Annotated in this window: 58 protein-coding genes (2 of these 58 only partly in view); 29 read left to right on the forward strand and 29 right to left on the reverse strand. The window is 39.4% G+C overall.

The genetic code is table 11. From position 1 onward, the window contains the following. The 4 genes from BFS30_RS21385 to BFS30_RS21400 form a co-directional block, all read right to left on the reverse strand. Positions 1-902, reverse strand: the 5' portion of a protein-coding gene (locus BFS30_RS21385; protein ID WP_069381148.1) for an ADP-ribosylglycohydrolase family protein. Its footprint begins 628 nt before the window's first position; only the first 902 of its 1,530 coding nucleotides appear in the window; it begins with the start codon at positions 900-902; the stop codon falls past the left edge of the window. After that, on the reverse strand, positions 902-1,582 hold the full coding sequence (locus BFS30_RS21390; protein WP_069381149.1) for a DarT ssDNA thymidine ADP-ribosyltransferase family protein: 681 nt from the start codon (positions 1,580-1,582) through the stop codon (positions 902-904). The genes BFS30_RS21385 and BFS30_RS21390 overlap by 1 nt, the downstream gene beginning before the upstream one ends. Positions 1,583-1,584: 2 nt before the next feature. Beyond that, positions 1,585-3,078, reverse strand: coding sequence for an ATP-dependent helicase (locus tag BFS30_RS21395; protein WP_069381150.1), 1,494 nt, complete (start codon positions 3,076-3,078; stop codon positions 1,585-1,587). A 253-nt stretch (positions 3,079-3,331) separates the two neighbouring features. Next, positions 3,332-4,339 carry a helix-turn-helix transcriptional regulator gene (locus BFS30_RS21400; RefSeq protein ID WP_069381151.1) on the reverse strand — a complete coding sequence of 336 codons (1,008 nt, stop codon included), beginning with the start codon at positions 4,337-4,339 and terminating at the stop codon, positions 3,332-3,334. 118 nt (positions 4,340-4,457) lie between these two features. Between BFS30_RS21400 and BFS30_RS27975 the strand changes: the two genes are divergently transcribed. The 3 genes from BFS30_RS27975 to BFS30_RS21410 all read left to right on the forward strand — a co-directional run bounded on the left by BFS30_RS27975 (position 4,458) and on the right by BFS30_RS21410 (position 6,985). Then, the gene (locus tag BFS30_RS27975; protein WP_167353179.1) at positions 4,458-4,631 is read left to right on the forward strand and encodes a hypothetical protein; all 174 of its coding nucleotides are present in this window, start codon (positions 4,458-4,460) and stop codon (positions 4,629-4,631) included. Positions 4,632-5,303: 672 nt separating this feature from the next. Further along, positions 5,304-6,029 (forward strand): YozE family protein, encoded by a 726-nt coding sequence (locus tag BFS30_RS21405; protein ID WP_157262996.1) that lies wholly within the window; start codon positions 5,304-5,306, stop codon positions 6,027-6,029. Between the two features lie 158 nt (positions 6,030-6,187). Then, complete coding sequence (locus tag BFS30_RS21410; RefSeq protein WP_069381153.1) at positions 6,188-6,985, forward strand: competence protein CoiA; 798 nt, start codon at positions 6,188-6,190, stop codon at positions 6,983-6,985. A gap of 238 nt (positions 6,986-7,223) precedes the next feature. On the opposite strand, the gene BFS30_RS21415 is transcribed toward BFS30_RS21410, so the two are convergent. Then, positions 7,224-7,526, reverse strand: coding sequence for a hypothetical protein (locus BFS30_RS21415; protein ID WP_069381154.1), 303 nt, complete (start codon positions 7,524-7,526; stop codon positions 7,224-7,226). A gap of 285 nt (positions 7,527-7,811) precedes the next feature. Between BFS30_RS21415 and BFS30_RS21420 the strand changes: the two genes are divergently transcribed. Both BFS30_RS21420 and BFS30_RS21425 read left to right on the forward strand, forming a co-directional pair. Beyond that, positions 7,812-8,141 carry a nucleotide pyrophosphohydrolase gene (locus BFS30_RS21420; RefSeq protein WP_069381155.1) on the forward strand — a complete coding sequence of 110 codons (330 nt, stop codon included), beginning with the start codon at positions 7,812-7,814 and terminating at the stop codon, positions 8,139-8,141. Next, positions 8,138-10,045, forward strand: coding sequence for a DUF2075 domain-containing protein (locus BFS30_RS21425; RefSeq protein ID WP_069381156.1), 1,908 nt, complete (start codon positions 8,138-8,140; stop codon positions 10,043-10,045). The genes BFS30_RS21420 and BFS30_RS21425 overlap by 4 nt, the downstream gene beginning before the upstream one ends. A gap of 194 nt (positions 10,046-10,239) precedes the next feature. Here BFS30_RS21425 and BFS30_RS21430 read toward each other — a convergent pair whose 3' ends face one another. Continuing rightward, entirely contained in the window at positions 10,240-11,829 is a 1,590-nt protein-coding gene (locus tag BFS30_RS21430; RefSeq protein WP_069381157.1) for a DUF6119 family protein, read from the reverse strand. A 162-nt stretch (positions 11,830-11,991) separates the two neighbouring features. On the opposite strand from BFS30_RS21430, the gene BFS30_RS21435 reads away from it, so the two are divergent. From BFS30_RS21435 to BFS30_RS21470, 7 genes are all read left to right on the forward strand, one after another. Further along, a complete protein-coding gene (locus BFS30_RS21435) occupies positions 11,992-12,444 on the forward strand; it encodes a hypothetical protein (protein ID WP_157262997.1) in 453 nt (150 codons plus the stop codon). Between the two features lie 21 nt (positions 12,445-12,465). Further along, complete coding sequence (locus tag BFS30_RS21440) at positions 12,466-14,166, forward strand: hypothetical protein (protein WP_069381159.1); 1,701 nt, start codon at positions 12,466-12,468, stop codon at positions 14,164-14,166. 17 nt (positions 14,167-14,183) lie between these two features. Beyond that, positions 14,184-14,375 (forward strand): hypothetical protein, encoded by a 192-nt coding sequence (locus tag BFS30_RS21445; RefSeq protein WP_069381160.1) that lies wholly within the window; start codon positions 14,184-14,186, stop codon positions 14,373-14,375. Then, on the forward strand, positions 14,375-14,896 hold the full coding sequence (locus BFS30_RS21450) for a hypothetical protein (protein WP_069381161.1): 522 nt from the start codon (positions 14,375-14,377) through the stop codon (positions 14,894-14,896). Before BFS30_RS21445 ends, BFS30_RS21450 begins: the two co-directional genes overlap by 1 nt. Before the next feature lies 1 nt (position 14,897). Continuing rightward, on the forward strand, positions 14,898-16,451 hold the full coding sequence (locus tag BFS30_RS21455; RefSeq protein WP_069381162.1) for an ATP-binding protein: 1,554 nt from the start codon (positions 14,898-14,900) through the stop codon (positions 16,449-16,451). Between the two features lie 412 nt (positions 16,452-16,863). Next, positions 16,864-17,439 carry a hypothetical protein gene (locus BFS30_RS21465; protein ID WP_069381163.1) on the forward strand — a complete coding sequence of 192 codons (576 nt, stop codon included), beginning with the start codon at positions 16,864-16,866 and terminating at the stop codon, positions 17,437-17,439. Further along, entirely contained in the window at positions 17,440-18,426 is a 987-nt protein-coding gene (locus BFS30_RS21470; protein WP_069381164.1) for a DUF4407 domain-containing protein, read from the forward strand. Between the two features lie 446 nt (positions 18,427-18,872). Here the strand turns inward: BFS30_RS21470 and BFS30_RS21475 are convergent, their stop codons facing one another. Continuing rightward, entirely contained in the window at positions 18,873-19,808 is a 936-nt protein-coding gene (locus tag BFS30_RS21475) for a hypothetical protein (RefSeq protein ID WP_157262998.1), read from the reverse strand. Positions 19,809-20,170: 362 nt separating this feature from the next. Between BFS30_RS21475 and BFS30_RS27835 the strand changes: the two genes are divergently transcribed. From BFS30_RS27835 to BFS30_RS21500, 5 genes are all read left to right on the forward strand, one after another. Further along, entirely contained in the window at positions 20,171-20,323 is a 153-nt protein-coding gene (locus BFS30_RS27835) for a hypothetical protein (RefSeq protein WP_157262999.1), read from the forward strand. Between the two features lie 144 nt (positions 20,324-20,467). Then, positions 20,468-22,132, forward strand: a complete 1,665-nt coding sequence (locus BFS30_RS21485; protein WP_237028634.1) for a tetratricopeptide repeat-containing sensor histidine kinase — start codon at positions 20,468-20,470, stop codon at positions 22,130-22,132. 10 nt (positions 22,133-22,142) lie between these two features. Continuing rightward, positions 22,143-22,811: a response regulator gene (locus BFS30_RS21490; RefSeq protein ID WP_237028635.1), complete on the forward strand. Its 669-nt coding sequence runs from the start codon at positions 22,143-22,145 to the stop codon at positions 22,809-22,811. A 265-nt stretch (positions 22,812-23,076) separates the two neighbouring features. After that, the gene (locus tag BFS30_RS21495) at positions 23,077-23,916 is read left to right on the forward strand and encodes a hypothetical protein (protein ID WP_069381168.1); all 840 of its coding nucleotides are present in this window, start codon (positions 23,077-23,079) and stop codon (positions 23,914-23,916) included. 296 nt (positions 23,917-24,212) lie between these two features. Then, positions 24,213-25,034: an alpha/beta hydrolase gene (locus BFS30_RS21500; RefSeq protein WP_083252172.1), complete on the forward strand. Its 822-nt coding sequence runs from the start codon at positions 24,213-24,215 to the stop codon at positions 25,032-25,034. Positions 25,035-25,065: 31 nt separating this feature from the next. Here the strand turns inward: BFS30_RS21500 and BFS30_RS21505 are convergent, their stop codons facing one another. Beyond that, positions 25,066-25,443 carry a winged helix-turn-helix transcriptional regulator gene (locus BFS30_RS21505; RefSeq protein ID WP_069381169.1) on the reverse strand — a complete coding sequence of 126 codons (378 nt, stop codon included), beginning with the start codon at positions 25,441-25,443 and terminating at the stop codon, positions 25,066-25,068. 113 nt (positions 25,444-25,556) lie between these two features. On the opposite strand from BFS30_RS21505, the gene BFS30_RS21510 reads away from it, so the two are divergent. Continuing rightward, positions 25,557-26,534, forward strand: coding sequence for an NmrA/HSCARG family protein (locus tag BFS30_RS21510; RefSeq protein ID WP_208602997.1), 978 nt, complete (start codon positions 25,557-25,559; stop codon positions 26,532-26,534). Between the two features lie 241 nt (positions 26,535-26,775). On the opposite strand, the gene BFS30_RS21515 is transcribed toward BFS30_RS21510, so the two are convergent. Then, entirely contained in the window at positions 26,776-28,458 is a 1,683-nt protein-coding gene (locus BFS30_RS21515) for a metallophosphoesterase (protein ID WP_069381170.1), read from the reverse strand. A 253-nt stretch (positions 28,459-28,711) separates the two neighbouring features. On the opposite strand from BFS30_RS21515, the gene BFS30_RS21520 reads away from it, so the two are divergent. Further along, positions 28,712-29,539: a glycoside hydrolase gene (locus tag BFS30_RS21520; RefSeq protein WP_069381171.1), complete on the forward strand. Its 828-nt coding sequence runs from the start codon at positions 28,712-28,714 to the stop codon at positions 29,537-29,539. A gap of 66 nt (positions 29,540-29,605) precedes the next feature. Further along, positions 29,606-30,091, forward strand: coding sequence for a CAP domain-containing protein (locus tag BFS30_RS21525; RefSeq protein ID WP_069381172.1), 486 nt, complete (start codon positions 29,606-29,608; stop codon positions 30,089-30,091). Between the two features lie 18 nt (positions 30,092-30,109). Here BFS30_RS21525 and arr read toward each other — a convergent pair whose 3' ends face one another. Continuing rightward, complete coding sequence (gene arr / locus BFS30_RS28240; RefSeq protein ID WP_069382596.1) at positions 30,110-30,514, reverse strand: NAD(+)--rifampin ADP-ribosyltransferase; 405 nt, start codon at positions 30,512-30,514, stop codon at positions 30,110-30,112. 585 nt (positions 30,515-31,099) lie between these two features. On the opposite strand from arr, the gene BFS30_RS21535 reads away from it, so the two are divergent. After that, complete coding sequence (locus BFS30_RS21535) at positions 31,100-31,741, forward strand: DNA alkylation repair protein (protein ID WP_069381173.1); 642 nt, start codon at positions 31,100-31,102, stop codon at positions 31,739-31,741. Positions 31,742-31,777: 36 nt separating this feature from the next. On the opposite strand, the gene BFS30_RS21540 is transcribed toward BFS30_RS21535, so the two are convergent. After that, entirely contained in the window at positions 31,778-32,206 is a 429-nt protein-coding gene (locus BFS30_RS21540; protein WP_069381174.1) for a putative quinol monooxygenase, read from the reverse strand. Between the two features lie 259 nt (positions 32,207-32,465). Here BFS30_RS21540 and BFS30_RS21545 point away from each other — a divergent pair, with 259 nt between their 5' ends. The 3 genes from BFS30_RS21545 (at position 32,466) to BFS30_RS21555 (ending at position 34,907) form a co-directional block, all read left to right on the forward strand. Continuing rightward, positions 32,466-32,972, forward strand: a complete 507-nt coding sequence (locus BFS30_RS21545; RefSeq protein ID WP_069381175.1) for a hypothetical protein — start codon at positions 32,466-32,468, stop codon at positions 32,970-32,972. Next, a complete protein-coding gene (locus tag BFS30_RS21550; RefSeq protein ID WP_157263000.1) occupies positions 32,959-33,375 on the forward strand; it encodes a hypothetical protein in 417 nt (138 codons plus the stop codon). The genes BFS30_RS21545 and BFS30_RS21550 overlap by 14 nt, the downstream gene beginning before the upstream one ends. Positions 33,376-33,491: 116 nt before the next feature. Beyond that, a complete protein-coding gene (locus tag BFS30_RS21555; RefSeq protein ID WP_069381177.1) occupies positions 33,492-34,907 on the forward strand; it encodes a hypothetical protein in 1,416 nt (471 codons plus the stop codon). A 285-nt stretch (positions 34,908-35,192) separates the two neighbouring features. On the opposite strand, the gene BFS30_RS21560 is transcribed toward BFS30_RS21555, so the two are convergent. Next, on the reverse strand, positions 35,193-36,008 hold the full coding sequence (locus BFS30_RS21560; RefSeq protein WP_069381178.1) for a tyrosine-protein phosphatase: 816 nt from the start codon (positions 36,006-36,008) through the stop codon (positions 35,193-35,195). Between the two features lie 61 nt (positions 36,009-36,069). Beyond that, positions 36,070-38,946 carry a TonB-dependent receptor gene (locus BFS30_RS21565; protein ID WP_069381179.1) on the reverse strand — a complete coding sequence of 959 codons (2,877 nt, stop codon included), beginning with the start codon at positions 38,944-38,946 and terminating at the stop codon, positions 36,070-36,072. A 244-nt stretch (positions 38,947-39,190) separates the two neighbouring features. On the opposite strand from BFS30_RS21565, the gene BFS30_RS21570 reads away from it, so the two are divergent. Further along, positions 39,191-40,297 carry a helix-turn-helix domain-containing protein gene (locus tag BFS30_RS21570; RefSeq protein ID WP_069381180.1) on the forward strand — a complete coding sequence of 369 codons (1,107 nt, stop codon included), beginning with the start codon at positions 39,191-39,193 and terminating at the stop codon, positions 40,295-40,297. Positions 40,298-40,301: 4 nt separating this feature from the next. On the opposite strand, the gene BFS30_RS21575 is transcribed toward BFS30_RS21570, so the two are convergent. From BFS30_RS21575 to BFS30_RS21585, 3 genes are all read right to left on the reverse strand, one after another. Continuing rightward, complete coding sequence (locus tag BFS30_RS21575) at positions 40,302-41,213, reverse strand: haloalkane dehalogenase (RefSeq protein WP_083252174.1); 912 nt, start codon at positions 41,211-41,213, stop codon at positions 40,302-40,304. Positions 41,214-41,295: 82 nt separating this feature from the next. After that, positions 41,296-42,057, reverse strand: a complete 762-nt coding sequence (locus BFS30_RS21580; protein WP_069381181.1) for an AraC family transcriptional regulator — start codon at positions 42,055-42,057, stop codon at positions 41,296-41,298. A 9-nt stretch (positions 42,058-42,066) separates the two neighbouring features. Next, positions 42,067-42,702: an MgtC/SapB family protein gene (locus tag BFS30_RS21585; RefSeq protein ID WP_069381182.1), complete on the reverse strand. Its 636-nt coding sequence runs from the start codon at positions 42,700-42,702 to the stop codon at positions 42,067-42,069. A gap of 189 nt (positions 42,703-42,891) precedes the next feature. Between BFS30_RS21585 and BFS30_RS21590 the strand changes: the two genes are divergently transcribed. Further along, positions 42,892-44,289 carry an alpha-L-fucosidase gene (locus BFS30_RS21590; RefSeq protein ID WP_069381183.1) on the forward strand — a complete coding sequence of 466 codons (1,398 nt, stop codon included), beginning with the start codon at positions 42,892-42,894 and terminating at the stop codon, positions 44,287-44,289. 4 nt (positions 44,290-44,293) lie between these two features. Here the strand turns inward: BFS30_RS21590 and BFS30_RS21595 are convergent, their stop codons facing one another. Then, a complete protein-coding gene (locus BFS30_RS21595) occupies positions 44,294-45,085 on the reverse strand; it encodes an SDR family oxidoreductase (protein WP_069381184.1) in 792 nt (263 codons plus the stop codon). A gap of 123 nt (positions 45,086-45,208) precedes the next feature. On the opposite strand from BFS30_RS21595, the gene BFS30_RS21600 reads away from it, so the two are divergent. Beyond that, positions 45,209-45,559 carry a winged helix-turn-helix transcriptional regulator gene (locus tag BFS30_RS21600; protein ID WP_069381185.1) on the forward strand — a complete coding sequence of 117 codons (351 nt, stop codon included), beginning with the start codon at positions 45,209-45,211 and terminating at the stop codon, positions 45,557-45,559. Here BFS30_RS21600 and BFS30_RS21605 read toward each other — a convergent pair. From BFS30_RS21605 to BFS30_RS21655, 11 genes are all read right to left on the reverse strand, one after another. Further along, positions 45,556-46,713, reverse strand: coding sequence for a lycopene cyclase family protein (locus BFS30_RS21605; RefSeq protein ID WP_069381186.1), 1,158 nt, complete (start codon positions 46,711-46,713; stop codon positions 45,556-45,558). The genes BFS30_RS21600 and BFS30_RS21605 overlap by 4 nt on opposite strands. Next, positions 46,710-47,177 (reverse strand): sterol desaturase family protein, encoded by a 468-nt coding sequence (locus tag BFS30_RS21610; protein WP_069381187.1) that lies wholly within the window; start codon positions 47,175-47,177, stop codon positions 46,710-46,712. The genes BFS30_RS21605 and BFS30_RS21610 overlap by 4 nt, the downstream gene beginning before the upstream one ends. Then, positions 47,170-47,703, reverse strand: a complete 534-nt coding sequence (gene idi / locus BFS30_RS21615; protein WP_237028636.1) for an isopentenyl-diphosphate Delta-isomerase — start codon at positions 47,701-47,703, stop codon at positions 47,170-47,172. The genes BFS30_RS21610 and idi overlap by 8 nt, the downstream gene beginning before the upstream one ends. Next, entirely contained in the window at positions 47,700-48,203 is a 504-nt protein-coding gene (locus tag BFS30_RS21620; RefSeq protein WP_069381188.1) for a hypothetical protein, read from the reverse strand. The genes idi and BFS30_RS21620 overlap by 4 nt, the downstream gene beginning before the upstream one ends. Continuing rightward, a complete protein-coding gene (locus BFS30_RS21625) occupies positions 48,200-49,036 on the reverse strand; it encodes a phytoene/squalene synthase family protein (protein ID WP_069381189.1) in 837 nt (278 codons plus the stop codon). Before BFS30_RS21625 ends, BFS30_RS21620 begins: the two co-directional genes overlap by 4 nt. A gap of 2 nt (positions 49,037-49,038) precedes the next feature. Further along, positions 49,039-50,538 (reverse strand): phytoene desaturase family protein, encoded by a 1,500-nt coding sequence (locus BFS30_RS21630; RefSeq protein WP_069381190.1) that lies wholly within the window; start codon positions 50,536-50,538, stop codon positions 49,039-49,041. A 35-nt stretch (positions 50,539-50,573) separates the two neighbouring features. Further along, positions 50,574-51,188 carry a MarR family winged helix-turn-helix transcriptional regulator gene (locus BFS30_RS21635; RefSeq protein ID WP_069381191.1) on the reverse strand — a complete coding sequence of 205 codons (615 nt, stop codon included), beginning with the start codon at positions 51,186-51,188 and terminating at the stop codon, positions 50,574-50,576. A gap of 187 nt (positions 51,189-51,375) precedes the next feature. After that, positions 51,376-52,011 (reverse strand): response regulator transcription factor, encoded by a 636-nt coding sequence (locus BFS30_RS21640; protein ID WP_069381192.1) that lies wholly within the window; start codon positions 52,009-52,011, stop codon positions 51,376-51,378. Next, positions 52,001-52,777: a sensor histidine kinase gene (locus BFS30_RS21645; RefSeq protein WP_069381193.1), complete on the reverse strand. Its 777-nt coding sequence runs from the start codon at positions 52,775-52,777 to the stop codon at positions 52,001-52,003. Before BFS30_RS21645 ends, BFS30_RS21640 begins: the two co-directional genes overlap by 11 nt. Next, the gene (locus BFS30_RS21650; protein WP_069381194.1) at positions 52,753-53,400 is read right to left on the reverse strand and encodes a hypothetical protein; all 648 of its coding nucleotides are present in this window, start codon (positions 53,398-53,400) and stop codon (positions 52,753-52,755) included. The genes BFS30_RS21645 and BFS30_RS21650 overlap by 25 nt, the downstream gene beginning before the upstream one ends. A 2-nt stretch (positions 53,401-53,402) precedes the next feature. Continuing rightward, complete coding sequence (locus tag BFS30_RS21655) at positions 53,403-54,032, reverse strand: hypothetical protein (RefSeq protein ID WP_069381195.1); 630 nt, start codon at positions 54,030-54,032, stop codon at positions 53,403-53,405. Positions 54,033-54,249: 217 nt separating this feature from the next. Between BFS30_RS21655 and BFS30_RS21660 the strand changes: the two genes are divergently transcribed. Then, the gene (locus BFS30_RS21660; protein ID WP_157263001.1) at positions 54,250-55,179 is read left to right on the forward strand and encodes a hypothetical protein; all 930 of its coding nucleotides are present in this window, start codon (positions 54,250-54,252) and stop codon (positions 55,177-55,179) included. Next, positions 55,176-56,156, forward strand: coding sequence for a hypothetical protein (locus BFS30_RS21665; RefSeq protein ID WP_069381197.1), 981 nt, complete (start codon positions 55,176-55,178; stop codon positions 56,154-56,156). Before BFS30_RS21660 ends, BFS30_RS21665 begins: the two co-directional genes overlap by 4 nt. A 66-nt stretch (positions 56,157-56,222) precedes the next feature. Here BFS30_RS21665 and BFS30_RS21670 read toward each other — a convergent pair whose 3' ends face one another. Continuing rightward, positions 56,223-56,805, reverse strand: partial view of a hypothetical protein gene (locus BFS30_RS21670; protein ID WP_069381198.1) — the 3' portion only. 194 nt of this gene lie beyond the right edge of the window; 583 of the gene's 777 nt are visible here — the last part of the coding sequence; the start codon falls outside the window, past its right edge; it ends in the stop codon at positions 56,223-56,225.

Raw genomic sequence — 56,805 nt, forward strand, 5'->3', positions numbered from 1 at the left:
ACTACGGTAGAGATTCCAGACCCTTTAGTTGATGGATCGAAACAGCCAATTTTGCTCATTGTCTCCTTTACGGGGGTATTTTGCTTTAAACTTTGGTATATGAGGCGTAAATGGTTTTGTGTTTCACTTACTGTTTCTGTATAAACCTGCTCAAAATCTAATGGATTACGTGTATTCCATTTCTTAAACCATTCAGTAATTTCAAGATTGTTCTTTAGAAAAGATAAATCGAATTTTAGTGGGAAGTCCAAACCGATCTGCTTTATGTAATTCTCCCATCTAAAGTCTTCAGGCCTAAATATGATAATTTGGTTCACAGCATAGCCGTATAGCATTGCTCCGAGAATCGCCCTTGGATGGCCGTGAGTGATAATGCTATTGGCGAATATTTCCTCTTTTATCCTATCAAAATTACCAACGTTGGCCAATGCAATGGGAAGTACGCGCATCGCGGCACCATTTGCACCGCTATTTGTATAATCATATGTCTCGCCATTGACTTTGAAGGTATAAAAATTGCTATGCCAATTTACTGATTTTCTTGAAATCTTATCTGCAGCTGTTTTAACAGTTCTCCCTCCCCCTCTAGCATAATCTAACCAATTTGCAAGCTCTATTTTAGCAAAATATTTGTGATCTAGTCTTCCGTCTTTTTTGATACTTCTTGCAACTGCCAGAAGCAATTGAGTGTCATCTGAATATGAACCAGCTTTAATTTCGTCTATAAAACCATAAAATCTTCCGCCAACGTTTTTTTTCCAATCATAAAAGTTTTCGATACGATCAGTTCCGAACTTTTCCAATAAGCCTTGGGAGCTCTTTTCAAATTCCGTAATCCATCCTAATGCATCACCGATCGCCGATAGTTTTATACTTCCCTTATATTTAGCTTCTGGTGTCATTAAATTCTTGAATTTATAAAGACTGACGAGTCGACTACGAATTTACTAGTATTGTAGTCATTTAGTGCAGCTTTTCCAGCTGCAAGATCATTTTCATCCTTAAAACATACTTGAATCAAATCTTCAACTGGAATCTCATTCTTGACCAAAACTTCAGCTTGTTCATCAGTAGGATACTTAGGATCTAAGGATCCTCTTTGTATTATTCGAGAGTTATTAAGTGTAACAATGCTAAGTTGACTTGAAAACATCAGTTTGAATTTTCCGATATCCCCAGTTACTCCAACATTTCTTTTGTTATGGCTGTTGGCAGCATTGGTAACTGAAAATAAGGTGTCGGCGTGATAGATATATTTCTTGTCAATCTTTAACACACACCAAGTAATATGCGTATCGTCTTTTGTTTTTTGCTGAAAACGGCTGAAAAGGAAATGATTAGGATGCTGGATCGATAAATTGATGAAATTTTTATCATCAAATCGCAAGCTGTCAGTAAATTGAACATAGTCGAAAATATCCGTTTGATTGATGTCAAACTCTTCGAGCAGAGCTCTAGATAGTATTTTTCCTTGTTCAAAAATACTCATGAGATTTATCGTAGGGGTGAAATGAATTAGTTGTGTTATGCCTCTGTCAGTTATTTCCTCGATAAATTGTAAATGATTTTCCTTCTGTTTCATATTTAGAATATTAAATCTCCACTATCTATGTTTTCTACGAGTTCAGTATCTATCTCCGAGAGATATCTGGAAGGATTACCAAATGAAAGCAAGTAAAGCCTTTCCCTTGCTCTTGTCATTGAAGTATACAATAGACGTCTTTCTGTGGATATGTGATATTCGTCATCAATATCACTAAATCCAGGTGGATAAGGTATAACGTTATCATTGAGATCGACAAGGAAGACATTCTCGAATTCAAGCCCTTTAACTGATGATAGGGTACATACCTTTATTGAATCATTTTCAAAATCAATGTCGTCAGTTTTTTGAAGTTCTTGATGATCAAAATTATTCTCATCTAAAAAGTCAATAATCTTTGAAATACCAACGTGGTTTCGGTGGAGGATTACAGTTGAGTAGAGTTGTTCATTGTTTTTTAGGGCATTTAGCTCCAAAAGCAGATAGCTAAATTGGTCTTCCTCATCATCAAATCTTCCGATAATAGGTTTTTGGCCATCTCTCCGTGCAGGTTTTATCTCAGTAAACTCATCAGTTTCGGTTTCATTAGATAGGAGAGACATAGCAGCCTTAGCAATAGGGATTGTATTTCTGTAATTAGTCTTAAACTCAACTGTTCTTCCACCTCTTACGTTAATTCCTACCTCTCCCCAAGTGAAACCACTCTTATAAATTCTTTGCGCGGCGTCTGCGATTATGGATATGCTCTTAGTATTTTCTGATACTATTTTCGAAATGACCGAAATCTGAGCCTTACTTAAATCCTGAGCCTCATCTACTATGATGTGTGTGAACGGTTTGAGCATGTCAGCCGTATTGTCGATTATCTCCAGACATAAGAGTGCATAGTCATCAAAATCAACGAAATTGCTAGCCTTAATTGCGGCATTATAGTCTAGATAAATTTTCCATATTGTTTCCTTATCTGTTCTTGTTACTCTATCATTCGTTCCTCTTCCGACTCTCTTTGCATCAAAGTATTCTTCTTTAGTTATTAAGGCTTTGCCTTTTATCCAGGATATTTCCTCAGAAAAGAAGTCGGCCGATTTTTTTAGTATGCTAGCATCGCTCGCTGAAAATTTGAGTCTGGATCTTTCGATCCAACTAATCTGGTTGTTGCCCATTATGGTTCTGCCATATAGATTATTTCCATTCTCTTTAATAAACGCAAAAGCCCATTTATGGAAACTTGTAACAAACACATTCATTCCAATAGGTTTTCTTGGTACAATGATTTCACTGTCTAGCCTGTATCCTCCAGAGATGAAAGGTGTAATAGAGTTTATATATTTGACTAATGTTTTGTTGTAGGTGAATATCGCAACCTTGGAGTCTTGGAAAAGATTTGATTGAGTATCCAATAAATGTTTGGCTCTGTAGAGTGCAACAGTTGTTTTTCCACTTCCGGCAACTCCTTTTATCTGTATTGGTTCCGTTACCTGAAGAAAAAGTACTCTTTTCTGTTCACCGACCAAAACGATTGGTTTTAAAGGCATAAAAGACTAAAATTGAGAGGTTAAAAAAATAATTAAATACAATATACCGTATATATATTAAAAGTTGTTCAATGATTGTAGATTAATTTCATTCGAGATTTCGCAAATCTAAGAAGGAACTTGATGTCTAATTAATTCGTATCAAAGCTATGTTCTAAATTGACATAGTACATTGCTGCAATTCATTGTGGATTTTACAAATAAACAGTAGAACTACGCCGGCTATAAATTTATAAATAACATCTATTCAAATTTACGGTGATAAATACTGCTCCAGTGTTCGTTTAGATATTTCAGCAATTTTATCTGCTAGAAATTTTGGTTGAATGACTTTGACATCAGATCCATAGCTTAAAATAATCCCAATAAGTTCGTAATTGATAATCAGCTTGTATTCCAAAATTAAACCACAATCTAATGAATCTTCTATAATCTCTTGAGACTTGTGCAAAGGTTGTGTCTTAATATAGTTACCCTCTTTTGGCGTGAAATGTAATCGAACAATGTTGATTTTCTTATCCATTATGTTGATACCAATGCAATTGCTGAGATATTCCTTCGTATCGATTGTTGTATTGTCTATATAAGGCGAACCTGTTTCTATAAGAATCTTAATTCTATCCAAGCCATAGGTTCGAATTTTATTTTTTGTCTCATTGAAAGCAATAACATACCATCTGTTCCGGTATTCCTTTAAAAAATAGGGATGTATAGTTTGGCTGTTTGATACTTCATGTCCGAATTTTTGATAGGTAATATTTAAAGCTTTTTTATTTTGGATGGCGTTAATTATTTTATCAATAAATTCTAAACCCTGAGCGATTGGTGTTTTCTCAAATTCTATAAAATCAAGCATACTTTCATGATTACTTTGCTTGGCTCTATTTACGACTCTAATGATTTTATCGATTGTAGTAGTAAATTCTTTCATTATAGGGATATATTGGTACTGCTTGAGAGTAGTTGCAGCAACTTCAAGTGCCTTTATATCGGTTTGATTAAGTGGCAGCTTGTCAATAGAATAATTGGAGTCAGTATAGAAATAACCTTTATTTGCCCTACAATATTTTATAGGTGCATTATATTTTAATTGTGCGCAATCCTTCATTAGACTAATGTCGTTATCTAGTGTTCTACTAGAAACATTCAAGTCTATTTTAGATATTTCACTAATTAGCCTGGTTTTTGACCAATAGCCACCTCGCGAGAGGCATTCATTTATTACCCTTATTCTTGCAATAGGTTGTTTGTTTTGAGACATTAATTTTTTATTCTTTGAGAGGTTATTAAAAAAAGATTGCTACGCAGATTGGCTGCGTTAAGCTACCTTAAATTTGATTAATTAATTTATTATTTAATCATTAAAAGTTAAAAAAATTATGGCAACTAATCCGCCTAAAGGAGATGGACATCGCAATGGCGCTGTTCGCGAAAGAAGTCAAACGTATAACCCTTCAACAGAACAATGGGTAAAGCGAGACAGTAAAACAGGTAAATTTATAGATGTTAAACAAGATGGTACACCATTCAAAGGTGTAAGAAAGGAGAAGTAATGGCGGATAGATATGTGTTAAACTTAAATCAGCAACGCAATGGGGATTATGAAGTTCACAAGAATGGATGTGCGTTTTTTCCAAAAACAAATTATGATGAATTGGGTGAGTTTTATTCTTGCTCTGGTGCAGTAAGTGAGGCTAAACGTAAGCATCTTTATAAGAAAATTAATGGATGTTATTATTGTGCCAAAGATTGTCATACTAGCTAGTGCATCGCTAATAGTTTAAATAGTTAGTATTTTATGGGAAATTTGTAACTGCCTCCTTGATGAAAGGAGGCTTTATTTTTTAAGATAAATTTTATAATGTCCTTAGTTCAATTTAAGAAAATCCTCTAAGGAAATTAAGGTATAGTTCTATCCAACTCGATTGTATTTAATTCTTTCTTCCAAAAAAGAGTTGTAGTTACCCAACTTCAGTTATAATTCAATTAATAAAATTGACTTCAATTGATAATGGGGCCAAAATCGGCTTCGAAGTTCTGAAATTGATTTTTTGTCTGGTGAAAAATAAAGCCTATTTTTGCAATGGTATGCAGACCCAAGCCGCTCACCGTTGCGAAGTTGTAAAAACACTGTATTTTATTATTGATTATTAGAAAACTTTTTTCTCACGTTGGGAACTGGTTGGTGGGCGACATTTTTCTTGCGGGAATTAAAAGAATTTGAAATGGATAATCAACAATATTCGCTTGATAACATAAGAAATAAAGCAAAAAAGGTAAAAAGAGAGCTTGACATCACACATACACAAGCTCTCGAGGTAATCGCTAAGAAGCTGGGTTATTCTAATTGGACACATTGTTGTCGGACACTTAGTGGATCTAATGTTATTGAGGTAAAACCGATAATCGAAACAGCTCAACTTGGATTTAGTGATTGGCTAAAGAAGCAAAAAAACAGAGATTCTCCTTTAGGTGACCTGGCGAAAGATATGATTTCTGATTGTAATTGGCCTTCAGGTAACTCTTTGGAAACATATCAGGATTACCTTCTCACATTAAATGTCCCATTAGGTGCCACAAAGGCACTGAATGCTGCTTGGGTAAGTTATAAAGGTTACCTAAAAAAACAACTACATCCCCGTCCTAAAGTTGTGAATGACAAAAACAAAGTTAGGATATTGAACAATCTTCCTAAAATTGTGTACCTAAAAAACATAAGGCCGGTTCATATAAGTAAAAGAACAATAGAAAAATTTAATCCAGGGGATTTGGCTTGGATATCATGGGAGGGGAGAAAAGCAATCCCAGTTACAATTCTTGACGTTGATGACAGGCATTATACATTTAAGATTGAACGGCCTATTAAAAAGGCAGGTAACCAGCACTACTTATTATTGGATGAAGTCAGGTCGACACCTGAATTAGCGTGTTTGAATTACGTTACTCTATAAGATTAAATTTACTTTTTATGGCCTCGCTTTTGCGAGGCCATTGCATGTAACTTAGAGGTTTTAGACTACTGGTGTTCATTATATTGATTTAAATTGCTAATCTTTTAGCGAGATTTGTATTTAGTTAATTGTAATTGATGTTTTTTTATAAATGAAGTATGCACTTTGCATTAATTAATGATCAAATGGTAGCTGCTAAACAAGGGCTGAAAGGTTCTTGCCGTGGTTGCGGACAACCTGTCATCGCAAAATGTGGGACAGTAAGAGTTCACCATTGGGCACATCAAAGATCTGAGATGTGTGATAGCTGGTGGGAGGCAGAAAAAGAATGGCACCGTTCCTGGAAAAATAACTTTCCCCATTTGTGGCAGGAATTTTTTATGCTTGACATACATACAGATGAAAAGCATATAGCCGATGTCAGAACTGATCAGGGGTTAGTTATAGAATTTCAGCATTCTCCCATAAAACCAGAAGAGCGTATTGCGAGGGAGAAATTTTATAATGATATGGTTTGGGTAATTGATGGTACACGTCTTATCCATGATTATCCCCGTTTCCTTAAGGGGCAGAATCAGATTATAGCAAGCAGCCAGTCGGGAATTTTCAATGTTTACGATCCAGAAAAATGCTTTCCTTCTGCATGGCTCAACAGTTCAGTCCCTGTCCTTTTTGATTTTTTAGGTAATGAGTCAATAACTAATCCTTTAGATTTTAGGAGCCCACTTTACTGCCTATTTCCGATACGAGTGGGCAGAAGGGGAACACTCGCACGAATACCACGCCGCGCCTTTGTTAAAACCACCATTAATGGTGAATGGTCACTTCGGGTTAAAAGGATTATGAGTGAGTTACTTAAAGCCAGAAAGGAATGGCAAGACCAGAAGGAAGGCTCAGAAAGATCATGGCAGCTGCACGAGTTACAAATGAGCCAATTGAATAAAGGCCGGGGTTAGTATTGCATAAAATTTGGCAGATTCTATAAAATCCGATATGCTAAATCTAATTACTTTTCTGAGTCTCAAAAGCTTGTAGGTTATCTGTAAGAATTTTCTAAACCAGAACTAATTCATGTTTTGCTGCATTCAGTCTTTCAACATAAATATTATGTTGTTTTACTGTTGATTTATTCCAAAACCCGTTTCTGATTTGATAATAAACAAAACGCATTAAGGCTTCAACAGCATCGTTCTTTTATGTGAAATTCTGTCGATAGGTGTAAAAATTTGATGATTCGGAGTCTAAAACTACTTGACCAAATTGATCGTTAAAAACGTCTTGATTTGGTGACATCAATCCTAGACCACTTTCCAGTTCCAATTTAAGTTGTTTGAATATTTTTAAATAGGTGACTTTAAAATCATGTACAGAATACTTTCCAAATTTTATTTCGTCAACGTTTCCAGATGGATTGCTATCTAAGACCAATTGATCAAAATTAAATGATAAAATAGATTCCATTGAATTGAGAATTGCTTGTTTTTGAGAAATATTCATACATTTTCTGCCAAAATGCAACTGAGGTTAATTTATATTAGACTATCTTACTTATAAGATGAACATTTTTTCAATGCAGTATTAAAATATTGATGGTTTATTAGAAAAAAACTTTTTTAATTTTGCGATCAAAGCGATTTAGAGTTTCTCCAATTATAACATAAATAAACAGTCTTATGTCTTGGCTTAAGCAAGCACTTTCATTGGGAAGCATTTTCATCAATTTCTCATAATTCTCTCATTCCTCATAAACTTTCCTTAATTTTCACAACATATTATTTAGGAATGAATAGCTGGAAAGATTTACAAGATATTTTACTCAAATTCAGAAATGAAAGGAACTGGGAGCAGTTTCATAATCCAAAAGATCTTGCATTAGCATTGTCCATAGAAGTTGCTGAATTAAATGAACTCTTTTTATGGAAAAAGCCAGAGGAAGCTGATGTAGAAAAGGTTAAGGATGAACTTGCGGATGTTTTCGCGTACGCAATTCTGCTCGCTGAAAAATATGATCTCGACATCAATGAGATCGTGAAAACTAAGGTTGCTAAGAATGCTGAAAAATATCCGGTCGACAAAGCCAAAGGGACATCAAAAAAATATACTGAACTATGAGGTTATACTCTGGCACATCCACGAATTTTATAGCGCTGAATGTCAATAACCGAATTGCGGATTTATTGAAAGAAGAATTCTTCAAACAGTTCGGTTATAAACCGTCGCAAAGTGAGGTAATGTCATGGCGGAATTCTTTGTTTCGTTTGTCAGATATTCTGGAGCGCGCAAACCTCACTGACCAGGGGATAATGGTTGAATACAAATTGCCACTTAGTGGAAAAAGAATTGATGTAATTATCTGTGGTAAAGATCAAGACGAGAAGAAGAATGCAGTAATTGTAGAGCTTAAGCAATGGGAGAGCTGTTCTCTCACAGATTACGACAGCGACTACGTGGTAACCTGGGTAGGAGGCGGAAATCGCTCCTTGCTACACCCAAGTGTTCAGGTGGGAAATTATATGTATTATCTGCAGGATAACAGTACCGTTTTTTACGAGGGTAGTGAGCCTATAAAACTTTCGGCATGCAGTTACCTACATAATTACAGCATTAGTAGTAATGATGTGCTTACAGACCAACGCTTTCAAAACAGTATCAGCCGTTTCCCTCTATATGCAAGTGAAGACCGTCTTGCTTTATCTGAATTTATCACTCAAAAAGTAAATTCTGGAGATGGAATGTCCATCCTTGCCGAGATTGAACAAAGCAAAATGCGACCGTCCAAAAAATTACTCAAACAAGTTTCTACCGTCATAAAGCAGAAACTAAAAGGCGAATTGAAATTGTTTGGCACAGTTAAAACCAAAGGTGATTATATCCTTCTCGATGAACAATTGATTGTTTATGATACAGTAATGAGTATCGTTCGTAAAGGATTAGAAAACAAGCAAAAACATGCGATAATTGTAAAAGGTGGTGCTGGCACAGGTAAATCCGTAATAGGTTTGCAACTGCTGGCAGACTTGGCAGCGTTAAATTTTAACACCCAATATGCAACTGGTTCAAAGGCTTTTACCGAAACATTGCGTAAAATACTAGGCGATAGTTCAAAAAGCTTGTTGAAGTATTTTATGTCTTACGGTGAAGCGGAATCAAATGAGATTGATGTGCTCCTAATGGATGAGGCACATCGGATCAGGGAAAAAACTGGATATCCCTTTAAAGCAACTGGTAAAACACAAGTTCAGGATTTGCTAAATGCAGCGAAAGTCTCTGTTTTTTTTATCGACGACTTTCAAGCCGTACGTAAAGGTGAGATAGGATCTTCTGGTTTCATTAGAGCGCAGGCTGAACTTGCAGGTTGTAAAGTTTATGAATATGATCTGGAGGGACAATTCCGAAATGGAGGATCTGAAAGATACAGTGAGTGGATTGATCATACGTTGCATATCAGGAAAACAGCGACCTCGGAATGGATAAATGAACCTGACTATGAATTCCACATTATGGATTCCGCAGAAGCGTTGGAAGAAGCTATAAGGGCAAAGGTTGAGCTTGGGTACACTGCGAGAGTAATGGCAGGATTTTGCTGGCCATGGACTAAAAAGCTGGATGACAATGGTGATTTGATTAAAGATGTAGAGATTGGCGATTATAAGCGGCCATGGAATGCGCAAGAAGGATTAACTGGAATGCGAAAGGGAATCCCCAAATCGCAATTTTGGGCTTATGAAGACGGAGGAATTAATCAGGTTGGTTGTGTTTATACTGCGCAGGGCTTTGAATTTGATTATGCGGGAATAATCTTCGGAAAAGATCTGAGATATAATCCTGATACTGCGGAATGGGAGGGATTCTCTGAATGTAGTTACGACAGTCAGGTTAAGAGCAGCGTAGATTTCCTTCAGCTCGTAAAGAACACTTATAGAGTGCTTTTGGGAAGAGGAATGAGAGCGTGTTATGTTCATTTTATGGATAAGGATACGGAAAGGTATTTTAGAAGTAGGATAAGAAAAAAATAGAGAAATCAGGCTCTGTTTTCTATAACCAGTACTTATTCTAAATTTTTTGAATTATGTTTTGCAGCTTACAGCAACTCTGTCGTGATAAAAACTATTTATGCAACAGGAAGTGTCATAGGTACGATAGAGGAATAGCATAATTGAGAGTCGGTATCATTCCATGGTAAACCAACTCTTAATTTAGTTAAGTGACCTTAAGGCCCAACTACATAAGCGATTTTACAAGTATAGCCCATAAGACCAAGCCCGTTATTAACAGTATCTCTAAATGATACCTTGCTGAAAAAGGGTATATCTTTTTTTTGCGTCTTTCCAATAACTAAAGCAAATACAATTTCATATTGATGGGGATTGTAAGGTTCAGGAAGTACATCTGCTTTACAACCATAATCGACCAGATGTTTGAGAAATTCTTTGCGTATTGCTTCATCTTGTGTAAGGATTTGGCCGCTGAATGCACCCTGTCTAAATAGATGACTGATGCTGGAAGAGCTCTTTCCCATTTTAACATGAAAGAAAGTATGGGTGTCGATGTCGTAAACGTCACATACTTCATTGCCATCTTTTCCAACTGATTTAGATTTAGCCGTAGTATGTCCTAAATCGAAAAGAAATCTGCTTTTTCTGCTCATGCTGAGTGCTGAATTGTAATCACTCTCCTTGATCTTCGTTTTAGTTGGTGTTGGCATATCGTGTGGATCCAGTATCCTTTCAGAATAGAACTGATTAACCAGGCTGAAGAAGTCAGGCGCAACGGCATACCAGCTGCCCTCCGAAAGAATATACTTATTTCCCTTATACTCTGTTTCCCATGAAAGGCAGCGTTGAATTGGCCAGTTCCGGTTTGTACCATTATCTTTGACCAGGTTCACTTTGTAGCTATCGATATTTTCTGGTGTGATTTCTTTTCTGGCATCTCCGATTGAGTTCTTCCAGTCCAACATATCAGGCATTTCAAAAGAATCTTTTTTATTTAATCTGCTACGATCCCCGGTAGAGAATACAAAACCATTGCAATCAAAAATTAATTCGTAGTATTCAGGTGGCGTAAAAAGCATGTTTTCGAACTTGGCCATCTTTAAGTTTCTAGCGAGCTGTTTGACAAGTTCATTAACAAGGGATTTGTCACGGATCATAGCTATATTATCGATCCATGGATAGTCTTGTTTGTAATTATCAGATAAGTAGTGTTTTAAAGTCTCTGTGCATAAGCTTTTTAGCTTCAAAAGGCCCACAATGCCTTTAACCAGTCGTAAGCTATCTTTACCATCCATAGACTCGCCCAATGGATGATCTTTTGGCAATTTACCCGTAATTCCTCTTAGTATATCCTTTTGCTTGTTAATTCCGAATTCTTCAGGTGTAGAACCAGTTGAAGCTTGCTTTTTTGTTTTTTGAGAGTTGATTTCCGGCGTAGTTGTATCCACCTGTCTGATTTCTGACTTCGGAATGCAATTTAGTGCAGTCTTCAGCCCAAAGTTGTAATCAGTCTTAGTCAAATCCATCAAATGAATGCCGGATCCGAGTGGTATGGCTAAAAGTCGATCATCAACTTTAACAATGAGAACAGCTTGTGAAGAGGAATTTTTGAAAGGAGTGGTACTCATTTTAAATGCCTCATTTAAATAGTTCGCCCAATCAGGAGTGTTATTTCTGCTTACTGTATAATAAACAGATACCCCATCCTGTTCTTTTGAGAAAAGTCTTCTATCCTTCTTGAAAATCTGTTTTGGATCTTTAATATGGTCCTTGATTAGATAGATTGTTGGTTTGATCGCAGTCATCTTAGATTGTTTTTGTTCAAAAGCCTAAAGGTATTTAACCATTTCTGGCTATTCTTACGGTAAACCGTAACCATTTAGATGGAGGTGATGTAGTGGCTTACGGTTTACCGTAAGGTTCAGAAATTAGCTAACCATATTTTTGATAAAAGAAATCCAGTTTTTATGGCAAGAATTATTCTTCAACATAGCGAGTCTGCTCTAGACACAGCTAAGAAACAAACGTTATCCATGGGGTTTGTAAGTGACAAAGATTTACTGAAAAAACGTTCAGGAAAATATTTCGATGTTATCGCAGGACTAGATGCCAAATCCTTAACCAATACTCAGGGTATGGAGAAGCTTATGAGTGCAATTCAGGAGGAATTCGGTACGGCGGAATCAGCGAGCCTGCCTTTGGGCATAGTATCCAAATGCTTTTTAGGACATCCTTATGAAGTGCATACTCTTGATTTAAGCGGTAGCCAAATCATCAAACATTATAAGATAAATGAACCGATGGAGGCTGATTTTGAAAAAGCCAGAACATTGGCAAAGCATAATGCTTATTCGATGGTTGAAATTTACAAAGATAAAATCATCTTAATCCGTGAAGACGGAACAGCTACAAAATTGTAACCTAAAATATGCTCTAATAATATGTCACAACAAGTAATCTCTTACGCAGACCTTTCCGTCATTAATAGTGCGTTACGGTCAATCTCAGCAGATATGTCGGGGGTACATTCTGAATTGGGAACGTTAAATTTCAAACAGGATCTGTTAGAGAATGAACTAACAAAGTTAGCTGATTCTTTTGCCGATTTTGTGAATGCCGATATAAAACATAAGTCACTACAGCTTGCTGAAACCCGACAGGGAAATCTGAAGCAAGACTTACAGATAAAGTTTGGATACTATGCCGAATTGCGGAGAATGGCAACCGGCATTTTACAGAGCGTTGATGTAGGTATAGTTGGTGATGACACCTTAAGATTCACTACTGAAGAGGTCATGATCAAAGCACCTGGTTATTGGTTAGCACCGGCATTAGTTGCATTAGCTGCCTGGATTAGAGACGATCGTCGCACTAATGAGAAAGCGCTTACTGAGGCTCTGAAAAGAGACGACTACAAGACAACACTTTTCTTTCTGTTGTTAATGAGGAGACTCCAAAGAAATGACGCGAGCCTGAAATGGCTGGAACGTTATTTTATGCACCAAAATCCACATCATCTTGATAGAGAATTCATTGTTATACTAGAAGCGGTAACTACTGGTGTGTTCCCTCCGGCAGCGAGGCAATTTATGATGACGAATGTAAAAAGCTGGTTGGATCAACTAACACAAGGTGATCTATTTATCAACGAGCAAAAAATTCAATGGATTCGTTTCTTTAAGACACTTGGTCCTCTGTCAGACGGTAAATATCCTTTACTCGGAAAATTTTCAACGAATTGGGAGTTACTCGAAATCTCTTTGCGGGAAGCAAAAGCGCATGAGGTAATAAGCGATCATTTCAAGAGTATTGTTGCTGCCTCTGCCGATTTTTCAAAAAGCACAAAAGTCCAGTTAGATGAAATTTTGTCGCTCTTGGTAACCAATTTTGATGATGAAGAATTGCCACTGCAGGAACAGGTGAGGTTAAATCAACTCATCATTCAAATGGATGGGGATAAAAGTGCTGCACAAGCTGTTATGGCTGCCGAGAAAGATATTTTTAGTGAGAAAGTAGATTTCCTGCAGTTGCTTACAAACGCCTCTTTTAACCCAGAACTTTCTGGGGTAACGAAGGTAACTCAATCTCTTGCTGTTTCTATCAGTCAACCATGGATTACAGAAGCATATAATACCTATACAGCACAAAGTAGAAATAGCATACCACAGAATATTGAACTTAATATCGATAGTTTTAAGGCCAGTACCATCAATGGAAGTGACGAAACGGAGCTAATTGAAAAGCAAAATACATACTATCAAAACGTTCTGAAAATCGACCTTGGCAAACTTTCATTTCCGTATGAAGGCGTAATTATTGGTGCCTTAATTTGCATGGGTAGTATCTGGGCATTTACATTAAGTGTTGTTGCAGGATTAATCGGACTTGGAATTGGAGGCGTCCTGATCTGGAATGGGATCAACAAACATGCTAAGGCGAAGAGGAAAATTATCGAAGACCTGGAAGAGCGGAAGCGTAAAGCAAACGAAGTCTTGAGAGGCTGCATTGCAGAAGCTGTAGATTATAGAATTGAACATACCACGGAAGATGTCAAGGCAGAGCTGGCTTTACAACTTCTCACCTCAATTATACCCGAAGATTTTTCTAGTGTATCAAGAGAGACCGCGCGAAACATTATTTAACCTTTAATCATACAAAAATGATGAATATCATATTAGACGAAAGTTCAACCCAACCCGAAAAGAACAATAGCCAGGAGAATAAAGAGACGGTAATGAGACCTAATTTATTTACAGGTAGTACAGAGGCTAAAGTTGGTGAAGCTAAATTTCCAGAATGGGACATTATCCCGTCCAGTCAATTCGTTAATCCTAGAATTAAACCACAGTAATGTCATCAGTAACAACTTATGCAGAGTGGACTATTTTGCTTACACAATTCGGAGCGGGGAATGATATCTGTTTAGAAAAGTTGAGGGGAGGGACGTTCGTTATAGATGCCGGAACTGCTTCCCGATTCTACTTAAAAGTTGAAGAGGTCTATAACAAAAGAAAGCAGCGTTGGCTTGATAAATTCCAGCATTCATTTCGATCGCAAAGTTTTAGGACAATAGATGATTTCGAAATTCTTTTAAGAAACGGAAAACAGAATCTGCATCCGTTATCAGCGTTTATTGCCTTGAATGGTCTGCCTGAGGATTTAAAAAAAACGCTAAAGAAGGATCTTGAAGAATTTGTCTCGGAAATTAAGAAATCTTTAAAGGACAATGTTTCAAGGTCGTCGAATGAAAGAGAAAAGATGCTGATTCTATTGAGTTCTTTCGGAATAAATAATATTCCTGACAACACAAGAGTAACTGATGCTGAGATAAACGAAACCATACCTGCTACAGGCAGAAAAATACTATTCTAAAATGGCAAACAAAATAGAATTCAAAACTTCGCTTTTACGGATGTTCCGGGCGCGAATACCTTTTATATCAATAAGAAGCATCGAAAGAGCCCGAGTCTTGGAGATTGTCCAGCAATTGGCTGAAGAAATCAATATCCCAATTTATGTGCACAGTCTGTCGCATGGAACAATAGACATTAAAACCAGGAAAAGTGTAAACGATGATAGATCTGTTGCAGGTGGCCTGGATTATGCTGTTCAGCATATTTCACAGAGACATAACCTAACTTTTGTTTTTAATGAAGTCAGTGATATTGAAGATGATAATCTGGTTTCAAGGCATATTTACGATTGCGTTGTTCAGGCAATAGAACGGGGAGGGAGTATATGCTTAATTACCACAAAAAGCATTTGGCCTCAACTGCAAAGAATGGGAATGACCATTGCACTTGATGCGCCGAATGAGGAAGAAATGTTGGAAGTTGTCAAAGATTGTGTTATGCCTTATAAAGGATCGATTCCATTAGAGTGGGACGAAACTGATTATAAAATGGCTGCCACTGTCCTGGCAAATATGACTAAAATTGAGGCTGAAAATGTTTTGGCGACCCAGATGGCCAAAGGATCGCTAACCAAGGATGATATCCGAGAACTAAGTAATGCCAAGGACAGGTTATTTAGCGATATTTCTGGACTGGAGAAAGTAAAGATCGATCCTTCTACGCTCTCTGTTGCCGGTTTAATGGGACTTCAAAATTGGCTTGATCATCAAAAACAACTTTTAACTGCTGACCTTAAGGCAAGGAAGATGAGGCCTCCAAGGGGTGTTCTGTTGGTTGGCGTTCCGGGTTGTGGTAAATCGTTATCTGCGAAATTTGTTGCAGCCAACTGGAATTTACCTTTATATCGTCTTGATCTGGCGGCTATCCATGGTCAATATCTAGGTCAATCTGAAAATAGACTGAAAGAGGCATTGGCGTCGGCTGATCATGCAGCTCCCTGTATTTTGTGGATTGACGAAATAGAGAAAGGCCTTGCAGGAGCAATTTCTTCAAACGATGGAGGAACATCTAACAGAATGGTGGGACAGTTTCTTTTTTGGCTCCAGGAAAGTGAGGCGAAAGTGTTTGTCGTCTCAACAGCAAATGATGTAAGTAAGCTTCCTCCAGAACTTTTACGTAGAGGACGTTTTGATGAATTATTTTTTATTGATCTGCCTGCTGAAGAAGAACGAAAGGATATTATCAACCTTTATATCAGACGTAACTTATTAACTCAACCCTCTGAAATTATATTAGCCAGGCTTGTTGAAATTTCGGAAGGCTTTGCGGGGTCTGACCTTGAAGGTGCCGTTAGAGATGTCGCAATTCAGGCGATAATACATGGGGATGCCGTTGTTGACGACGAGTTGTTCGAAAAATGTTTTAGAAATGTAGTTCCATTGAGTAAAACCGCTCCCGAAAAAATTGATGCTATAAGAACCTGGGGAAGAGAAAGGGCTGTGCCCGCGTCAGGCGTTTCCTGGAACGTTACTTCACATGACAGTGTAACTGGTACAAGGTCTATTATCATTTAATCGGTTTTTATGGTTTCCCGTAAATAAATCATTCGCAGTCTGTCTATTTTTGAATTGCTTAATACCGAAAATTTCATGAAACCTTACCGTAGATACATCAACGCAAAAGATCGACCTAAAAGAAAGGACGAAGAACCTATACCTGATAAGCATGGTTCCTACGGAGCATTATTGTTTGATAGAAGGTGGAAAGATAAACGAAGTTCGATCTTAATCAGGGATAATAATAAATGCGTGATCTGTGGATTTGCTGAGGGCTTACAAGTACATCACAGACAATACCTTTACGTGACAGCCTTGAAAAAATTCAAGTCTCCATGGGACTATTCTGACAAAACGTTAATAACGCTGTGTAATTCATGCCATCAACGTGGTCATTCTAAATTCAAAGTACCAATAATCTATATTTAATATGTTTGATTTTTTAAGAAAAAGAGGTTCTGAAGAAATGCCTTCGAATCCACTGAAAATCGCTGAATCGGTCGAAGGATTGAGATCAATTGATATTCCTGAAAATGTATTTATTGAGAACGAAAAGGATTTCTCTGTAAAAAATGAGGAAACTTTAGTGAAGAGGGCGGAAAATAATATCGAATTGTTATTTGATTTTCTGGATAGAAATCATGAAACAAAAGGATACGACGACGCTTTAATGAATCCTGATGTAAAACACATGGAACAGAATGTTGATGCGCTAAAAAATGAGTTGGAACGAACGATAAGAAGAGTGAAAACGTTTTATGAGGATTTCAACAAGGAAATAGATTTTCATATTGAAAGCAGAGGAAGAAGTGGAATGGTGGATGTAGTTGATGAGCTCAAAATGAAAAAGAGTATCGCTGAAAGCCATGTCCAAAAAGTTTTAGAGATAGAAACCGAGCATAAGAACAGCACGGGGGATAGCCAGGGAATGACTCTTAGCTATATCCGTGGCTTTATGAATGGACTGTCTGCAATTACACACCACAGTATATTAAGAAGATTTTAGATGAGAAAATTTCAAAATTGGTGGATTAAGTTCAGTTGCTTTTTAACTGGGTATAATTTTTATATCCTTAGTAATTGCAGTGAAGTCTCGACCCGGAAAGTGAAAAAATATACAGCAGCGCTACTCATTGTATCAACTGTATGGGCTTTTGTTGGTTATTGCTTTTGTGATAGATATATGAAACTTGGTCCAACCGGAAGTATATTCGGTGCAATTATAGCAGTGCTGATAATTATTCAGATTGAGCGTCAGATATTATTGGCAGATAAAACTAACAGATGGTTAAAGGTTACTCGTATTGGATTGGCGATTCTAATGGCCGTAATTGGCTCGCTTATCGTTGATCAGATTATCTTTAAGGATGATATTGATAAAGCTAAAATAAAAAGCAATCAGGAGCAGGTTGAAGCCTTGTTACCTGCTAGAACGAAGCAAATAACGGAGCAGATAACACAATTAAATGCGTCGATAGCCACCAAGGAACTGGAACGAAAGGAACTCTTGGACGACATCAGTAGAAATCCTAATCAACAGATTGTAGAAACTTCTTCGAGCCAGGTTCCAGTGACCAAAATAACAACCGACAGCTCAAAAACAACAACTACAAGTACTGCACTCAAAACAACAATTTCAAGAAATATAAAAGTAGTGCCTAACCCCAAGATTAATCAGCTCCAACCAATCGACGACCAATTAAAAGTACTGGCTGATCAGAAAATGATAAAAGAAACTATGCAGCTGGGGCTAAAAACGCTGTTGGAAAAAGAGGTAGATAGTAAAGTTGGGTTCTTAGATGAACTTCAAATTATGTTTAGTATTCTAAACGAGTCTTTCATTGCAGCAATTGTATATGTCATATGGCTCTTATTTCTCTTGCTTCTGGAATTACTTATACTAATTGGGAAATCAAACGAAGATGATTCTGATTATGATAAAACCATTCAGAAACAAATGGCCATACATTTTAGAAAAATAGAGCTGTTGTGAAAATTTGCCGACCAGGCAAAAAAGTAGAAGAGATGAAGAAAACTAAATAGTAAGCCTCAATTAGAGGCTTGTTTCTTTTTTAGGCGTTGGCACTTTCATTGTTCATCTTCTGGAATGATAAAGCCCCTCGTTTCCAAGGGGCAGTCATTAATTTTTCGTTAATCAATTGATAGCCAGAATTTAGTTCAGCCTAGTGCAATGTGCGCACTTAGGTTTACCACCTGTTCCTGATCTTAGATTCTCTTTTTCAATGTTGTTACCTTCTGTACACTGAGTGTTGTCATGATAAACATTTTGTTTAATCGAATGAAATGCAGCTGTCTTTGCCATAAAAATTGATTTAATTAAATGAGATACAAAAAACTCAATTAAATATTCCTCTTTCGTACGGTTAACCGTAAAAGGCAAGGCTATTTGAAAATAGCTACGGTTGTGGCATTTTTAGATTACGGTATCTTTGATTTAGCAGGTTCAACATATTCAACATACATATGCTCAGACATTGGCAGTAATCTTTTACGGCTGTCGGCGGGGTTTTCGCCTCCAGTAGTATAAAACTCTACTTTGCCATTTATTTTTGAATAATGAATCTTGCCAATATCATTGCGGGTAATCAGGGCTATGTTTTTTATCCTTTTTAAGTGCGCCAATCTAAATGTGTCCAGCGCAACGATGGTAGCACCATCAACTTTCTGATCACAATCTATGGATTGATACTGCTCGCCATCCCAATACATGCATTGAGGTTTGTCGTAGATAAAATAGGAGCCAACCATAATAATTACTGCGGCAAAAAAAGCGATAATGCCTTTGTAGAATTTAACGGGAATGCCCAGGTACCCAATGTTACTTATTTGGGCATCAATTGGTAATACTGAAAGTAATTCACTTTCCTTTGGTTGTGTTTCGCCCTGAGGATTTTCCGGTTGTATTGATACAGGGGCTGGTTCTGATACAGGTACTGGTAATGGTGTCTGTATAGTCTGGGTATTGGCCGATTCCCATTCTGATTTCACAAGGACATAAATATCGCCAGATTTATAAGGTCTAGGCTCAAAATCTATGAACCAGGCTAGGAGTTCAATCGTGATCTCTTTTGGAGTGCCAACTTTTCCTTTTAGAAAGTTATCTAAAGGTTTGAATTTATCAGGGCCTTCTGCTTTAATTCTCTTTACATATTCCTCTCCGCTATCTCTTTCGCCGAATAACGACTTAAAGGTTTCACTATCCTTTTCTGAATATCGATTGTGAAATACATTCAGACATTCCGCTTTCAGATTTGCGGTAGTATAACTCGCCAATTTACGAGGTAATGTTCCCTCTTTTTTTTTCTTTTCATAAGCAAGAATCACTTCCCGTTTATAATCTTCAAACCTTTTCAAATCATTTAAGCGCTAATCGTTAGACGGAATTTTCGGAATCTCTAAAGAATTTTCGGAATTCTAACGGAATCATTGGAATCTTCGGAATCCTTTGATAAACAGTGGTTTTATGCCCCATATGTTTGCATTAGAAATCAGTTCAGACTTTGATTCGCTATCAGAGTTTAAATGTACAAAACAGATTTCAAAAAGAGACAAAGACGCGGGAGTTACTAACCGGTTTGGGAAGCAGTTATTAGCTCCCGCGTTCGAAGCTCATACTTCCCAAAAATTTCAGAAGGCCTTCTGATTTACAATCGTAGCAGCCCCCGCGTATGGATCGCGGGGAACTACAGAGTATTTCATTCTTAAATTTTTGAATTATGTTTTTTCAGTTATTAATTGCCATGATATTGGGATTGACTTCCCCTTCAAATACTACCAGTGAGACACAAAATGGTGTTACCACAATGAATACCGAGGGCGATCCGAATACAGGAGGTGATACAGGACAAAATCCTCCTCCAAAAAAATAACAGTAGATCAGTAGGGTGGAAACCACCCTACTTTTTTGCATTATTACTAATCAAGTGATTAATACTTTTTATCAATCAATAAATAATAGCAGGAGTTTGGTGTAAATTCTCGTTTTTTTCTTTATTTTGGATAAAATTAATCGCTTGAAACCTCTCTATCTACTCTCGTTTCTTTTGATGTTTTTTCATTCTTGCACAGATCGGGTCAAGGAAAAAAAAACAGAAGATAATTTGTTCTATGACCTGGCATTTGAATTCCGGGATAAAGAAATGTATGATAGTGCTTTTTTTTACTTCAATAAGGCTAAAGAATTATTTCTGCTGCAAAAGGACAGCCTGGGTGCGGGAAGGTGCTTAGTTAACATGGGAATTATTTCAACACGGAAAGGTGATTATTTTGGAGGACAGGAAATTTCGCTAAATGCACTTTCTCATTTTGACAAAAAGAAAGAAGATCAATACTTTTATATTCATTCTAACTTTAATAACCTTGGAATAGCAACGCATAATCTGGGAAATTATAAAGACGCATTAAAATTCTATGATTCCGCAATTAAATTTTCCAGGGATTCCTTAGACACCCGTCTTTATCTAAATAATAAAGGCAAAACTTATCAGGTGATTCGCGAATACGGAGAGGCTCTGAAAATATACAATCAGATCTTAAAGGGGGCTAGTAAAAATAGAAAGGAATATGCCAGGGCATTAACTAACATTTCTCTAACAAAATGGTTGCAAGACTCCACCTATAATGCCGTTCCAAATTACCTAAAAGCATTACAGATTCGTGAAGAAGAAAATGATCTTTGGGGTCAAAATTCCAGCTATTCACATCTTTCCGATTTTTATGCTAAAAAGCAAGTCGACTCTGCATTGATTTACGCCAATAAGATGTATGATGTGGCAATAAAAATAAAAAGTGCTGATGATAGATTAGCTGCACTTCGGAAACTGATTAAACTTAATCCACCTAAAGTTGCTAAAGAATACTTTCAAGCCTATCAAAATCTAAATGACAGTTTACAGACTGCTCGCAATCTCGCTAAAAACCAGTTTGCGCTTATTCGTTATGAAACAGAGAAACATAAAACAGATTTTTTAAAAGCCCAGGCTGAAAATGTTAAGAAGCAAAATAATATATTAAGACAAAACTTTGCCCTGGGTATTTTGGCATCAGTCATGTTAATCGGATACTGGCTGTATAGAAAAAGAAAAAAAGAGTTACAGCAGGAAAAGGAGTTGGAAGTCAAAAATACAGAGATTAAGTATGTGAAAAAAATTCATGATCGGGTTGCTAATAAAGTATATCAGGTAATGTCCGAAGTCGAAAATACTTCACACATCAATAAGGAAAATTTGATGGATAAGTTGGAAGTCCTTTATAATATTTCAAGAGATATCTCCTATGAAAGAGAGTTAAATACGGAAAAAAATTATGCTCTGCAGCTTTCAAAAATGATGAAGTCTTATTCATCCGAAATAATAGAGATTTTTATAATCGGAAATGAAGAGGAGCTATGGGAAGGGGTAAGTTCCGAAGCGAAAACGGAGGTCTTTTATATTATGCAAGAGTTGATGACCAATATGAGAAAACATAGTAAAGCGGAATCCGTGGTTACAAGATTCAGTCGGAGTAATGATACTATAAATATTTGCTATTTGGACAATGGAGTGGGGATGAATAATGCTGTTAAGAAAAATGGTTTGACAAATACGGAAAACCGTATAAAAAGTATTCGGGGTACCATTACATTTGATACTACAGCGGAAAAAGAGTTCGAAATTCGGCTCTCATTTCCTTTTTCTTAAAATTTCAAGAATGATGTTCAAAAAAGTACTTATAGCAGAAGACCACGAGCACACTAATATTTCTGTGCGGAAAACCCTTGAAGATCTTGGTGTTGCTCAGAAAGAGTTTAGATTTTATTGCGACGATGCGCTAGCGCTCTTAAACGCAGCATTTCATCAGGAACAGCCGTTCGATTTACTGATTACTGATCTTTCTTTTGAGGAAGACAAAAATATCCAGGTTATCAATGGAGGTCGAGCGCTTATTAAAGCTGCGAGACATTTACATCCCAATTTAAAAGTAATAGTTTTCTCTCTCGAAAATAATGTATCAGTGGTCGATGAACTATTTGAGAACCTAGATATTGATGCTTACGTGCGTAAAGCCCGATATGATGCAGATGATCTGAAACGAGCTATAGATGCAGTTTCTAACCATAAAAAATATCGTTCTGCAGATTTGATGAGAAACAAAAGAATAGATAATTCTTACGATTTTAAAGCTTTTGACATTGAGATTATCACACTATTGTGTAATGGGACACCTCAAAAAAACATCCCATCCTATCTGCAACAGAATAATATTAAACCATCTGGCTTAAGCAGCGTAGAAAAGCGTCTTAACTTTATAAAAACAGCATTGAATATCTCCAGCAATGAGCAACTAGTTGCTTACTGTAAAGACAAAAAAATTATTTAATCAGCTTTGGGGTTTTATCTGAGCCTAACTTGTAAAAAGCAGCTGGAATAATGAGTTTAAACTAAACATCTATGAATACAATTCTACTCTTGGGAAGCATTTTTCTCAATACTATTACGCCCATCGCGACTAAAGAGGTATATGTCTGCAATAACAAAAAAGCCGATAAGTATCATTACTCATCAACTTGCAGAGGTCTAAGTAATTGCCAGTATAAAATTTCGAAAACAACGATTCTCATTGCAGAAAAAAAAGGAATGACACTATGTGCCTGGGAAAGCAAGAAAAAAGAGCAAAAAGTAAGGTTGAAACAGAAGAATCCAACGCAAATTTAAGTGTTAATAAGGATCACAATATGATTAGAATAATTCTTTCCTTTATAGCTATTACATTAGGTATTTCTTGTTCTCAAGCGGAGCATAAGTCAAATATTAATGATTCCATAGCAAAGGAGACCGTTTCTGATAAGTCTCCGGCTATTTATGGAATAAACGCTGCGGAAATAGCCATCAGAAAGGGACCTGGTTTGAAATATGGAAAAGTTGTCAACGAGAAAGCTACTCAGATTATTGGTGAAACGCAGTATTGTGAAGTCGGTTTTTCTACCAAAGTTGTGACACTGGAAAGGGAAGAAGAATGGACCAAAATAAAGGTGGTGGATCCTGAGTGGCTTTCCGATACCTATATTGGATGGGTGCCTTCTAAAGTTATCATTACCAGTGAAGATCAGGAAAAGCAGTCGTTCGGTAGGCTGGATCCTAACGATTATCAAATACTAAAAACAAATCACAATACAATAGTTGAGAATTTTCATGTATTACTAAAACATAAAAATTTTGACAAGAACTATGTTTATCAATTTATAAAAGCATTCCGAAAAGAGAATTGCACCAAGAACTGCAATGTTGAATTGTATGATAGCAAATCTATTTTAAACTTAATAGATGTATATCCGTTGGAAGGACAGGACTATTTAAAAATGGCTGATCACTTGATTTCTATTTCAAGTTTTGACGCATCTGAAGATAGTAGTTGGTACCCTTGTCAAAATTTTAAGTATAATGAGTTAGGTGGTAAAAACTGGAAGAAAACTCCAATCAAATAATATTTCTCTTTCGTTACAGTTGTGTCTATATTAAGACGTTTAAAAAAAGTCGAAATTTAGTATTGCTGTATAAATTCGCGTATTCCTATACTGAAATATAGCAATACTTCCTAACTTAGTTAGGAAGTAAAGGACTGTATGTGCGCTCATTACTCTCTTTACGTTAAATTGAGAAATCGATTTACGTTCTGGAAGGAGATGCTTGATGGCAAGTAGAGAATGTTTTTCTGGCTGGCTTATTAACACGATACCTTTACAAGGTAACTTGAATAGAAAATGATAAAAATTAACTGCTAATGAAACGACTTATTTTCCTATTTTCTTTTCTAATATTGGTCCAATTTGCTTATGGACAAAATGTTGACAGTCTTAAAAAGGAAAAAATTCAAAAAGAACTGGAACAACAATTCTTCCCTGGTTCCAAATTCCAGAAAGACTATCATTTTGAATTTCCGGAACCTTTTACTGAATTAAATTTCCGGACAAAAGATGGCTACAAATTAAATGGCTTACTCTTCAAGTCAAGGCAGACAAACGGATTGATCTTTTATCTGCATGGCAGTAATGGTGCATTAGACGTTTGGGCAAAAATTGCACCCTTTTATACTAACCTTGATTATGATATTTTCATTCTTGACTATCGGGGTTATGGGAAGAGTGAAGGCAAGGTGAGTAGCGAATCTGAATTGACTGATGACATTCAAACCGTATATGACAACTTAAGAAAAATTTATTCGGAGCATAGGATTATTGTGATGGGTCAATCCATTGGTACCGGACCTGCTGCAATCCTTGCCGCAAACAATAATCCTAAAGCACTGGTCTTACAAGCCCCATATTATAGCTTATCGGATTGGATATCCAACGTTGCGCCAGGTACTGATTCTTCCAATATGAACTATCAATTTAATACGTTTGAATTTTTGCAAAAAATAAAAGTGCCTGTAACGATTTTTCATGGGGACGCAGACAATGCTGTATATGTTGGCTCTTCTGAGAAATTGAGTCGGTTTTTAAAAAAAGGTGATCAATTGTTCATTTTGAAGGGTGAGGGGCATACCAATTTTACCAGTAACACAGAATATCTGGAAAAAATGAAAACAATCCTTAAATATTAAAACAATGCTTCGTTTTGGAAATGAAACAAGTTTAAAGAGGGTTGCTCACAAATTCACCCTTTTCTGAAACGATCTGATTTCCCCATTCTGTAATTGTTTCTAAGACAGGGATAAATGTTTTTCCAAAATCCGTGAGACTGTAAATCACCTTAACAGGAGGTTTGTTGCCATATACTTTTCTTGATACAAGGCCGTCCTTTTCCAATTGCTTCAACTGTAAACTCAATGTCATTTCAGTAATATTTGGCACTTCTTTCCGAAGCTCGTTATACCGTTTTTCAACATCTTTTAAATGGTAGAGAATTACCGCTTTCCATTTGCCGCCTATCAAATCCATCGCCAGGCTTATTGTACAGGGGTAAGCTTTCCCATCTAGTTTTACGTAATCACCAACACATTCTGTTTTCATGATGCATTTATTTTAACCTATCTGTTTGGATAGTTATTGCAAATTTAATGTACTAAAGATAGTTTTGCAACTATAATTTTTATAGTGTAAAATTTCACCTAAATCATAAAAAAATGGTATCGGATTTAACAGCAAATGAAAACTTGAATCAGGAAGATAAACCGTTGATCACAATAGTCGGTATTTTGGGTAAGCAGGGGAGCAGTGCGGCACGTACATTGCTGAAAAGCGGACGTTATCGTGTACGTGGAATTACACGACGGATAGATTCGCCGGAGGCGCTTAGTTTGGCCAAACAAGGCGTTGAATTGCGGAGTGTACCCCTTTGTCTGGGATATGCAAAAGATTTTGTGGAGGCATTCCGGGGTTCGGAGGGTGTTTTCATGATGACGCCCAGTATTGCTCCTCCGGAAACTCATGAACTGGAGTTAGGCAAACAATTGGCAGATGCAGCGGTTGAAGCAGGGGTTCAGCATCTGGTCTTTAGCAGTTTGGAAAATGTAGATAAAATTACGGAAGGGAAAAAGTTTGCCCCTCATTTTACAGATAAGGCCAGGATTGAAGAATATATCAGGACGCTTCCGATCAAAAGCTCCTTTATCTACATGGCGTTCTTTTACACTAATCTTATGGAGTTTTATACTCCTGTTATAGAGGGTGATACGCTGGTGTTTCCGATTTATTTACCCAGCGATTTTAGGGCGCCGTTTGTTGATCCCCTTACTGCCACCGGGCCGGCTGTTTTGGAGATTTTTTCGAACCCGGAGAAATATGCAGGTAAATCCTTGCCGGTAATTGGCGATATGATTTCGCCCCAGGAAATCGTAGACACTTTTGTTCGGGTCACGGGCAGGAAAGCGAAATACAGTTCGGCATATACAAGGGAGAATATGCTGCATCATTTCCCGCAATTCGCCTCAAACGAGCTGTTAGTGGACGAAATTTTAGGAATGGCCGAATACGCAGTTGAATATGGTTATTTCGGTAAAGACCGTGATTTGTTTTGGAGCCGGGAAGTGAATCCGGATAGTCTTACCTGGGAAGGATTTCTGCGCAGCACTGGTTGGCAAGGTGAAAAGCGTTCCTATTAGTTGAACGTTAGATTAACCTTTAGGAACCAGAACCAGCTTCATCACTTAGGTCACATCGTATGCAGATACATCCGGTTCCAGATCAGCGTCTATGTTTAGTATTTTGCAGATATCCTCGTAACTGTTTATTTCTGATTTGAAATTCATTTTATCTTAGCTTTAGCGGTCAGGTTTCTTCGTTCGGTAAAGGGAATCCCTGGAAATACTGCAATAGCAACATTTCCAGGAGTTTTCCCGATATTTAGGGAGCTGTGCAATTGGTACCGATCAGAGGAGTATAAGTAACCTGCGATTGGGTAGTATGGAATTTAAAATAACATCCATTGTTGTAATACACCCCCTCCATATATCCATTTTGGTAATTGTTAGTATGTTGTAAATCTATTTCCAGTATTTTATTTTGATACAGTAAGGTAATCTCGTTATTGAGAATGGTGTGGCCGATGTAAGTACGGTCTGCACCAAACTTGGTGAGTATATTATCTACCTGCGTCTGTGTGAGTGCTTGCTGTGCCATGCCCCTATACCAATACAGACCTACTGAACCGCTTGTGGCGGTTTTACAATCCGAACTGGTACAGGTTTGATTAATTTTCGAAATCAAGTGTGCATTAAGTTGCGTTACGGTTTGGTTCAATGCTGCAACATCGGGGCTGATACCAGCATGTAAAAACAGGGTAGTACCTGATTTCTCCAGTATATTTTTGCTTCTCAGCCACTTGCCCAGCTCAGTGTTAGCGTCGTATAATGCCGAGTAGTTTTCGCCCATGGTTTGTGCATTAGTTATATACTTCGCATTTACATAACGATAATCACCTATCATATTCATAATGTCATGATTGCCGAGTATGAAATGAACTTTGCCACCAGCCGTGGCAGCTTCCTGCTCCAGTTTATATATCAGCCATAGGCATTGTGTTACATACGCTCCTCTGTCAAAAACGTCACCCATAATATAGAGGTGGCCCGAGCCATAGGTCCAGTTGTAATTATTATCAATAATGTTAGCCTTTTTCAGTAGCATTATAAATCCATCAATACCGCCTTCTATATCAGAGGTGGCAAAATATTTGGTCGGTAAGGTGGCTGATTCGGCTGGTTCCCGGCTTATTAATTGAGGCTTAAGGTTTACCGCAAATGAGTCTCCCCCAGGCAATTCTATATTCAGGCTCACTTGATCTCTGGTGGCATAAGTTTGAGTGGTATAACCGCTTTCCCTGTCGATAGATTTCACCACGTATTGATTGTTCCTATAAAATACATAGGGGCCGTCAGGATCAGCTACGGCTGTCGTAGCGTTTTTGATAGAACAGTCGAAAGACACATCGCTGCTGGTAGCATTTTGATTGTGTACTTCAATTGCAATTACATTATCACCGGTATTGAAACGGGATGAAGCAATCTTATAATTAAAAAAATTGTTCTCTTGAGCCGTGGGAATGTAAGTGCTGGTGCCGGTCGTGTAAGTAATGGTTCCTGTCTGAGGCAATAACGATGTTCTCAGTACTTCGGATCCATTAATGTAAACTACTGCCGCATCATCATGAATCATGGAAAGCACTACCGAATCCGTCAGCGCGCTTCTATCCGCGATATTAATATGCTTTCTAAAATAATAGGTAATAAAGCCGGATTGTAAAACAGTAGCCTCATCACCATCACCAAAGCCAAACTGTCCCGAGCCTGTGTTCCAACTGGCATCATCGAAAGCAGGGGATTGCCAGGCGGTTCCCTGATTAGAACCATTGCTCAGGTACTTCCAGCTTGATCCGGAATTCAGGATAGGTTCTGTTGCGAGGGCTGTGAGAGCGGTGGATGTTTGTTTCATTTTAATTTCAGAAGCGCTGTCTATACTTGACTTTTGACAACTGATGATAGCCAGGCCTATAATGGTGGAACAGGCAAATAGCAAACGTTTTTTCATTTTTTGTTGGTTTAAATAAATAGGGATTTTTTTGTACTAATATAAAGTTTTGAACTTCGATTTAACGATAGTGCGGGTTCTCAGCGGTTTCGGTACTAAAACGCTCATTTTGTCCCCTTTACTTTACCATTTATCCCCTCAATTTTTAGCTCATCGCTGTATAGTTTTACTTAAATGCATGTATGCGTAAAATCTGTGTTTATGCTATAAAGGCTTTACAATTAACCAAATAATCAACCAAATCCCTAAAAAAATGAGAAATAAAAAAATGAAATGCTGCATGCTACTTGTGTGTATGTGGGTAGCCTTTTTATCTTGTAAAAAAGATAAGATAGAAGCTACATCAAAAAATGAACAGGTTAAAGCCTGGGAAACCCTAATAGATGGAACTTCTTTTGCCAACTACACCAATTTTGAGGCGGAGTGGAATTATAATTATCCCTGGGGTACAGATCACAATGGTACTGCCCGTATGGTGGGGAGTTCAACAAACCATAACCAGATTTCGCTTAGTGGAAGTGTTTTGACCATTAAGGCGACCAGATTGGCAACATCACCAGGAAACAGTACCGCCAATGGGTTTACCCATATGCCCATCTGGTACAATTCTGGTGCTTGTCATGCGAAGGAAAAGGTGGTCATTAATGACCAGTTTCCAAGCTATACCATATCTGGTGATTTTGCTGTACCTACAGGCTCAGGAACCTGGCCTGCCTTTTGGATTACCGGTGTGAATTCCTGGCCACCTGAAAGCGATATTATGGAGTTTAAAGGTAGTAATACAAACTGGCAGAATACCTATGATGGAGGCTGGGAGAATAAACTTACCGCGGTTAATAATGCTGGCTCATATCACAATTACAAATGTTGGTACAATAAAATAAATGCTACAGATGTGGAATGCCATTATTATATCGATAATGTTTGGACGGCGAGGCACGTTTTGAGCAATTCGGTAAATAAACCAATGTGGCTGATCATCAACATGCAGATGGAGGGGGATAGCGGTGGTCCCGGCCCTTCTGGCGATACATTTTACACCGGTAAAAATATTTATATGGGCAGAGAAAGAGCCTTTTAATTTATAAAACCAGGTTCCCCATGGGAGGTGGCTTTAACGCTGTCTCCCTTTGTAGTATATCATAAGATGAAAAAGTATCCGATCATATTTGCGAGTGCATTACTTTGTATTTTATTGATGCAATGTAAGAAGGAAGAATTGACAATTCCAGAGGATGAGGTAAGCCTGGTCATCAATAAGATTAACTTGCTAAGACAAAATGGATGCCACTGTGGTAATGAGTATATGCCCCCTGTACCCGCCTTGTCTTTAAATGGCGATTTGCAAAATGCAGCAACCGGCCACGCCAGGGATATGGTTCAGAAAAACTATTTCGATCATTTATCTCCTGAAGGCGGCACGCCAGCCGAAAGGGTATTAAATGCAGGTTATAAAGGCAATTTTAGAGCAGAAAATCTAGGCAGGGGATATCTCCTCGCAGATCAGGTAGTAACAGCCTGGAGAAATAGCGTAAGCCACTGTAGAGCAATGATGGATGCTAAAAGTAAAGAAGCAGGGGTAGGTATGGATCAAAATTACTGGGTCGTAACCTTTGGCAGCCCAATGAATTGATCGTCCACATCCCACAAATCAGTTAATAATCTCTCCTTTATTACTGTCCAGTTTTTCACGCCACTTCTGAACTTCCTCATCTGCTGTTTTCTTCCAATCTTTCACTTCGCCAACGATCTTTAATGGTGATTCTGAACGATAGGAGCGGGTGGGGTTACCTGGGAATTTTTTGTCTGTAACATTCGGATCGTTCTCAAAAGTTCCGGTCGGTTCCACAATATAAACACGTTCAGGTCCATCGCTTTTTGCTAAGGAAGCCGCAAGGCCGGCTCCATTAATGAGGGCTGTGAAGTAAATGTGATTCATTTTGAGTCCGGCTTGATAGTTAGAACTGCCCCCTGGAGTCAGCAAATCACCAATCTGCAATTCTGCTTTTGTCCCATGATAAAAAGGACCTTTGCCTGACGGGGTATCGTTAAACATAGTTGATAATTCATCATACTCTTTTGCCTTGTCAGGATTGTTTAAGTCCTCATAGCATTTTGCAATTTTCGAGTATAGAGAAGGGAAAGCACTCTTAACCGTGTCGTCATTTATTTTTAATGCAAACTGTAAAGCCGTTTCGAGCCATTGCAACTGGTCAGCGGTGTTTTTTTGACATCGGGCTACAAAATGAGCTGCAATAAATTTTTCTAAATCTTCCGTTGCTTCGTTCCAGGCTTGAAGGAAAAGTGCATTTGCTTCTTCCTGTTTGCCATTTTCTTCCATACCCATACCCTGAAGGCAGAGTTTAACTACGTTGTTGAAAGGGCTGAATTCCATTTATAATTATTTAGCTGTTAGATATTTTGCGATCACAGTATGCAAACTAGTGGTATCTTAAAACGATGTCTGCAGGTTTATTGTCAAGACATATTTACAAAAAATATCCTTCACTATAAAATTAGGAAAGAAGATGAGCATCTTCCTGCTTGTGGGCGCTTCCGTGCATGGTTTGTTCCCAATTTTTTCTCAACTTCATTTCTGATTTCGTAAATTATACCGGATCATAAAAGCAGAAAGGTTAATATGCAACGTTCATCAAAAGCAGAACAACTCCTGAGACAGATCGATAGTAAGACTAAACTTGGCGACCTGCGTAAAATCGCAAAGGAAATTAAGATGGATCATGCCCTGGCTATTGAGCTTTGGAGCAGAGGCGGTTTCCTGCCCAGACAGCTGGCCATCTTAATTATGGATCATAAAGTTCTTACGCAAGATGTGGTCGATAAACTGGATATGGATATTCAGGGCCATCCGGTTAACGAGCGAAATCAATTAATAGACTGGCTCATGGCCAATCAACTCACCAAAGACAAGAAAACTATTGCATTGATTGAATCCTGGGAAAACAGCCCTTCGCCTCTTCAAAGGCGTGTTTTCTGGTATTATCAGGGGCGGTTAAGATGGGTTGGGCAAGTTTCTCCTGACAATACTGCATACCTGCTTTCTGCAATTGAAGCTAACATTGGCGGGGAAGCGTCCGAAGTGCAGTGGGCCATGAATTTTACTGCGGGCTGGATCGGTGTTTACGATAAAAAGTTCCGGGAACGTTGCGTTTCCCTAGGCAAGAAAACCGGCCTGTACAAAGATCAAATGGTGTCAAAAGGATGTACTCCAAATTATTTGCCGGAGTTCATCGCTATTGAAAGTAATAAGCGAAGCCTGTAATGATCTGGGAAAGCAAATTAAGAAAGACAAGCCTGGCTACTGCTGCATTTTGGTAAACATCAATTTCATAGTTGCTGCATCAATTGCACTCATATCAACCAGTTTTAATGACTTAACCATTTTAAGGGTTTCTGTTTTATAATACTTAAAATGTGCCGTTTCTAAATGTGATTGATAAGCTTGTTTATTGGCATAGATCTCAATGATCCGGATCTGGTTAGGATGTTCCTTCACATACATTGGAAAAATTGCGATCACACCTGGTTCAATTTTTACAGAATTCGCAGCTTCTTCCTTTAATATGGCATGATATGCTTCCAGGTGTTCTGGTATGATTTCTATTTCAGAAATACGAACCAACATATCCGATGTGGCAACAGTTGCGCTGGCTTGGCTTTGTGCATTCAGATCCGCTGCGTTTAAGATGATAACACAGAACAGTATATATATTAGCTTATTTTTCATTTGTTACGGGTTTTATGATCAATCTTTAAAGATAGGCAATCGCCCGTAACATTCTAATTATCACTATTGGAGTTTATATATTTCGCTCCATCCTGTAGTTCCTCTGTAGACGTTTGTTCAAGGACATGTAGTCGCTACGTAATCTCTGTTTTCTTGGCCTGGCCTCTTGTTGGACTTAATTTTGTGTATCCATATGTAAGGGAACCTTGAGAAACAGCTGTACTTATGGCATGGAGATGAAAGAATTAAAAGAATTAATATGGGAATAGTAAACGAAGTTAAGTTGATGCTTTTTGCAGACTACTTTCAATTTTATATACAAGATGAAAAAGTAGATGGCGATTTGAGTGATAAATGGACTAACGAAGCTGTCTGCATTCTTTTAGCAACAACGGATGGAACAATTGGAGTCGGTACAGTTCGAAACATGAAAGTTCCGGTAAATCTGAAAACATTTGATAACGAACCTCCATTTTTGGCAGACGATGATCATGTGATTGGACAAATAAACGAGTGTGATATCGAAGTTAGTTCAGGTAAAATTGTAATTGCAGGCTGTACCGATTATTTTCCGGATGCAAAAAGAATTGAACTTGAAAACGGAGTTTACCGGGCACGGATTTATTATGGAAACCTTGATAAAATAAGTGAAGACGGACTTGATGGAGAAGATTTTTATGAAATCCATTTATGGAAGACCGATAAACAAGATGGCATAAAAATCATCAGTCATAAGAAAACAAATGGATGCAATGACAACAAATAAACAATACGATAGCAATTGGGCGTTGTTACCAGGTATTGGGCTGGGCAAAGCAGTATTTGATATGACCCGGTTAGAGGTAAATGCACTTAAAGATGTTTTGGGGGAAATTACTGGCGAAAACAATTTATTGATACAAAAAGAACAGTTGCTGGCTACTTATGATATGCTTAAAGATTTTTTTACCGAAGAGGATTTAAAAACAGTAATGGAAGCCTTAGACGAAACAGGCGCGCAACGCGGGTTTATAGAAATGGAATACAGGACAACAGGCCAAACGCTGGAATACGAAGATGGCAAACTAACCGAATTTTTATCAAACAAGCAGGATCAATCAAAAGACATTACTCCCTCGTTTTCTACTGAATTTTCTACCCTTTCTTTAAGATTTTTCATCTTTTTTTAACAAATAATAGGTCAATTTTAAGTTATAACTGACGGTATTGTTCCGTCAGCTTGTAGCCTATGTATTCATTTACCGGGGCATTTTTTATTTAAAATCAAACCTAAACCAATCAAAACATGACAAACAAAAAAACAAGCATCTTCGCAATACTCCTTGCGATCATTGTATTCCTGAGCTCCTGCGAAAAGGCTAAAGTGCTCCCTGTCGGACAGGCCGTAAAAAGTATGGAAGTTTCAACCGCTTCAACGACTACATCAACTTTTACCACCAATCCCAAAAATCTTAACATTGTGATGTTTGTTCCCACAGACAACCCGGCCTTAAGCGACTACAGAACCCGTTTATCCACCCTGATGGTTCATTTCCAGAGCTGGCTGCATACCGAAATGCTACGCTACGGTTACGATAAATACATGGGACTGCCGCTGGATACCGGAGGCTTAGTGAAATTCATCGAAATTCCCGCCCAGGGCCCGCAGGCTGATTATCCTTACGCAGCGAGCGTATCGGCTACTATAATCATCAATGAAATTAATGCTTACAAAGCCACGCATGCCAGCGAATTCTCAAACTCTTCGCACATGCTCATCCTGATGCCTCAGCGTACCGATGCCAGTAGTGAAGGTCAGCCTTTTTATGGATGGGGAAAATATTGTTTTGCCCTGGATAACAGTAATATGGCGGTCGACAAAATTCCTAGCACCTCGAATTATATTGGAGGGATGTTGCATGAACTTGGTCATGGATTAAATTTGCCGCACGACCACGCAAAATACACTTCTGAGCAACCTGTTTATGGAACCTCATTAATGGGAAGCGGAAACGTAACTTTTAGTAAAGGCCAGCCTACTTTCCTTACACCGGTTGATGCAGCGATATTGAATAGAAATGAGGTTTTTCAAAGCCCTTTGCCAACTGAAACACCATATGCAAGCGCAACAACAACGATTAACGCCAATCTGACCTACGACAGCACCCTGCAAACCCTTAACCTGATAGGGAATTTTACCAGCGACAAAACCGTAAGCGATATCCTGGTATATATGGATCCAAAAATAAGCAGCGGCGATGCGGATTATAACGCGGTAACCTGGCGCTTTAATCCGGGCTCTGGCAATACCCTAACAGGTGCAATGGCGCTCAATGAACTTAACTTTAAAAACAACGAGCCATACGACGTAAGAGTTAAACTGTTGCTCAATAATGGCAATACCATTTCCAAAGCCTATTCTTTCTCATTTTTGAATGGAGTACCGCAAATCGGGGCCAATGGATCGGCAAAGTTTTTCCAGCATGGCAGTTATGGTGGGTATGGCGTATCGCTTCCGGTTGGTAACTATACCACTGCGGATCTGGCCAGTCTGGGCATTAGCAATAACGATGTATCCTCACTGACTCTGGGCTTTGGCGTAAAAGTAATCATGTATGACGGCGATAATTTTACCGGCAGCAGCATAGAGATGACTTCGTCGAGTAGTTTTGTTTCTACTTTTAACGATAAAGCATCGTCAATTAAAGTAATCGCACTCTGATAATTATGAATCCTGGTGCCGGTTAAGGAGCACCAGGGTTTTCAATGGTTGCGATCACGTTTCGATAGTAATAGTTTTAATAGATATACATTTCATCCTTCCATTTTTTGTTCAGATGATGCTCTGTTTTTCTAAACTTTCTATCAATCGTGAACAATTGTGTTGATAGTGACTATATAATCATTACGCCTGTCAGTTATCGATGATGAAATTGTTTTAAGGATAACAAAGGAGATAAAGGTTGTGTTAAATAAAAGAGGGTGTTGCTGTACACCCTCTTTTGCTTTATGAAGTATATTTCTTTCTTAAAACTGCACGTTCTTTTTTACCAATACCCATTTCCTTCTCCATGAAATTCTCAATACTGCCATACTTTTTTTCAATTGATTTGAAGAATATCTGCAACAGTTCCGGGCGCAGGTCCATTTTCTTTTTGATTTCCTCATTGCTCATTCCCGTAGCCTTAGCCATAGGCGCAAACATTTTTCCCATCATCGGTAACAGGTAAACATTGGAAGCAGTAAAATCAGCTTCAATGGTTTCTTGCGGAACGCCCAGGGTATAAAGGAATAAAGCGGTAGCCATGCCAGTACGGTCGCGACCGCCAGAACAATGATAAAGTAGGGCTGTCGTATCGTTTAACTGCAGCAGTTTTTGAAATACAGGTTTGTAGCGCTCGCCAAAATAGCGGATCCCTCCATCGCCGTAAAAATTGTCCAGGAAATCTCCTTTTTTAAGATAGGCGACCATTTGCGCACCTGAAGGAAGGCTGTCACTTCCGGCAGGACTTAAAGTATAATCACTGCCTTTCAATAAACGGTCTGGTGCAGCAGCGGATTCTTTGACCCCACGTAAATCAACTACAGTGTAAATATGTTTATCACGGAGCGTATCCATATCGGCATCGGTGAGGTCGGCAATCGAAGCACTGCGGAAAACCTTGTTCCATTTAACATGTTTCCCCTCATTGGTTTTATAACCGCCTACATCACGAAAGTTTAGTGCACCCTTGAGGTGCACCAATCGTTTAGTGCTGTCTGACAGTTGGGCCATACCCAGGCAAGGAATTAATAAAGCGATGAATAATGCTGCTTTTTTCATAAAATGATCTTTAGTTTTAAATTGTAGGATTAGAATATAATGGTGTTGAATAGAATATAGATTACCTGATGATGTCCCATCTGATACCAGCCTGTCCACGACGGCCGTACCATTCACTTGTGGTCAGTCTCCGGCTATCTCCCATATAGGTCTTTACAGGCTCATTGCTTAAGTTGTTGAGTTCAACGAAAGCTTTCAGATGTTTATTGATGGTGTAAGTGGCAGAGGCATCGATAGTGAAATTGGCCGCTGTCCAGATGTAAAAGTCAGGTCCCAATTGCTGATTAATTGTTTCTACTGATGAACCACGGTAATTTCCAGCCAATCTCACCATCATACGGTCGCGTTCATAAAAAAGAATAGCGTTGAACAGGTGTTTAGATTGATTGGGCAGGCTTGTTTTGTCGAGCGTGATATTGTTACCGGTACCTCTTGGTACGCTAACTTTGCTATTAATAAAGGTGTAATTCAATTCTGTTCCAAAGCCGCTCCAGAAACCCCTCAGGAAATCAAAACGTTTATTGATGCCGGCCTCGAAACCGAATAAGGTAGAGTTATTAAGGTTTTTCGCCTGGGTAACCATAAAGTCGGTGCCATTGATATTTTGCATACTGGCGTTTGTAAATACGATATCGTTTATCTTTTTGTAGAAAGCCCCTCCGGATATGATCCCGATATTGTCGAAATAATATTCGGCCATTACATCAAAATTATTGGAGAAAGTAGGCTTCAGGTCAGGATTGCCCTGACTGATCGTCATTGGGTTTTTGGTATTGTCAACTGAAGTTCCAGGTGTCATGTCTCCAAAACTTGGTCTGATAAAGCTGCGGGTATAAGCTGCCCTTAAGTTAGATTTTTCATTCAGTGCATACTTCAAATGAAGCATCGGCAATAGTGCATTGTAGTTGTTGCTTACTGTAGATTCGGAGATGGTCGTTACTGCCGGAGTTCCTGCTGTAGTTGCTTTGGATCCTTTTAATTCCATGCTGGTATATTCATTTCTGACACCGGCAATTATTTTAAGCTGATCTGTGGCATCAATTTCGGTCATGGCGTAAGCAGAAAACACCTGTTCTTTTCCATTGTATAGTGCAGTGGGATTTGTTTTCGGAGTAACGTTTGCAAAACCATTCGGAGTTAAAAAATCGTTGCTATACAAGTTGAATAACTGGTTTTTAGTCAGTGGGTTCATGATGTACTGGCTGTGATTGCCATCCATTGTGCCGAAGAATTTTGATCCCGAAGGGAAATCTTTAGTCTCCAGTTGAGACAGGCTAACCAGTGCGGGAGATGAAGGTACACCCAGAGCTGCTCCCGGCATAAATACAATGCTGGATCCATAGGTACTTTCTCTGTATTTATGCCTGTATTTACCACCCACTTTCAGGTTGATTTTGTTGCTGACATTTATTTTTGCATTTAACTGTGCATTGCGGTCATGTTCACTGTTATCCAGCTGAGCAATGACCAGTTGTTGTAACAGCAATTTGTCGGCACTCATGGTTTCTGCAGGGTTATTCAGGCCGGCATCGAAATGCATAGGATCTCCTCCAACACCATTTGGTGAATCAAAGCCCCAGTAGCGTTTCCCATCATCGGAAAGATTATTGAAACCCCCTGTAATTTTTTGTCGGAAGGTAGAAATGGGCAGCCCTTTTGTGCCATAGGTAGGAGGGGTTTCCAGGTAATACTTGCTTTTGTAATCGCTTACTGTCCAGTCTAACTTCAGCCTGCTGCTCAACTGATGTTCTCCGCCAAGTTCAGCTCCTTTTAAAGAGGTCTGATAATGCGAGTAGCGGTAATTGTATTGATAGCGGCTATTGGTATAGTCTACGTACGACTCATAAACAGGCCTGATGTCATTAAATTTATTCAGCATCCCCCTGAAAAATATTTTATTTGAAGCATCAAACTTATATTCAGTACCGAGGTTAACACCCATTGTCTGACGGCTACCCATATAGCGTTTGAACATAATGGTATTGATTGATTTTTTCTGCTGAGGATCTGCGAGCCCGGTATTATAGGAAGCATCGAAAGAGTCGGCTCCCCATTGTCTGTCCCATATGGCGCCTGATAACATTACGCCCAGTTTATCGTTCAAAAACCTATCGCCATATACCAATGAAGCATTATAGGTGCCGTTTTTGGAGAAGGTGTTATATCCGCCCGCAGCACTCACATTCAGTTGCCTGGTCGTTGGAGCCGTTCTGGTAATGAAGTTAATGGATCCGCCTATTGCATCTCCTTCCATGTCGGGAGTAATGGCTTTTGCTACCTGTACGTACTGGATCATTTCTGAAGGGACAGCATCCAATACCGATGAACGATTACCCATTACGTTTGAGCTGGGTAAGCGGTTTCCATTAAACAGGGTGGATGTCCAGGCAAAAGGAGTTCCCCGTACTGTGGCCTGATCTGCTTCGCCATGGTACCTGGCAACAGCAACGCCTTGCATTCTTTGCACCGCTTCGGCAGCATTACGGTCTGGCAGCTTTCCGATCGCATCTGCGGCCATAACATCCATAATCGCATTTGAATTCTTCTTAATGCTATACGCTTTCGCCTGAGATGGCGCCATACTACCGGAGATGGTCACCTCGCTTAGGGAATTTTTATGCTCAGCTATCAATTCAATATTTCCCAGAGAATTCATGCCGCTGTTCAACTCCAGGTCAATTATTTTAGTGGCATAGCCAATATAAGAGATTGCAATTTTAGCTTTACCTGTTACCTGGGCATTTAAAGTGAATTCACCATTCAGATCAGAAGAAGTACTTAATTTGAAAGTTACTCCATGAATACTGGCCCCGGGAAGTGTACCATCCTTGCTGGTTATCGTCCCTTTTATATTCTGGGCAAATAAGCTTGTCGTACTGAGCAGGATCAACAATATCATGCCTGTCAGCTTTTTAACATTTGTAAAAGTATGCATCATGTTTTTTATTTTCTGCAAAAGTCCACTAAGATGGGCAACGGCTCGACTTAGCCCAACCACAAGTACCGGTCTCAGGTGTCAGGCGTTGTATTGAGACTTTTTGATGCTGATTTACAATGCTTTATCTCGTGTTATCTAATTGTTATCAATATGTTTACTTACAATTTTCGGCCGAAACAGGGTGTAACTTAATATTCTCTTAATATTTGATGACTAGCTTCGTACATCATTAGGGAACATATACATGCAGTACATTATAGCCATTGGCATATTTCAGGCAATGATCGTTATAGCTTTATTGCTGAAGAGTAGATTACAGAGTAGTGGTGATGGTTTATTAATCCTGTTACTGGCTTGTATCGCTTCTCATCTCGCCATGAAATTTTTCATTTTCAGTTCTGTTGATGATGTGCATGTCCGCCAGCAAATGAATACGTTTATCGGGTTTTGTTATGGTCCTTTACTCTATTTATATGCGCTAAAAGCAAGCAATAGTGAATTTGTTCCTGCTTCCAGGTGGTATTTTTTTGTACCGTTTATATTGGCAGCGATTGCTTATTTCACGGTTGGGGGAGTCCTGTTTCTTTCAAAATCATCAGATTACCGGTTACTCAGCTGGTACAATAAGATCAGTACTTTTGCTTTATTGGCATCCGAACTTTGTTTTGCGTTTCTGGCATTGCGTGTTGCCCGTAAGCATCTGGCTGAAAAACCAAAAGAAAGAAAGATGGTGGAACGCATTGCAGCTTGCTTTTTACTCATCACAGTATTCAGTATCCCTTTTTTTGTGAGTCCTTACGCAAATGATTTAGTTCCTCCCTTGTTGGTCAGAAGTGTTGTTTATGCGATACTGACCCTTTTATGTATTATGATCGGATACTACAGACTGTTTATCGGTAATCATCAGGATCTGACCAGTTTTGTAGCAAAGGACTTTTCAACAGAAAAGATTTTAGTGGTTAAAGACAATGCGCTGCAGCGAAAGTCTCCTTTAACGGCTCAGAAGCAACAGGAAATATGGGAAAGCCTGGAGAGTCATTTGAGAGATCATAAATTATTCGCAGATAGTGAGCTTAACCTCGATAAACTTGCTCAGGCAACCGGAATCAATAAGTACCATATTTCGGAAACGCTGAATACTTATGCTAGAAAGTCTTTTTATCAATATATAAACGAGTACAGGATTGAATATGCCATCGCCCAGATGCAGATTTTACACCGTAAGGAAATCCCTGTAAATGTCTTGTCGCTGGCTTATGATGCCGGTTTTCGCGCTAAATCCTCTTTTAACAGGTATTTTAAAGACATCACTGGATTTACGCCAACTGAACACCTTAAATCTTTACAGTAAAGCGCTATGGCATGGTCAACCATTGAAGCCATGAAGCCAAAGCCGTACCTACCTCTACTGGGGAGTCTTCTTGCGGATAATGCAGGCCCTTTACCACAACTTTCGTTGTATTGGGCAGACTGTTGCAAAACTGCTTTGCATCAGGAGAACTCATTCCCGGATTGGCTTCAATATATAGTTTTGGTACCATCGTTTTCTTTAGCCATGCGGTATACCTGCTGGCTACAACCGTAAATGCACTGGGTTCTCCGTAAAAGGGGAGTTGGCGTGCCCAGGAGAGCATAGGTCGGCGGGATTCTCCAGGTACCAGAAAAGGTCTGCGGTATTCGTCATGTACTTCTTTTGTCAGTGGGATGAGGTGCGACAAAGGGATGTTGACTTCAAGAAACGAATTTTCCTCGAGTACCATTTTTTCACCAGCCGGCGAACGCAGGGCCTGAAAGATCTCCCGGCCTTTGGGAGGCATTTGCTCCCATTTATAGGGAACGGTAATAGATTCCATAAATGCAATCCCTTTAACGGCCTCAGGATGTCTGCTTGCCCAGTCGAATGCCAGTGCCGAACCCCAGTCGTGAACTACAAATGTTATTTTCTTTTTAATCCCGAGTTTTTCATAAAAAGCATCCAGATAGCGACTGTTTTCGGCAAAGGTATGTGATTTGGGATCTGAAATCTTTTCCGAATCGCCCATTCCGATTAGATCAGGAGCAATGCAGCGGCCTAAGTGTGATACGTAAGGGATGATGTTTCTCCACACGTAGGAGGAGGTTGGATTTCCATGTAGAAATACAATAGGATCGCCGGTTCCGGTTTCGATATACGCCATGTCCTTTCCCAGTACGTTGACGTGTTTTTTTTCGGCTGCCTGCGATAGGAGCGTGCTGGTAATTGCGATAATTAAAGGTAAATGTTTCATGTGCTTATAATTTAATAAGACAAAATTAGGTAGCACCGGAAATCAAAAATTGTATAAAATCAAGTTTTATCGGCTTGCTGAATCACCACTTCGGCGGGCCTTTTTTAAAGAACTGACCGGGGCTTTCGCCTGTAAAAGTCTTGAAATCCCTATTGAAATGGGCCTGATCGAAGAAACCTGTTTCCAGAGAGACTGCGGTGAGGTCTTGATGCGACTGATAAGTGCTGATGACAGAACTGATCCTGACGATGGAGGAGAAGTGTTTAGGAGAAATGCCTACCTGAGCACGGAAACGTTTTTCTAAGGAGTCGATATTGATGTTCAGCGTAGTGGCAAGGTCTTTTATTTTATGATTGCCCTTCCTGGATTTGATGATGTCAATGGCCTTACTGATCATTGGATCTTTATCATTTGTTTTGAGCTGTGCCAACAGGAAGCTTTCTACTGCAACGATTCTTTGGGCATGCGTTTGAACCCTGTCCAGGCTTTCTTCGAGTCGCTGAACCTGTTCAGCAGGAAACACCTTGTCAAGACTTGCGGTCAGACCCGAGAATTCATTTAAAGGGGTGTTTATAAATGCTGCAGCACCACCCTCATTGAAAAGGACCAGCAATATAGCTGAACCAGAGCTATAATGTACGGGGCGCGCCACTCTGTATATTCCGGTAAGGCCAAAGTCCAGATTGGTATTGTTTAGAGATATTGCACCTTTAAAACGTAATGCCATAACGGGTGCGGTACCAGGTAATAACTGCCTGGTTAAATCACCTTCACTTTCCGTAACCAGGAAGCGGCTTACAAAAGGTTTCAGTACATCGGATGGAAGAAATTGATGGACTTTCATTGATCTAATTTACGAAAAACTTAAGATTTCCGGTCTGGTAGCGAGCGTTTCACTCATCTCTATCAAATACTTCTTTTTGCCGGATACTTTGAACGTGACCATTAAATGATTGTTTTCCTTGGCGATTTCTAAACGTTCCAAAGAAAGGCCTTTTGTGTTTAAAGTATTCTCCAATTGTTGGATCTGATCAAAGTCAGGGTCCCGAAATGTGACGCTTAACAGTTGTTCCTTTTGCAGTTGGGCAATCATCCGCTCGACCCTCGTCACGATTAACAATACGCCAAGTGTGATGACGGTAAGGCACAGGGCCAATGCATGATAGCCGATTCCGGTGGTCATGCCAATTGCAGCAGAAGTCCAGATTACAGCGGCTGTTGTTAATCCACGGACAGAAATCTTGTCTTTGAAAATTACACCCGCACCGATAAAACCGATGCCGGTAATGATGTTTGCCGAAATCCGGTCGTCGGCCCCGACACCGTGACGGGATACTATCGTGAAAATAGTAGAGCCCAGGGAGATGAGGATGATGGTACGAAAGCCGGCAGATTTATTTTTATATTCCCGCTCAAAGCCTATTGCACCCCCACATATGATGGAAACAACCATCGCAACCATATCCTCAAGTTCTACTGTAAAATCCATAAATAAATCTGTAAATTATTATTTGTTATTACAAACCGATATTTTCTGGTTTTGTTTGAGTTAACGAAATGAGGAAAGAAGTCTGGTATTTTATCGATATGGTTCATAATAGCATAATCCAGTAAAACCACGGCATTGTTCATTGCGAACCAATAGTGGAGTCACTAGCTTTAGTTTTTCAAAACAAATATGAAAAGGAAGTTACGTTATCTGCTATTGGCCCTTGTATCAGGTGTGTTTAGTGTTCAGGCGCAAACATCAGGCACCGCTAAGCCACTCTCTCAATTACAGCAACAGTTTGTTGACCTGCGGTTCGGCATGTTTATTCATTTTGGAATAGGCACTTATACAAATGCCGACTGGCCTGATCCGGAAGCTCCTGGAGCGATCTTTAACCCGACAAAACTGGACTGTAAACAATGGGCAAAGGCGGCGAAATCTGCAAACATGAGCTATGGTTGTTTAACGACCAAACATCATAACGGTTTTTGTTTATGGGATACGAAAACTACAGATTATGGCGTAATGAATGGTCCTTTGAAAAGAGATGTGGTTAAAGAATATGTGGATGCCTTTAGGGCGGAGGGTTTAAAGGTGATGTTGTATTATTCGATACTCGATATCCACCATAAGCTTCGTCCTAATGCCATTAAGCCTAAACATATCGAAATGGTTAGGCTGCAAATTACAGAACTGTTGACTAATTATGGTCCGGTAGAAGCGCTGATTATTGATGGTTGGGATGCGCCATGGTCGCGGATCAGTTATGATGATATCCCTTTTGAAGAAGTATACAAGCTGGTGAAAAAGCTGCAGCCCAACTGCCTGATAATGGATCTTAATGGCGCTAAATATCCGGCGGATGGTTTGTATTATACCGATATAAAAACCTATGAGATGGGAGCGGGGCAATACCTTTCTAAAGAAACGAATAAAATGCCTGCACTGGCCTGCCTGCCCTTAAACAGCTCCTGGTTCTGGAAAACAGACTTTCCAAGGGTGCCTGTGCGTGAAGTAAACAAGCTGGTTAACGAAATCCTGGCGCCGCTTAATGATGCCAGTTGTAATTTTATACTGAATGCCGCTCCAAACCGTGACGGCTTATTTGATGATAATGCCATCGAGGCATTGAAAGAAATAGGAAAGTTATGGAAAAATAGAGGTCCCGTAGCGAAACTGAATGAAACGGGACCTCCGGTAATTGCACATAACCTGGCTAAATTTGCGGTGGCAAATTCAAGCTGGAGTGAAGATGCGGCTATTATGGATTATGGTAACGATGATAATTTTGGCTCGGCATGGCAGGCAAACCCAATGGCAAAAGAATTCTGGTATGCGGTGGATCTGAAAGACAATCAGCAATTTAATGCGGTGGTTGTTTTTGAGGCTAAGCCTAATATCAGAAAATACAAACTGGAATACCACGATGGCAATGGCTGGAAAACGATATTTGAAGGGGAAAATTCCCATCGCCTTAAAATGCACCGGTTTAAACCATTAAAAGGGGATAAGGTAAAGATCACAATTCAAACTTCCGATACACCACCATCAATAAACGAGTTTCAGGTTTATAATGAGCCCAGGTGATGAACTAAATAGTTGGGATCGTTCCGCCGTCAATTACATATTCTGTTCCGGTCAGATAACCCGCTCTTGGAGAAACCAGAAAGCCCACAAATTCTGCGACTTCTTCAGGCTTGGCTGGCCTGCCGAAAGGTATGCCGCCAAGCGCATCCATTACGCTTTGTGTGGCTTGTTCTACGGTGCCTTTTGAGCTCTCTGCAATTCTTTCCATCATCCTGGCTGCAGAGGTGGTCATGATCCATCCCGGAGAGACAGTAAGGACGCGGATGCCTTTAGGAGAGACTTCATTAGACAGGCTCTTGCTGTAATTGATCAATCCTGCTTTTGCTGCGGCATAGGGTAGGGTTGAATCATATAAAGGCAATCTCCCCTGTATGCTGGCGATGTGGATGATTACTCCGCTTCCCTGATCAATCATTTGCGGTAAAAAGCCCCGGTCTAAACGTACCGGAGCAAGTAAATTGGTACGGAGGGTAGATTCCCAGTCTTCATCGGTTAATACTGCAAAGCCACCTCCCGGTGTTTCTGAACTGCCTAGATTGTTGATCAGAATATCCAGTCTGCCGTAACGTTCTAAAATATCCTCTACCACTTTTTGTGTTCCCTTTAAGGTGCTCAGGTCTGCCGGTATAAAATTAAGGTTTGGATTTTCCTCTTCAGGCAGATTCCTTGCAGTGATGATTACTGTTGCTCCCGCCTGAATCAGTCGTTCGGCTATGGCTTTACCTGCCCCTTTAGTGCCACCGGTTACCAGGGCGATTTTGCCGGATAACTCATTATTGAAATTGAACTGTGTCATAAACATTATTATTTACTGCAAATTTCAAGGATACGGGCGGATGCTACAATAACGGAAAAACGATTCGCATAGGGTTAAATTTATCCCTGTTGCCGTTTGAGAACATAGCCTTATATTTGTGTTATGTACGAAAGAAAATTAGCGGTTAACCTGAATTGCGGACTCGATTTAATTGCTGAAGTGCTCTACGGCAAATGGAAGATCCGTTTGCTTTGGTTTATCAATGAAGGCTATTTACGCCCAAGTGAGTTGCAGCGAAAGATTCCGGCTGCATCCAGAAGGGTGCTGAATATCCAGTTAAATGAACTGGAAGCCCATGGCCTGGTCGGCAAAACAATATTTCCTGTGCTCCCTCCAAAAGTAGAGTATAACCTGACTGATTTTGGGAAGACTTTAATTCCTGTTATTGCTGCTTTAGGCAAATGGGGGGACGATCACGAAGAGCGACTGCGGAAGGTGATTCTCGGGCATTAATTGCTGCTCATCAATTTTAAGCTGCGATTTAATAAAGCCAAAGCGAACTCCCTTTTTTGCAGGGTTTTGAAAATCCGGATTTCCTCCATCAAAGAGGTTTCATTATCCAGGAATTTTAATATCTGACTGGATTTGTTTTTTCTGAATAACGTAGAAAAAATCTCTTTCCCGGAAAGCCGTCCGCTGTTCAGTAAATGAAGGAGTGTAGCATCATAGAGACCAAATCTTTTTGGCGAAATTGCTGCAACCTGAGGATTGTCGGATTTTGTGAGTTGCTCCACAATCGCAGCCGTATGTTTCTGTATAAACCGGAAAGTATAACCGGTAGATCCTTTGGTAAATCCTCCTGCAGTGCCAAGATAAATGATACGGCCGTCCTGCTGTTTGATGGGATGATCCGACATGGGAATTACTCCTTTTTCTCGCTCTTTAATATCGTAATGCTCGCAATGTAACTGTTCCTGTATATATTGTTTTAATGCAGTGGCATAACTTGCAGCTGGCAGTTCATTTTCAGAGAATACCGTATATTCAACTAAAGCAAGGGTTGAACTTAATGGCAATACGTAAACGAAAGATGTTCCTGCCTCCTGAGCAGTATTGAAGTCCATCAGTGTGGCACGTTCCGGATGGAATGTGGGCAATTTAGTTTCGATCACCCAGCCCTCGAAATGCTGCAGCAGATATTGATAACGATCGGGCCTTTTCTCCTGGATTTGGGGAATGCTGGAGAACACATAACCGGCGCTGAAGGTTTCTCCATCAATGGTCACATAACCTTGTTCCTGCTCCGTATATATTTGGTCTACATTTCCCTGTATCATACTGATGTGATTACTTTCTGAAAGCTGCTGATCGGTATAGGCATAGAAGTCTGCTGCGCGAATCATTTTATACTGATAGGGCTGGATGTCCAGTTCCTGATGATGAGCGGAGCCGGAGAAGGATAAATGATTCCATTTCCGGTATACTGCCGGTTCAAATACATCCGCTTCCTGTTCCCAGAAACACCAGGTCCGGTCATTTTCCTTTTTATTCAGCTTGTCGACCATCAATAGCCGTTTGTTTGTGCTTTGCAGATAAGGCAACATCCGTATAGCCAGGCTTCTTCCTGAACAGCCCCCTCCGGCAATGATATAATCAAAATGTTTCATACCTGCTTTTTTTGAGATTGCTGCCAGTATCTCCGGGCGGCGAACAACATTCCGAAAGATTCACCATGGTGCCTGTCCAGGTGTTTGTGATGCATTTTATGCGCCCTTTTAATCGTTTTTATATACCTATTATTACTTCTTGAAAACCATTTGAACCTTTGGTGAATGACCACATCATGTATGATGAAATAGGCAATCCCATACAGCAAAATGCCAAGGCCGGTGTAAAACATCCAGTTGAAACCCGCTCTTGCACCAAAAAAGAAAAGAAGGATGCTCGGCGCGGCGAATATCAAAAAGAAGAAATCGTTCTTTTCAAAGAAATGAGGCTTTTTCTGATGGTGATCTTTATGTAATACCCATAACAATCCATGCATTACAAATTTATGCGTAAACCATGCCACTCCTTCCATAAAGACAAAAGTACCCGTTGTAATCAGTAAATAGGTGATCCAGTTATCCATTGCTTTGCTCTTTTTTGTAATGAGTCTTCAGTTCTTTAAAACATATTTTTAACCAGACGGTATATTTTTCCTCCTCCTCAATCAGACTGGATTCGAGTTCTTCGAGGCTGATATAGCGGAAGGCGGCTACTTCTTTCGGATCAGGTTGAGGCACGGCCTCAGAAAATCCAAAAAAAACATGGTCATATTCATTTTCTGTCAGGCCATTTTCAAATTTGGCAAGATAGGAAAAACTAAAAACTGGACGTAGTTCACATTCCATTCCCATTTCTTCTTTTAATCGTCTTTTCGCGGCGAGAATGGTCTCTTCGCCCGGGCGCGGATGACTACAACAGGTGTTTGTCCATTTTCCTGCGGAATGATACTTATCCAGGGCCCGTTGCTGCAGTAAAAGTTCTCCGGAACGGTTAAAGATAAACACGGAGAAGGCGCGGTGAAGTTTGCCTTCAATATGCGCCTGCAGTTTAGGCATGGTTCCAATCGGTTGGTCGTTGCTGTTTACGAGTATAACTTCTTCTTCCATCATATGGTTAATCCTTTCTTTTCCTCTGCAGAGCAATAATCAGAAGTGGTCAGGTATTTTAAAATGCTTTCCTTCAATTTTTTATCTTTTATCGTTTTTACGCGGCTTAACAAATACTTCTTATCCTTTGTGATGTCGTCATTATAGTGGAGAAATGCCGGAATGTTAGTTTGAATGGCAAACCTCAGAAAACGTATTTCCGGATGATCAGGTTCTTTTTTTACGGCTTCTTCGATCAGGTTCTTTCCTTTTTTAAATCTCCTGAATTTATTGACCGGGTTAAGTCCATACCTGCAGCGCATCATTTCGGCAGCACCTTTATAACAGATCAAAAGAGGAGGAGAGTCCGGTCCTACGGCCGACAGCAGGTTTAAAAGCTGATCTGCGGAAGCTTTACTGTGCACAGCGGCTTCAAACAGACGCTTGACTTCCCGGAGCTCTGGTTCTGCCGGATAGGCTTTTGTTGCAAATAGCAACAGGAGAAAAAGGGCAGCTATTTTCATATGGTATTGGTCTTATAACGGATGATAGAATCAAACATCAATCCGAACTTATGCGCACTGGAAATCCGGATCCTTTGAGACATTACCTTCTCTGCTGTACTGTTTTTAATCTTATTGAACAACTCTTTATAATACACATAGGCCAGGTAAACTCCATTTTTGGCGGATGCAGGCAATTCCCGGATGCCAATCAATGCCAATTTAAATTCTGTTTCTATTTCTTCCTCGATCTGCTTTTTTTCAATGTTGGAGAAAGCGGATAAATTCACATTTGGAAAATAGGTGCGGTTTAAGGTATAGTAATCAGCGTTGACATCTCGGAGGAAGTTTACTTTTTGAAATGCAGAACCCAGACTCATCGCAGAATCCTTTAGTTTTTCGTATTGTGTTTTATCTCCTTCGGTAAAGACCTGTAAACACATTAAACCCACTACCTGAGCGGAACCCAGAATGTACTGATCATATTTTTCCGGAGTATAAAACTCCTGCTTAAGATCCATTTCCATGCTTTGAAGAAACAATTCTATCAGCTCTTTGTCGATGTCGTATTTGTTCACCACTTCCTGAAAAGAGTTGAGGATGGGATTCAAGCTGATTCCCTCTTCAATAGCCTCATAGCAATCTCTTTTAAACTTAGCGAGTAAGGTGATTTTGTCGAAATCATGGAAGCTATCCACGATTTCGTCTGCCAGTCGGACGAAGCCATAGATGGAATAGATGGGCTTCCGTAGCCTTTCGTTTAAAAAATAAATACCCAATGAAAAGCTGGTGCTATACCGTTTGGTAATCATTTCGCTGCATGCTGCTGATAATTTATCGAATATCTCTTTCATCGTTATTTATTTAGGTGCTTTATAAGTTGTTGAGCGGCTATGTTTCCTGAGATGATGGAGGGTGGAACTCCAGGGCCCGGAACGGTCAATTGTCCGGCGTAGAACAGGTTTTCTATTTTCTTATTCTTTAAAGAGGGTTTTAGGTTTGCTGTTTGCATCAGCGTATTTGCCAGTCCGTAGGCATTCCCTTTGTAGGAGTTGTAATCTGAAATGAAATCACTTACGCAATAACTTTTCTTATAATCCAGCTGCTCACGTATAGCGGTACCCGTATAGGATTCGAGCCGGTCCAGGATCAGATTAAAATATTGTTCCCGGATGGCTTCAGGATCCTTCAGGTCTGGTGCAAGGGGCATTAGAATAAATAAGTTCTCCTGTCCGGCAGGGGCAACTGAGGGATCGGTAACACTTGGACAGCACACATAAAATAAAGGCTTTGTGGGCCATTGTGCATCTTTGTAAATCTCCTGGGAATGCTGTTTTAAATCTTCATCAAAAAACAAAGTATGGTGGTTTAGCCGACCTACTTTAGTTTTTACGCCGAGATAAAAAATGAGGCAGGAGGGGGCAAAAACTTTATTGTCCCAATATTTTTCAGAATAGTTTCTGTAAGTCTGATTCAGGAGTTTTTCCTCAACGTGATGGTAATCGGCAGCTGCAATAATACCTGCATAATCCTTTGTTCCTTTTGCAGAGGTTAAATTGACAATGTGTTTTCCCTTTACGTCAAGTGCAGTGACAGCTGCATTGGTATGAAACATTGCCCCTTGTTTTTCTGCAACTTCTTTCATCGCCTGGATCACTTTTCCGAAGCCGCCTTTGGGATACCAGGTGCCCAGCTTGAGACCTGCATAGTTCATCAGGCTGTATAGTGCCGGTGTATCTTCGGGCATGGCACCCAGAAAGAGTACCGGGAATTCCATTAAAGCGATAAGCCTGGGGTCTTTGAAGTACTTTTTTACATGGGAACTGAAAGAAGTAAAAACCTGTAGTTTAAACAAACCTTTTACCAGCTCCGCATCTGCAAACTCCAGTAGGGAAAGGCCAGGCTTATAAACCAGTTTCCCAATTCCTATTCTGTATTTGTATGCTGCTTCGGTTAAGAAACTTTTTAGTTTAGCGGCGCTTCCGTTTTCTGTAGCTTCAAACAGCTGACACAATTCTTCAAAATTAGCTGGGATGTTGAGTACTTCATCCGCGCCGAAAACTACGCTAAAGCCGGGATCGAGTAATTGTAGCTCATAAAAATCTGCGGCTTTATAGCCAAAGTCATTAAAAAACTGCTCGAATACCTCAGGCATCCAGTACCAGCTTGGGCCCATGTCGAACACATAGCCATTTGGGGTAATAAGTTGGCGGGCCCTTCCACCAATATCTGCGTTTTTCTCATAAACATCTACCCGGTAACCTTGCTTTGCGAGATAGGCCGCAGCGCTGATTCCGGCAAATCCTGAACCAATTACCGCTATTTCCGGACCTTCTTTTTGTTGATGAACTGACATGCAGGTTTTTTAAGTTGATAATGATTTGAAATGGCTTACAGCTGACCTCTTGTTTTTTCCTCGTGAAAGTTTTCAAGTTTTGTCAGTAACCGGATCAGGTCCATTTTTTCCTGATGGGATAGCGGTTCAGTTACCTTCATGGAGGCAATTCTTATATTTTGCATGCTTTCATTTAAAAGCTGAGTTCCTTTTGCTGTGATGTGGATCATTCGGTTTCGCTTATCACTATCTAACGCAGCCTGTTCTACTAATCCATTGCTGATTAACCTGTTTACAATTTGCATTCCGGCAGATTTTTCATGAATATTTAGTCGGATGAGTGCTGTTTTAGACATACTTCCGAAGGAAACCAGGCTGATTAGGTAGATAAATTCGTCTGGTGTAGAAAAGGAGGTATTGGCTATCGCTGCTTTGGCATGCAACCTGGCATATTTATACAGGTGAACCAGGGAGGTATTGATCACGCTATCAGCGGATCGTCCGTTTACTTTTCCATCCCATTCAGGCTCGGGAATCGTTGGATGCCCTTTTTTTTGATAATATTCATTTAACCATTGTCCGAATAAATAAGGATCCTGATGATAAGGTTCAGATTCCTGTTCGTAAATTTTAATCAGATCGATTACCTCAATTATTAAATCGTAATACATGTTATCGGTTTATTCTGTACAAATATATACTAATAAAGTGCTTTATTGTACATTTATTTTAAGAATAAAATATTATAAGGTATATAATTGTACTTTATGAGGTTTGGTCGACTGCAGTTGGCAGAAAAAGAAGAAGAAGTTCTTTATTGGGGAGAGGAATAAAAGCAATAATTTGATTATAGCGTCTTTATAATTTAACGAAGCCCTTTCTAATTGCCTCTATTGCCATGCCGACACGGCTTTGTACGTTTAGTTTTTGAAACAGGGCTTCTCTGTAACCATCAATTGTCCTTTCACTTAGAAACATTAGGGCTGCAATTTGTTTATAGGTAAGGTCGCTGCAGGCAAGCTGCAAAAACGTCTTTTCCTTTTCGTTGAGTTTAACAATATCCTTTTCATAGGTTAACAACCGTCTGAAATTGATATTACTGACATCAGCATTGTAATATCCTTTTACCTGTATGTCGTCCAGGGCTTTTTCCAGATCATTAGGATGAGTATCTTTCAACAGATAGGCACAACATCCTGCTTTAATCATTTCTATAATGGTGCTGTCTGTGTCATTCATAGAGAGCGCAACCAATTTCATTGCGGGGTAATGCTGATTAAGCCAGGCGGCGGTGGCTACGCCATCCATTACCGGCATATTTACATCAATTAACATGATTTCCGGAACATTGAGATCAGATTTCATTTTGTCTTGCAGGTCTTTGCCATTTATAGCTTGTACGACAACTTCATATTTCTTAAAAGTCTGAAGCATCAATACCAATGATTTTAAAAACAATTGGTGATCATCTATAATTCCTATGCTAATTTTCATGGTCGTTCTCTTTAATTGGTAATTGTATATTTACCCTGGAGCCGGTTGCAGACAGGTCCCAGTTAATGGTTCCTCCCAATAAAGCGGTACGGTGTTGCATATTTCGTATACCGAGGCCGGTATCCGTTGATTGCATTTCAAAACCTTTTCCATCATCGTAAATTCTTAAGCTGATCGTATTGGAGCTCACAGTAATGTTTATACTGATATTTGCTGCATCAGCATGTTTTATGGCATTTTGAAGCGCCTCCTGAATGATGCGGAAAAGAATGATTTGTTTTTGAGTATCTATAGGTAGTTTGCCGCAATGCATAAAACTGATGCAGACCGTCTTTGCCACGTTAATCCGGTTTATTTCAGTCTCCAGATTGGTAATCAGATCAAATCGTTCCAACCATTCTTTATCCAGTGATTTTGTAAGGGCTCGAAGTTCGTTAATGGCTTTACCTAAGGTTTCTTCTGCAAGGTTTAAAGTCTCAGGGATATCGGTCAGGCTTCTTTGAGTGACGCCCAGTAGCATCTTTGTGCTGCTCAATAGCTGTCCTACGTTGTCATGCAATTCCTTGCCTAATTCATCAAATGTCATTTCCTGAACTTCTATCTGGGATTTCATCAATTGGTTTTCGAAGTCTTCCTGCATGGTTTTCTTTTCCTGAAGGAATATCCGTTGCTTCACTTTATAATTTACAATAGCAAATACGATTCCCAGACACAGGATGATAAGAATTATTGAAGTGATGATTATTGTGGCGTAGATTTCTTCCATCTGTAGAGCGAAAAACCAATTAAAAGAAATATATATAATAAATAATTACTCACCGAGTTGATGAGTGAGAAAAGAGCTTTAGTTTTATTGAAGTGCGTTTTAATGGTAATTAAGTAATTAAATATACCATTAAAAGGTAATGTGCAGATAAAATAGATAAAAAAGGCCATGATGAACCAAAATGTGGGTTGCTGGAAAATTGACCGGTTATCATTTGGTTCGATACCCCACAAAGCGATGATACACCAGGTAATGATCAGCAATCCTTCAAAGCTGTTGCTCATGCTGGGCATCTGTTGCCAGCCCTGTACCGTTAAACTGATAAGTAGGGAGCCGGTAATAAATACAGGAATGGAATATAACATCATCAATTTAACGGGTTTTTGATTGATGCCTTCAATAAGTGATAACGTAATCAGGCTGTATTCCAGGATATTAAAAACGTGATAAAACTTGTAGTAATTTAATCCTTTGCTCATGTATACCTCAACGATGATTTCGGTGAGGATGGATATCAGTAACAATAAAGCCAGTATTTTTATTCTTTTAATGTTCAGATAGAACAAGCTGTTCACAAAACTAGCAACCATTAAGAAGTAATAAAAATACTGGAGCTTAATCATAATTAAAATTTTTGTTCTGTGTACTTATAAAAAGCGGCTACAAAATCTGTGAAATTTGCCTCTGTTAGGCTCTTCTTCTCATTGTCAAGAAAATTCTTCATCGATTTCACATTGTCAATTTCTAAAAAACCTTTGCCTCCATTTCCCTTTTCCTCTATAGGCGGAATTTCGTGTTTCAGATCGCTATAGATACGGTTCTCATCCAGTTCCCCGGTTCTGTCTGCTCCCATTTGCTCCGTCATTCTATCTGCAATCTGTAGTAAGATGTCTTTCCCGATCACTGTTCCTGAAGCATTTACACCTTCGAGCGTTAAACTAGCATCTTTTCCATCCTTATCGGGTATGGCCAGATAGAATCTGATATACTCACAGCCTTCATAGGATAAAACTCTGAAAATAGAAGCTTTACTAAATTCTACCCAGTAAACATTACTAAAAGGATCGTTGGGAATCGTGCTACCTATCTGATCCTGGAATCTTTTAATCATGTCTAAAGCAGCACATGGTGTAACTGGCATTCCATAATGCTTCTTATCTTGCGTGTAGGAAAAGGGCTGTTCCTGAATAAGGTCACGTTTAGTGCCCTGATGATCAAAGCCTTTCAGGGTCATGAGTTCGTTTGGTCTTTTCATTTTTTTTTGATTTACGTTAATTGATACTCCAAGTTGAGGATATTAATTTATATCTGCAATGGAGGGAAATGCCCCTTTTTTGACGGGAAATTTCCCGTATCAATTTAAAGGAAAGCAACAGAAAAAATGGAGATAATCCACGTAGTTCCCGATCTCTGGTTTGTGGAAATTTGGGTAGTTCAAACAATCAGCAAACATTAAGCTAAAACGGATTTTTATGACACTGAGAGAACAACAAAGGCTTTATAAGCGGGCGCAGAAGCTCGCGATGCCTTTCCGGGACCAACCTGGCGTAATTGACATTGATCTTGGAATGAAAAGGGTAGCTGATCAATCTACCAATGAACTTTCCATTCGCTTTAAACTAAGAGAGAAAGTTCAACTGAATTTTTTGAAATCCCATCAGGTGTTTCCACAAAAGATTGGGGAATTTAGCACGGATGTGATACAGATTGATCCGCAACTGGAGAGTCAATGGGTTGAGCCAACTAATGCCGTTCGGCCATTGAGAGGTGGTCTGCAGATTTTTGGAGAGAGATACCTTGGATCTGAGCATCGCGGTACCCTTGGGTGTATTTTCAATCTGAACGGTCATTTTCTTGGCCTCACCAATTATCATGTCCTTTATGGAAGACTGGATGAAGATGAGGTGAGGCAGAGAGCAGTAGGAAAGGAACTGGTCTTCCAGAACGATGGTAACCCACCTGACAAAGCCATTGGTCGCTGTTTTAGGGCTTTTGATATGTTGACCGATTATGCCACGGTAGAGATCGATCCTCAGGTAGGCAGGATACCTGAGATAAATGGATTTCCCGGAAGTACCGACCCAATTTTAATTGCTCCTATTAATAAACTAAAAATTGGCTTTACCAAGGTTAAAAAAAGTGGCATAATCACAGGGATCACTTACGGCCTGGTTGATGGCCGCTCCCTGGTCTATCCCGGAAAATTCACCATTATTCCGGATCCTAATGCACCGAAAGCGCCTCTTTCAAAAAAGGGAGATTCTGGGGCGGCCTGGATCATAAACGATGCCAGTGAGAATGTCCGCCTGGCTATTCTCCATACAGGGAGTGAAACTCCAGGCACGGCCTATGGTCATGCATTTCAAGTTATTCTAAATCACATAAACGCACACTCATCATGAAAACATTTTACATTATCGCACTCGCAGCAATCTTTTGCCTAGACAGTAGTGCACAGATTAAAAATTATGACAACACCGGATCCATAAAGATCATTGGTGAAAAGACAACCCTAAAACTGATAAAAAAGGAGATTTCACTGGAAACAGGAGAAGAGGCAGGAGGACTTTTGGCTGCCGTTGGTACAATTGCTCCGGCCCTGATTAATCTTGGGGTTAAGGCGGTACAGGAGAAGATAAAAAGGGAAGCACTTAAATATACCGGAACTTATAAAGCGTCCGGATCTGCTGACGGGTTTTATGCCGATCCGGGATATGTAAAACCTCCAATTGTTCAGATTGAAAGAATGGTACTGATATCTGGAAATAAGCCAGACACGGCATCGAGGATCATATTCATTCCTGAGCTATCCATGGACAAGACTGCTTTTCGATTCAGGTTGGATCCCAGGTCTTTCAAATACCGCTATTCTGTTGCCAAAATCAGGCCCGGATATAATGCTTTGGATCTTACTGTGGAAATTAAGGTAAGAAGCCTGACTATTGCATCCGGGGAATATAAGTTGAGCGAATTAAGGACGGTGTTAGTTACCATTCCCATGGTGCAGGTTAATGCAGTCAATCTGCCTGGAAACGATATTGTCTCCGGTTGGATTCCTTTCCCTCCAAAGTCCAGCTTTGAAACAACTGGGGTCAAGAGCGATACCGTAACCAAGGTGACCAGATCAGAAAATATATTAACAAAGAAAACTGCTGCTCATTCTGCTGAAAGCAGCATTACTTCGACTTCCGGGGTCAAAGTCCCCCTTGCGAACGTGGATAGCTTTGGACCATATGAGGTTGAGGTGGTCGTAACTGAAACCAATCCCTTTAAGATCAAAGCAGAACAACGCACGGCATTTGTGGATTTAACTGCTGAGTCTGCCACGGCATTGTTGCAGGCAATACTTGAGGCGGTAGTTCCAAAGCCAAAGGAATAATAACCTTAATAAAACACCTTTAGCGATAAAAAGGAAAGCCAATAGTTTAGCTTTCCTTTTGCTGTTTTAAAGATTTTTCTTTGGCCTGATGAAGCTTATAGTTTGAATTTGACTTACTGAAACTTCGGTTATTTTCCTCGTTGAGTCATTGTAGAGGTACATGATTTTGGAAGTGGTTCCGATCCAGTACGTTTTTTTGTTCTGGACAATTGGCATTGGATCTTTGCCATCTACCAGGGTCAGGTCAAAGCTGATCTTCTCTTTAACTACTCGTTCTACATCTGGCCCGGCACTTAAAACCAATCCGAACCCAATTAGCATTGGATAAAGATATATGGTGATGACATGAAAATAAAAGTACATAATTACGATTGCAGCTGAAAATACGCCAACAAAAATGGCTGAAAGCCAGGGAAGATTCCCCACTGCTCTGAATGCCTGTCCCGTAGTGAGTCCGATCACAATTGTAGTAAATAGAATGAAAGAGTTTCTCTTTAATTCCTTATGGATGTTCTTTTTCCGAAAGGTATGCGCAGTAGCTATGGCAATCGCGACGAAGCCGATTATCATTGGAAATAGAAGGAACAGCCTACCTTTTTCGTATAACAGGCTTAATGCATCTTCAAATGAGAAAAAGCTGAAATAGGCA

The organism is Pedobacter steynii, assembly GCF_001721645.1.
In the GTDB taxonomy this organism is placed as follows: Bacteria; Bacteroidota; Bacteroidia; order Sphingobacteriales; family Sphingobacteriaceae; genus Pedobacter; species Pedobacter steynii_A.

Bases quoted from the DNA above. Each gene is read 5' to 3' on its own strand.
- BFS30_RS21390 (WP_069381149.1), bottom strand. From the start codon at position 1,582: ATGAAACAGAAGGAAAATCATTTACAATTTATCGAGGAAATAACTGAC.
- BFS30_RS21395 (WP_069381150.1), bottom strand. From the start codon at position 3,078: ATGCCTTTAAAACCAATCGTTTTGGTCGGTGAACAGAAAAGAGTACTT.
- BFS30_RS21400 (WP_069381151.1), bottom strand. From the start codon at position 4,339: ATGTCTCAAAACAAACAACCTATTGCAAGAATAAGGGTAATAAATGAA.
- BFS30_RS27975 (WP_167353179.1), top strand. From the start codon at position 4,458: ATGGCAACTAATCCGCCTAAAGGAGATGGACATCGCAATGGCGCTGTT.
- BFS30_RS21405 (WP_157262996.1), top strand. From the start codon at position 5,304: ATGGATAATCAACAATATTCGCTTGATAACATAAGAAATAAAGCAAAA.
- BFS30_RS21410 (WP_069381153.1), top strand. From the start codon at position 6,188: ATGCACTTTGCATTAATTAATGATCAAATGGTAGCTGCTAAACAAGGG.
- BFS30_RS21415 (WP_069381154.1), bottom strand. From the start codon at position 7,526: ATGAATATTTCTCAAAAACAAGCAATTCTCAATTCAATGGAATCTATT.
- BFS30_RS21420 (WP_069381155.1), top strand. From the start codon at position 7,812: ATGAATAGCTGGAAAGATTTACAAGATATTTTACTCAAATTCAGAAAT.
- BFS30_RS21425 (WP_069381156.1), top strand. From the start codon at position 8,138: ATGAGGTTATACTCTGGCACATCCACGAATTTTATAGCGCTGAATGTC.
- BFS30_RS21430 (WP_069381157.1), bottom strand. From the start codon at position 11,829: ATGACTGCGATCAAACCAACAATCTATCTAATCAAGGACCATATTAAA.
- BFS30_RS21435 (WP_157262997.1), top strand. From the start codon at position 11,992: ATGGCAAGAATTATTCTTCAACATAGCGAGTCTGCTCTAGACACAGCT.
- BFS30_RS21440 (WP_069381159.1), top strand. From the start codon at position 12,466: ATGTCACAACAAGTAATCTCTTACGCAGACCTTTCCGTCATTAATAGT.
- BFS30_RS21445 (WP_069381160.1), top strand. From the start codon at position 14,184: ATGATGAATATCATATTAGACGAAAGTTCAACCCAACCCGAAAAGAAC.
- BFS30_RS21450 (WP_069381161.1), top strand. From the start codon at position 14,375: ATGTCATCAGTAACAACTTATGCAGAGTGGACTATTTTGCTTACACAA.
- BFS30_RS21455 (WP_069381162.1), top strand. From the start codon at position 14,898: ATGGCAAACAAAATAGAATTCAAAACTTCGCTTTTACGGATGTTCCGG.
- BFS30_RS21465 (WP_069381163.1), top strand. From the start codon at position 16,864: ATGTTTGATTTTTTAAGAAAAAGAGGTTCTGAAGAAATGCCTTCGAAT.
- BFS30_RS21470 (WP_069381164.1), top strand. From the start codon at position 17,440: ATGAGAAAATTTCAAAATTGGTGGATTAAGTTCAGTTGCTTTTTAACT.
- BFS30_RS27835 (WP_157262999.1), top strand. From the start codon at position 20,171: ATGTTTTTTCAGTTATTAATTGCCATGATATTGGGATTGACTTCCCCT.
- BFS30_RS21490 (WP_237028635.1), top strand. From the start codon at position 22,143: ATGATGTTCAAAAAAGTACTTATAGCAGAAGACCACGAGCACACTAAT.
- BFS30_RS21495 (WP_069381168.1), top strand. From the start codon at position 23,077: ATGTGCCTGGGAAAGCAAGAAAAAAGAGCAAAAAGTAAGGTTGAAACA.
- BFS30_RS21500 (WP_083252172.1), top strand. From the start codon at position 24,213: ATGAAACGACTTATTTTCCTATTTTCTTTTCTAATATTGGTCCAATTT.
- BFS30_RS21505 (WP_069381169.1), bottom strand. From the start codon at position 25,443: ATGAAAACAGAATGTGTTGGTGATTACGTAAAACTAGATGGGAAAGCT.
- BFS30_RS21510 (WP_208602997.1), top strand. From the start codon at position 25,557: ATGGTATCGGATTTAACAGCAAATGAAAACTTGAATCAGGAAGATAAA.
- BFS30_RS21515 (WP_069381170.1), bottom strand. From the start codon at position 28,458: ATGAAAAAACGTTTGCTATTTGCCTGTTCCACCATTATAGGCCTGGCT.
- BFS30_RS21520 (WP_069381171.1), top strand. From the start codon at position 28,712: ATGAGAAATAAAAAAATGAAATGCTGCATGCTACTTGTGTGTATGTGG.
- BFS30_RS21525 (WP_069381172.1), top strand. From the start codon at position 29,606: ATGAAAAAGTATCCGATCATATTTGCGAGTGCATTACTTTGTATTTTA.
- arr (WP_069382596.1), bottom strand. From the start codon at position 30,514: ATGTTTAACGATACCCCGTCAGGCAAAGGTCCTTTTTATCATGGGACA.
- BFS30_RS21535 (WP_069381173.1), top strand. From the start codon at position 31,100: ATGCAACGTTCATCAAAAGCAGAACAACTCCTGAGACAGATCGATAGT.
- BFS30_RS21540 (WP_069381174.1), bottom strand. From the start codon at position 32,206: ATGAAAAATAAGCTAATATATATACTGTTCTGTGTTATCATCTTAAAC.
- BFS30_RS21545 (WP_069381175.1), top strand. From the start codon at position 32,466: ATGGGAATAGTAAACGAAGTTAAGTTGATGCTTTTTGCAGACTACTTT.
- BFS30_RS21550 (WP_157263000.1), top strand. From the start codon at position 32,959: ATGACAACAAATAAACAATACGATAGCAATTGGGCGTTGTTACCAGGT.
- BFS30_RS21555 (WP_069381177.1), top strand. From the start codon at position 33,492: ATGACAAACAAAAAAACAAGCATCTTCGCAATACTCCTTGCGATCATT.
- BFS30_RS21560 (WP_069381178.1), bottom strand. From the start codon at position 36,008: ATGAAAAAAGCAGCATTATTCATCGCTTTATTAATTCCTTGCCTGGGT.
- BFS30_RS21565 (WP_069381179.1), bottom strand. From the start codon at position 38,946: ATGATGCATACTTTTACAAATGTTAAAAAGCTGACAGGCATGATATTG.
- BFS30_RS21570 (WP_069381180.1), top strand. From the start codon at position 39,191: ATGCAGTACATTATAGCCATTGGCATATTTCAGGCAATGATCGTTATA.
- BFS30_RS21575 (WP_083252174.1), bottom strand. From the start codon at position 41,213: ATGAAACATTTACCTTTAATTATCGCAATTACCAGCACGCTCCTATCG.
- BFS30_RS21580 (WP_069381181.1), bottom strand. From the start codon at position 42,057: ATGAAAGTCCATCAATTTCTTCCATCCGATGTACTGAAACCTTTTGTA.
- BFS30_RS21585 (WP_069381182.1), bottom strand. From the start codon at position 42,702: ATGGATTTTACAGTAGAACTTGAGGATATGGTTGCGATGGTTGTTTCC.
- BFS30_RS21590 (WP_069381183.1), top strand. From the start codon at position 42,892: ATGAAAAGGAAGTTACGTTATCTGCTATTGGCCCTTGTATCAGGTGTG.
- BFS30_RS21595 (WP_069381184.1), bottom strand. From the start codon at position 45,085: ATGACACAGTTCAATTTCAATAATGAGTTATCCGGCAAAATCGCCCTG.
- BFS30_RS21600 (WP_069381185.1), top strand. From the start codon at position 45,209: ATGTACGAAAGAAAATTAGCGGTTAACCTGAATTGCGGACTCGATTTA.
- BFS30_RS21605 (WP_069381186.1), bottom strand. From the start codon at position 46,713: ATGAAACATTTTGATTATATCATTGCCGGAGGGGGCTGTTCAGGAAGA.
- BFS30_RS21610 (WP_069381187.1), bottom strand. From the start codon at position 47,177: ATGGATAACTGGATCACCTATTTACTGATTACAACGGGTACTTTTGTC.
- idi (WP_237028636.1), bottom strand. From the start codon at position 47,703: ATGATGGAAGAAGAAGTTATACTCGTAAACAGCAACGACCAACCGATT.
- BFS30_RS21620 (WP_069381188.1), bottom strand. From the start codon at position 48,203: ATGAAAATAGCTGCCCTTTTTCTCCTGTTGCTATTTGCAACAAAAGCC.
- BFS30_RS21625 (WP_069381189.1), bottom strand. From the start codon at position 49,036: ATGAAAGAGATATTCGATAAATTATCAGCAGCATGCAGCGAAATGATT.
- BFS30_RS21630 (WP_069381190.1), bottom strand. From the start codon at position 50,538: ATGTCAGTTCATCAACAAAAAGAAGGTCCGGAAATAGCGGTAATTGGT.
- BFS30_RS21635 (WP_069381191.1), bottom strand. From the start codon at position 51,188: ATGTATTACGATTTAATAATTGAGGTAATCGATCTGATTAAAATTTAC.
- BFS30_RS21640 (WP_069381192.1), bottom strand. From the start codon at position 52,011: ATGAAAATTAGCATAGGAATTATAGATGATCACCAATTGTTTTTAAAA.
- BFS30_RS21645 (WP_069381193.1), bottom strand. From the start codon at position 52,777: ATGGAAGAAATCTACGCCACAATAATCATCACTTCAATAATTCTTATC.
- BFS30_RS21650 (WP_069381194.1), bottom strand. From the start codon at position 53,400: ATGATTAAGCTCCAGTATTTTTATTACTTCTTAATGGTTGCTAGTTTT.
- BFS30_RS21655 (WP_069381195.1), bottom strand. From the start codon at position 54,032: ATGAAAAGACCAAACGAACTCATGACCCTGAAAGGCTTTGATCATCAG.
- BFS30_RS21660 (WP_157263001.1), top strand. From the start codon at position 54,250: ATGACACTGAGAGAACAACAAAGGCTTTATAAGCGGGCGCAGAAGCTC.
- BFS30_RS21665 (WP_069381197.1), top strand. From the start codon at position 55,176: ATGAAAACATTTTACATTATCGCACTCGCAGCAATCTTTTGCCTAGAC.